The sequence below is a fragment of the Streptomyces sp. NPDC048417 genome, from assembly GCF_040651615.1.
Taxonomy (GTDB): Bacteria; Actinomycetota; Actinomycetes; order Streptomycetales; family Streptomycetaceae; genus Streptomyces.
In genome coordinates this window covers 1-55737 of the sequence record NZ_JBEZKI010000037.1, presented here as the reverse complement: position 1 = coordinate 55737, position 55737 = coordinate 1, and the positions used below count along the sequence as shown (strand labels likewise).

At 69.2% G+C, this 55737-nt stretch carries 50 protein-coding genes and 11 pseudogenes (1 of these 61 only partly in view); 36 read left to right on the top strand and 25 right to left on the bottom strand.

Annotated elements, in window-relative coordinates; all coding sequences use genetic code 11:
• Window positions 1-880 carry the 5' portion of a mycothione reductase gene (locus AB0D59_RS42345; RefSeq protein ID WP_362576611.1) on the bottom strand. It extends 476 nt beyond the left edge of the window, so 880 of the gene's 1356 nt are visible here — the first part of the coding sequence; the start codon lies at window positions 878-880; the stop codon falls past the left edge of the window.
• Window positions 881-1022: 142 nt separating this feature from the next.
• On the opposite strand from AB0D59_RS42345, the pseudogene AB0D59_RS42340 reads away from it, so the two are divergent.
• The 3 genes and pseudogenes from AB0D59_RS42340 to AB0D59_RS42330 all read left to right on the top strand — a co-directional run.
• Window positions 1023-1292 (top strand): annotated as a pseudogene (locus AB0D59_RS42340) (ATP-binding protein); the annotation flags it as partial.
• Window positions 1293-1567: 275 nt separating this feature from the next.
• Complete coding sequence (locus tag AB0D59_RS42335; RefSeq protein ID WP_181803443.1) at window positions 1568-1807, top strand: hypothetical protein; 240 nt, start codon at window positions 1568-1570, stop codon at window positions 1805-1807.
• On the top strand, window positions 1807-2187 hold the full coding sequence (locus AB0D59_RS42330; protein ID WP_362576610.1) for a toxin Doc: 381 nt from the start codon (window positions 1807-1809) through the stop codon (window positions 2185-2187). Before AB0D59_RS42335 ends, AB0D59_RS42330 begins: the two co-directional genes overlap by 1 nt.
• A 98-nt stretch (window positions 2188-2285) precedes the next feature.
• On the opposite strand, the gene AB0D59_RS42325 is transcribed toward AB0D59_RS42330, so the two are convergent.
• Complete coding sequence (locus AB0D59_RS42325) at window positions 2286-3185, bottom strand: NAD-dependent protein deacetylase (RefSeq protein ID WP_362576609.1); 900 nt, start codon at window positions 3183-3185, stop codon at window positions 2286-2288.
• Window positions 3186-3556: 371 nt separating this feature from the next.
• Between AB0D59_RS42325 and AB0D59_RS42320 the strand changes: the two are divergent.
• From AB0D59_RS42320 to AB0D59_RS42290, 7 genes and pseudogenes are all read left to right on the top strand, one after another.
• Window positions 3557-4288, top strand: a pseudogene (locus AB0D59_RS42320) (helix-turn-helix domain-containing protein); the annotation flags it as partial.
• Between the two features lie 218 nt (window positions 4289-4506).
• Entirely contained in the window at window positions 4507-4641 is a 135-nt protein-coding gene (locus AB0D59_RS42315; RefSeq protein WP_362576608.1) for a hypothetical protein, read from the top strand.
• Window positions 4642-4716: 75 nt separating this feature from the next.
• Window positions 4717-4830 (top strand): annotated as a pseudogene (locus tag AB0D59_RS42310) (N-acetyltransferase); the annotation flags it as partial.
• A gap of 233 nt (window positions 4831-5063) precedes the next feature.
• On the top strand, window positions 5064-5489 hold the full coding sequence (locus AB0D59_RS42305) for a hypothetical protein (RefSeq protein WP_362576607.1): 426 nt from the start codon (window positions 5064-5066) through the stop codon (window positions 5487-5489).
• A gap of 102 nt (window positions 5490-5591) precedes the next feature.
• Window positions 5592-6020, top strand: a complete 429-nt coding sequence (locus tag AB0D59_RS42300; protein ID WP_362576606.1) for a hypothetical protein — start codon at window positions 5592-5594, stop codon at window positions 6018-6020.
• Between the two features lie 620 nt (window positions 6021-6640).
• Entirely contained in the window at window positions 6641-8221 is a 1581-nt protein-coding gene (locus AB0D59_RS42295; protein WP_362576605.1) for a cytosine permease, read from the top strand.
• A gap of 7 nt (window positions 8222-8228) precedes the next feature.
• Window positions 8229-8903 carry a cyclase family protein gene (locus AB0D59_RS42290; RefSeq protein WP_362576604.1) on the top strand — a complete coding sequence of 225 codons (675 nt, stop codon included), beginning with the start codon at window positions 8229-8231 and terminating at the stop codon, window positions 8901-8903.
• Window positions 8904-8979: 76 nt separating this feature from the next.
• Here AB0D59_RS42290 and AB0D59_RS42285 read toward each other — a convergent pair whose 3' ends face one another.
• The 3 genes from AB0D59_RS42285 to AB0D59_RS42275 form a co-directional block, all read right to left on the bottom strand.
• Window positions 8980-10020, bottom strand: coding sequence for a LacI family DNA-binding transcriptional regulator (locus AB0D59_RS42285; protein WP_362576603.1), 1041 nt, complete (start codon window positions 10018-10020; stop codon window positions 8980-8982).
• 82 nt (window positions 10021-10102) lie between these two features.
• On the bottom strand, window positions 10103-11863 hold the full coding sequence (locus tag AB0D59_RS42280; RefSeq protein WP_362576602.1) for a discoidin domain-containing protein: 1761 nt from the start codon (window positions 11861-11863) through the stop codon (window positions 10103-10105).
• Between the two features lie 11 nt (window positions 11864-11874).
• The gene (locus AB0D59_RS42275; RefSeq protein ID WP_362576601.1) at window positions 11875-12969 is read right to left on the bottom strand and encodes a DUF1996 domain-containing protein; all 1095 of its coding nucleotides are present in this window, start codon (window positions 12967-12969) and stop codon (window positions 11875-11877) included.
• A gap of 614 nt (window positions 12970-13583) precedes the next feature.
• Here AB0D59_RS42275 and AB0D59_RS42270 point away from each other — a divergent pair.
• The 4 genes from AB0D59_RS42270 to AB0D59_RS42255 all read left to right on the top strand — a co-directional run bounded on the left by AB0D59_RS42270 (window position 13584) and on the right by AB0D59_RS42255 (window position 18729).
• Window positions 13584-14255 carry a lysophospholipid acyltransferase family protein gene (locus AB0D59_RS42270; protein ID WP_362576600.1) on the top strand — a complete coding sequence of 224 codons (672 nt, stop codon included), beginning with the start codon at window positions 13584-13586 and terminating at the stop codon, window positions 14253-14255.
• A 760-nt stretch (window positions 14256-15015) separates the two neighbouring features.
• The gene (locus AB0D59_RS42265) at window positions 15016-15546 is read left to right on the top strand and encodes a (2Fe-2S)-binding protein (protein WP_362576599.1); all 531 of its coding nucleotides are present in this window, start codon (window positions 15016-15018) and stop codon (window positions 15544-15546) included.
• 4 nt (window positions 15547-15550) lie between these two features.
• The gene (locus tag AB0D59_RS42260) at window positions 15551-16522 is read left to right on the top strand and encodes a xanthine dehydrogenase family protein subunit M (protein WP_362576598.1); all 972 of its coding nucleotides are present in this window, start codon (window positions 15551-15553) and stop codon (window positions 16520-16522) included.
• Window positions 16519-18729, top strand: coding sequence for a xanthine dehydrogenase family protein molybdopterin-binding subunit (locus AB0D59_RS42255; RefSeq protein WP_362576597.1), 2211 nt, complete (start codon window positions 16519-16521; stop codon window positions 18727-18729). The genes AB0D59_RS42260 and AB0D59_RS42255 overlap by 4 nt, the downstream gene beginning before the upstream one ends.
• Window position 18730: 1 nt before the next feature.
• On the opposite strand, the gene AB0D59_RS42250 is transcribed toward AB0D59_RS42255, so the two are convergent.
• Complete coding sequence (locus tag AB0D59_RS42250) at window positions 18731-19078, bottom strand: helix-turn-helix domain-containing protein (RefSeq protein WP_362576596.1); 348 nt, start codon at window positions 19076-19078, stop codon at window positions 18731-18733.
• 547 nt (window positions 19079-19625) lie between these two features.
• Here AB0D59_RS42250 and AB0D59_RS42245 point away from each other — a divergent pair.
• Entirely contained in the window at window positions 19626-20015 is a 390-nt protein-coding gene (locus AB0D59_RS42245; RefSeq protein WP_362576595.1) for a VOC family protein, read from the top strand.
• A gap of 367 nt (window positions 20016-20382) precedes the next feature.
• Here the strand turns inward: AB0D59_RS42245 and AB0D59_RS42240 are convergent.
• A pseudogene (locus tag AB0D59_RS42240) lies at window positions 20383-21599 on the bottom strand (IS3 family transposase).
• 32 nt (window positions 21600-21631) lie between these two features.
• Here AB0D59_RS42240 and AB0D59_RS42235 point away from each other — a divergent pair.
• Complete coding sequence (locus tag AB0D59_RS42235; protein WP_362576594.1) at window positions 21632-22078, top strand: reverse transcriptase/maturase family protein; 447 nt, start codon at window positions 21632-21634, stop codon at window positions 22076-22078.
• A gap of 15 nt (window positions 22079-22093) precedes the next feature.
• On the opposite strand, the gene AB0D59_RS42230 is transcribed toward AB0D59_RS42235, so the two are convergent.
• The 3 genes from AB0D59_RS42230 to AB0D59_RS42220 form a co-directional block, all read right to left on the bottom strand.
• Window positions 22094-22927, bottom strand: a complete 834-nt coding sequence (locus AB0D59_RS42230) for a hypothetical protein (protein WP_362576593.1) — start codon at window positions 22925-22927, stop codon at window positions 22094-22096.
• A gap of 611 nt (window positions 22928-23538) precedes the next feature.
• Window positions 23539-23976 carry a hypothetical protein gene (locus tag AB0D59_RS42225; protein WP_362576592.1) on the bottom strand — a complete coding sequence of 146 codons (438 nt, stop codon included), beginning with the start codon at window positions 23974-23976 and terminating at the stop codon, window positions 23539-23541.
• Between the two features lie 941 nt (window positions 23977-24917).
• The gene (locus AB0D59_RS42220) at window positions 24918-25325 is read right to left on the bottom strand and encodes a hypothetical protein (protein WP_362576591.1); all 408 of its coding nucleotides are present in this window, start codon (window positions 25323-25325) and stop codon (window positions 24918-24920) included.
• A 499-nt stretch (window positions 25326-25824) separates the two neighbouring features.
• Here AB0D59_RS42220 and AB0D59_RS42215 point away from each other — a divergent pair.
• A pseudogene (locus AB0D59_RS42215) lies at window positions 25825-26602 on the top strand (sigma factor-like helix-turn-helix DNA-binding protein); the annotation flags it as partial.
• A gap of 700 nt (window positions 26603-27302) precedes the next feature.
• On the opposite strand, the gene AB0D59_RS42210 reads toward AB0D59_RS42215, so the two are convergent.
• Together AB0D59_RS42210 and AB0D59_RS42205 are read right to left on the bottom strand one after the other, a co-directional pair.
• Window positions 27303-28235 (bottom strand): aldo/keto reductase, encoded by a 933-nt coding sequence (locus AB0D59_RS42210; protein WP_362576590.1) that lies wholly within the window; start codon window positions 28233-28235, stop codon window positions 27303-27305.
• 49 nt (window positions 28236-28284) lie between these two features.
• On the bottom strand, window positions 28285-29145 hold the full coding sequence (locus AB0D59_RS42205; protein ID WP_362576589.1) for an aldo/keto reductase: 861 nt from the start codon (window positions 29143-29145) through the stop codon (window positions 28285-28287).
• Window positions 29146-29421: 276 nt separating this feature from the next.
• On the opposite strand from AB0D59_RS42205, the pseudogene AB0D59_RS42200 reads away from it, so the two are divergent.
• The 4 genes and pseudogenes from AB0D59_RS42200 to AB0D59_RS42185 all read left to right on the top strand — a co-directional run.
• Window positions 29422-29616: pseudogene (locus AB0D59_RS42200) on the top strand (IS630 family transposase); the annotation flags it as partial.
• 141 nt (window positions 29617-29757) lie between these two features.
• Window positions 29758-29994 (top strand): hypothetical protein, encoded by a 237-nt coding sequence (locus tag AB0D59_RS42195; RefSeq protein ID WP_362576588.1) that lies wholly within the window; start codon window positions 29758-29760, stop codon window positions 29992-29994.
• Window positions 29994-30374, top strand: a complete 381-nt coding sequence (locus AB0D59_RS42190) for a toxin Doc (RefSeq protein ID WP_362576587.1) — start codon at window positions 29994-29996, stop codon at window positions 30372-30374. The genes AB0D59_RS42195 and AB0D59_RS42190 overlap by 1 nt, the downstream gene beginning before the upstream one ends.
• Window positions 30375-31573: 1199 nt before the next feature.
• Window positions 31574-31855, top strand: a complete 282-nt coding sequence (locus AB0D59_RS42185) for an AMP-binding protein (protein ID WP_362576586.1) — start codon at window positions 31574-31576, stop codon at window positions 31853-31855.
• A gap of 316 nt (window positions 31856-32171) precedes the next feature.
• Here the strand turns inward: AB0D59_RS42185 and AB0D59_RS42180 are convergent, their stop codons facing one another.
• The 3 genes and pseudogenes from AB0D59_RS42180 to AB0D59_RS42170 form a co-directional block, all read right to left on the bottom strand.
• Entirely contained in the window at window positions 32172-32744 is a 573-nt protein-coding gene (locus AB0D59_RS42180) for a S1 RNA-binding domain-containing protein (protein WP_362576585.1), read from the bottom strand.
• A gap of 46 nt (window positions 32745-32790) precedes the next feature.
• Window positions 32791-32916 carry a hypothetical protein gene (locus tag AB0D59_RS42175; protein WP_362576584.1) on the bottom strand — a complete coding sequence of 42 codons (126 nt, stop codon included), beginning with the start codon at window positions 32914-32916 and terminating at the stop codon, window positions 32791-32793.
• A gap of 331 nt (window positions 32917-33247) precedes the next feature.
• Window positions 33248-33628: pseudogene (locus tag AB0D59_RS42170) on the bottom strand (integrase); the annotation flags it as partial.
• Here AB0D59_RS42170 and AB0D59_RS42165 point away from each other — a divergent pair.
• Window positions 33522-34052 (top strand): annotated as a pseudogene (locus tag AB0D59_RS42165) (SDR family oxidoreductase); the annotation flags it as partial. The pseudogenes AB0D59_RS42170 and AB0D59_RS42165 overlap by 107 nt on opposite strands.
• Entirely contained in the window at window positions 34045-34476 is a 432-nt protein-coding gene (locus AB0D59_RS42160) for an SDR family oxidoreductase (RefSeq protein ID WP_362576583.1), read from the top strand. The pseudogene AB0D59_RS42165 and the gene AB0D59_RS42160, both read left to right, overlap by 8 nt.
• 402 nt (window positions 34477-34878) lie before the next feature.
• On the opposite strand, the gene AB0D59_RS42155 is transcribed toward AB0D59_RS42160, so the two are convergent.
• Window positions 34879-35235 carry a CAP domain-containing protein gene (locus AB0D59_RS42155; RefSeq protein ID WP_362576582.1) on the bottom strand — a complete coding sequence of 119 codons (357 nt, stop codon included), beginning with the start codon at window positions 35233-35235 and terminating at the stop codon, window positions 34879-34881.
• 1 nt (window position 35236) lies between these two features.
• On the opposite strand from AB0D59_RS42155, the gene AB0D59_RS42150 reads away from it, so the two are divergent.
• Together AB0D59_RS42150 and AB0D59_RS42145 are read left to right on the top strand one after the other, a co-directional pair.
• On the top strand, window positions 35237-35440 hold the full coding sequence (locus AB0D59_RS42150) for a hypothetical protein (RefSeq protein ID WP_362576581.1): 204 nt from the start codon (window positions 35237-35239) through the stop codon (window positions 35438-35440).
• A gap of 9 nt (window positions 35441-35449) precedes the next feature.
• Complete coding sequence (locus tag AB0D59_RS42145) at window positions 35450-35689, top strand: hypothetical protein (RefSeq protein ID WP_362576580.1); 240 nt, start codon at window positions 35450-35452, stop codon at window positions 35687-35689.
• Between the two features lie 512 nt (window positions 35690-36201).
• Here the strand turns inward: AB0D59_RS42145 and AB0D59_RS42140 are convergent.
• A pseudogene (locus AB0D59_RS42140) lies at window positions 36202-36392 on the bottom strand (transposase); the annotation flags it as partial.
• Window positions 36393-36749: 357 nt separating this feature from the next.
• Between AB0D59_RS42140 and AB0D59_RS42135 the strand changes: the two are divergent.
• Window positions 36750-38252, top strand: coding sequence for an MFS transporter (locus AB0D59_RS42135; protein ID WP_362576579.1), 1503 nt, complete (start codon window positions 36750-36752; stop codon window positions 38250-38252).
• 104 nt (window positions 38253-38356) lie between these two features.
• Here the strand turns inward: AB0D59_RS42135 and AB0D59_RS42130 are convergent, their stop codons facing one another.
• The 3 genes from AB0D59_RS42130 to AB0D59_RS42120 form a co-directional block, all read right to left on the bottom strand.
• Window positions 38357-38614 carry a hypothetical protein gene (locus AB0D59_RS42130; RefSeq protein ID WP_362576578.1) on the bottom strand — a complete coding sequence of 86 codons (258 nt, stop codon included), beginning with the start codon at window positions 38612-38614 and terminating at the stop codon, window positions 38357-38359.
• A 541-nt stretch (window positions 38615-39155) separates the two neighbouring features.
• Entirely contained in the window at window positions 39156-40184 is a 1029-nt protein-coding gene (locus AB0D59_RS42125; RefSeq protein ID WP_362576577.1) for an amidohydrolase family protein, read from the bottom strand.
• Between the two features lie 47 nt (window positions 40185-40231).
• Entirely contained in the window at window positions 40232-41851 is a 1620-nt protein-coding gene (locus tag AB0D59_RS42120; protein ID WP_362576646.1) for an FAD-dependent monooxygenase, read from the bottom strand.
• 285 nt (window positions 41852-42136) lie between these two features.
• On the opposite strand from AB0D59_RS42120, the gene AB0D59_RS42115 reads away from it, so the two are divergent.
• The gene (locus AB0D59_RS42115; protein WP_362576576.1) at window positions 42137-43441 is read left to right on the top strand and encodes a cytochrome P450; all 1305 of its coding nucleotides are present in this window, start codon (window positions 42137-42139) and stop codon (window positions 43439-43441) included.
• Between the two features lie 356 nt (window positions 43442-43797).
• Here AB0D59_RS42115 and AB0D59_RS42110 read toward each other — a convergent pair whose 3' ends face one another.
• On the bottom strand, window positions 43798-45003 hold the full coding sequence (locus tag AB0D59_RS42110) for a cytochrome P450 (protein WP_362576575.1): 1206 nt from the start codon (window positions 45001-45003) through the stop codon (window positions 43798-43800).
• Between the two features lie 713 nt (window positions 45004-45716).
• Between AB0D59_RS42110 and AB0D59_RS42105 the strand changes: the two are divergent.
• A pseudogene (locus AB0D59_RS42105) lies at window positions 45717-45912 on the top strand (integrase core domain-containing protein); the annotation flags it as partial.
• 157 nt (window positions 45913-46069) lie between these two features.
• On the opposite strand, the gene AB0D59_RS42100 reads toward AB0D59_RS42105, so the two are convergent.
• Window positions 46070-46381 (bottom strand): putative quinol monooxygenase, encoded by a 312-nt coding sequence (locus tag AB0D59_RS42100; protein WP_362576574.1) that lies wholly within the window; start codon window positions 46379-46381, stop codon window positions 46070-46072.
• Entirely contained in the window at window positions 46378-46845 is a 468-nt protein-coding gene (locus AB0D59_RS42095; RefSeq protein WP_362576573.1) for an SDR family NAD(P)-dependent oxidoreductase, read from the bottom strand. Before AB0D59_RS42095 ends, AB0D59_RS42100 begins: the two co-directional genes overlap by 4 nt.
• Before the next feature lie 316 nt (window positions 46846-47161).
• On the opposite strand from AB0D59_RS42095, the gene AB0D59_RS42090 reads away from it, so the two are divergent.
• From AB0D59_RS42090 to AB0D59_RS42075, 4 genes and pseudogenes are all read left to right on the top strand, one after another.
• Window positions 47162-47905 carry a phosphotransferase gene (locus AB0D59_RS42090; RefSeq protein WP_362576572.1) on the top strand — a complete coding sequence of 248 codons (744 nt, stop codon included), beginning with the start codon at window positions 47162-47164 and terminating at the stop codon, window positions 47903-47905.
• 41 nt (window positions 47906-47946) lie between these two features.
• Window positions 47947-48240 (top strand): annotated as a pseudogene (locus AB0D59_RS42085) (hypothetical protein); the annotation flags it as partial.
• A gap of 466 nt (window positions 48241-48706) precedes the next feature.
• Window positions 48707-50326, top strand: coding sequence for a murein biosynthesis integral membrane protein MurJ (gene murJ / locus AB0D59_RS42080; protein WP_362576571.1), 1620 nt, complete (start codon window positions 48707-48709; stop codon window positions 50324-50326).
• A 54-nt stretch (window positions 50327-50380) separates the two neighbouring features.
• Window positions 50381-50998 (top strand): transposase, encoded by a 618-nt coding sequence (locus tag AB0D59_RS42075; RefSeq protein ID WP_362576570.1) that lies wholly within the window; start codon window positions 50381-50383, stop codon window positions 50996-50998.
• A 51-nt stretch (window positions 50999-51049) separates the two neighbouring features.
• On the opposite strand, the gene AB0D59_RS42070 is transcribed toward AB0D59_RS42075, so the two are convergent.
• Entirely contained in the window at window positions 51050-51277 is a 228-nt protein-coding gene (locus tag AB0D59_RS42070; RefSeq protein WP_362576569.1) for a hypothetical protein, read from the bottom strand.
• A gap of 896 nt (window positions 51278-52173) precedes the next feature.
• Between AB0D59_RS42070 and AB0D59_RS42065 the strand changes: the two genes are divergently transcribed.
• Together AB0D59_RS42065 and AB0D59_RS42060 are read left to right on the top strand one after the other, a co-directional pair.
• The gene (locus AB0D59_RS42065) at window positions 52174-52296 is read left to right on the top strand and encodes a hypothetical protein (RefSeq protein WP_362576568.1); all 123 of its coding nucleotides are present in this window, start codon (window positions 52174-52176) and stop codon (window positions 52294-52296) included.
• A 189-nt stretch (window positions 52297-52485) separates the two neighbouring features.
• Window positions 52486-52968, top strand: a complete 483-nt coding sequence (locus tag AB0D59_RS42060; RefSeq protein WP_362576567.1) for a hypothetical protein — start codon at window positions 52486-52488, stop codon at window positions 52966-52968.
• A gap of 340 nt (window positions 52969-53308) precedes the next feature.
• On the opposite strand, the gene AB0D59_RS42055 is transcribed toward AB0D59_RS42060, so the two are convergent.
• On the bottom strand, window positions 53309-54190 hold the full coding sequence (locus tag AB0D59_RS42055; protein ID WP_362576566.1) for a 2-dehydropantoate 2-reductase N-terminal domain-containing protein: 882 nt from the start codon (window positions 54188-54190) through the stop codon (window positions 53309-53311).
• Window positions 54191-54251: 61 nt separating this feature from the next.
• Here AB0D59_RS42055 and AB0D59_RS42050 point away from each other — a divergent pair, with 61 nt between their 5' ends.
• Window positions 54252-54887 carry a TetR family transcriptional regulator gene (locus AB0D59_RS42050; protein WP_362576565.1) on the top strand — a complete coding sequence of 212 codons (636 nt, stop codon included), beginning with the start codon at window positions 54252-54254 and terminating at the stop codon, window positions 54885-54887.
• Between the two features lie 154 nt (window positions 54888-55041).
• Complete coding sequence (locus AB0D59_RS42045; protein WP_362576564.1) at window positions 55042-55242, top strand: hypothetical protein; 201 nt, start codon at window positions 55042-55044, stop codon at window positions 55240-55242.
• The last annotated feature ends 495 nt before the right edge of the window (window positions 55243-55737 follow it).

Sequence of the window (55737 nt, the reverse complement as noted above, 5' to 3'; positions counted from 1 at the left end):
CGGACGTGCGGTAGGTGTCGTCGGTGACGATGTGACCGTGTTCGTCCAGCTCCAGCCCGCCGTCGACGGCCCGCAACCGGTCGGTGTTGGGCCTGCGGCCGACGCACACCAGCAGCATGTCGGCCTCGACGGCGTGCTCACCCTCCGGACCCGTCACCAGCGCCGCCACACCGTCCCCCTTCGGCGCGACCGAGGTGACCTCGGCGCCGAGCAGCACACGGTGCCGCTGTGAGGCAAGCTCGGTGAAGCGCTGCGACACCTGCTCGTCCTCCGCCATGAGCAGGCGTGGCCCGCGCTGCACGATCGTGATGTCCACGCCGAACGACGCGAACACGTGGCCGAACTCGGCCGCGATGAAGCCGCCGCCGAGCATCAGCATGGACGCGGGCAGGGCGTCGATCCGCATGATCGTGTCCGAGGTGTGGAAGGCGACGGTGTCGAGGCCGGGGATGTCCGGCACCACCGGCCGCGACCCGACAGCGACGACGAACGTCTCGGCGGTGATCCGCTCCGTCCCGACCTCCAGCACCTTCGGGGCGACGAAGCGGGCCGCCTCGGTGAAGACGTCGACGCCCTGGCCTCTGCGGTACTCCACCGCACTCTCGTGCAGCGGATCGATGCGGTCGAACACGCGGTCCCGGACGGACTTCCAGTCGACGTGCGCGACGCTCGCGTGGACGCCGAGGCGCCGTGCCGCCCGCGCGCCCTCGGCGGCGTCCGCGGCGACGACGAACATCTTGCTCGGTATGCACCCCCGGTTCAGACACGTGCCGCCGAAACGGTCCGGTTCGACGATGGCGGTCCGGAGGCGATCGAATTCCTCGGACAGCAGCATGTTGCCGCTGCCTGCCCCCAGGATGACGAGATCGTAGTGCCGCATGTCTTCCACCTTCCGTGGGCGGGACACCGGCCTTGCGCCGCATGGCTGTGAGCGTGCGGTCCTACTGATCACAATTCTGTCCGCATGCGCCGCTTTCCACCACTGCCGGACGTGAGGGCGGGCCGGCCCGCGGCCGGCGCGTGAACTGATCACCAATGCGCCGCGTCACACGCGCGGTCCGCTCAGGCTCAACCTGCAACTGCGCGACTCCCGCCTGCTGTGCGAGGTCGAGGACACGGAGTCCTCCAGCCCCGCGCGCGGCGCAGCGGACCCGGATGCGGAGAACGGCCGGGGCATCGAGCTCCTCGACCTGCTCGCGGACGCTTGGGGCAGTGTCCGGACCGCCACCGGCAAGGCCATGTGGTTCGAGCTGCAGGCCGAAAGTCATCCTGGTGAGACGGTGGCACCGTGATGATGGTGGCCTGTGGTAGTCGCGGTCGGCCGAAGTCCCAAGGCGGCGCTGTCAACGAGTGGACACGACCAAGAACGGAGAGTTCGGCCAACGCGAACGCATCGTCCACGAACGGTCGGAGACGGCCTGCCGTCGGTCGGGTCCGGAGTCCAGGACGAGGTCCGACCGTTGCGTTCCGCACTGACCGTGTACAGGACCGCGATCGCAATCGGTGCCGGAGGGCGGGTCCGGTGCCCCGCTTCACGGACAGGCACCTAGTAGGTACCCTCTCTGGTATGCCATCGCTGAACGTGTCCTTCACCGACGAGGAACTCGAAGGTGTGCGGGCTGCGGCCGCCGCCGAGGGCAAGAGCCTCAAGCAGTACCTGCACGACCTCGGAATCCGCGAGATGCAGCGCAAACAGTTCGTCGCGGGCGCCACCGAATGGGCGGAGCGGCTGCGCGGCGAGTTCGACGAGGCCTTCCCCGACGAAGTGCCGCCCGCCGAACGCGGCAACGGGGCCGCTGCCGCCTGATGCCGCCCCTCTACATCGACGTCTCCTGGCTGCTGGACGTCCAGGAGAACGCGCTCGGCCACGACGACCTGACCGTGGCGGACTACTCCGCGCTGGTCGCCGCCGTCGCCCGCCACAAGACCCGGATGCCCACCCTCGCGACAGCCGACCCGGACACGGCCTGGCGCGCAGCGGCCCTGCTGCACACGATCGTGCGCCTGGAGCCGCTCCCGCACCGCAACAGCCTGTACGCCGCGTTCATCGCCGCCCAGTACATGGCGCAGGCCGGCGAAGGCATCGATCCTCCCTACGGTGCCCTGTCGGACCTGGTCGGCAAGGTCCGCGACATCCGTATCAGCGTCCAGGACGTCGCCGACCAGCTGCGCGACTGGAAGCTGTAGCGCCGGCGCCGGTGCGGAATCGACAGGGCAGTCGTGGCCTGCTGATCTTTGCCTTTCCATCCTGGGGAAACGGCTGCGGATGTCCGCCGGAGGGCGCCTCAGTCCGCAGGCCCGCCGCCGACCGGGATGCCCAGCCGGTGGGCCACGGTGGTCAGGGCCGGCCCCAGGGGGAGCGCGACCCGGGTGAGGGCGTGCGGGTCGCCCCGGGTCGGGTCCTGGTTGACGATCAACACCTGCTTTCCCTCCTGGTGCGCCTGGCGGACGAACCGGAGCCCGGACATCACCGTCAGCGAGGAGCCCAGGACCAGCAGTGAGGACGCTTCACGGACCAGCCGTCGGCAGTGCTCGACGCGCTGTGGCGGAACCGCCTCGCCGAAGAACACCACGTCTGGTTTGAGTACGCCGCCGCAGTCGGCGCAGGGCACGACGCGGAAATCCCCGACCTGCGCGTCGGTGAGGTCGGCGTCACCATCCGGGTTGATCCCGGCGGCCACGGGGTCGAAGCCGGGGTTCTCGGCCTCCAGCCGCCGGGCGAGTTCGCGGCGCGGGCTGAAGGCGCCGCAGGAGAGACAGACGACCCGGTCGAGGCTGCCGTGGAGTTCCACGACGCCCTCGCTGCCGGCGGCCTGGTGCAGGCCGTCGACGTTCTGGGTGATCAGACCCGAGACGCGGGCGTGCCGTGCGTAAGCGGCCACGGCCCGGTGCCCGGCGTTGGGGAGGGCCCGGCCGAAGGTGCGCCAGCCGAGGTGGCTGCGCGCCCAGTAGCGGCGCCGCGCGTGGGCGCTGGCGGTGAAGTCCTGGTAGGTCATCGGGGTGTGCCGGCTCAGGCTCCCGCCCTTGCCCCGGTAGTCCGGGATGCCTGATTCCGTGGAGATGCCCGCGCCGCTGAGCACCAGCACACCGCCGGTGCTCAGCGCGTCGACGACCGGTTGCAGGTCGGTGGTTCCCGGCCGCAGATCCGCGGCGGGGGTCCAGCTCAGGGTGGGGCGCATGCGCATGCTGTCAGGGTACGGAGTCGGCGGCGGCGCAGGGCCGGCGCAGGTGGGGGCAGGACGACCCGGCACTCGCGGAATCATGGTCCGCGGCTCCGGCAGCCACGGCAAGACCACCACGGTCTGCGCCGTCACAGCGGCATTCCAGGACACCTGGCTCGACCTGCACCACTCCCTCAAATCGAACACGATCGAGGGCACTTTGGAGCTCCATGCGCTGATCCTGGACGACACCGACCGGCTGCGCATGCGCTGGGCCGATGACCTGGACGTCCTGGGCCTGAGCCGATCGCTGATGAGCCTTCAGGTCACAACGGGGATACACCGTCCAGACACGAGTCCCAGGTGGCAGGCTCGCTCCGGCGCCGGGCGGGGTCGTCTATCCCCGGGCGCCCGTCACCCGCGACCTGGCCGACGCCACCAGGGAACTGGCGGGCCGCTCCGGCCGGGTGGCGTCCGTCTGCTCAGGGGCGTTCGTCCTGGGCGCCACCGGCCTCCTGGACGGCAAGCGCGCGACCACCCACTGGAAGATCGCGCGCGAACTCGCCGAGCGCCACCCGAAGATCCGCGTCGAACCCGACGCCATCTACGTGCGCGACGGCACCACCTACACCTCGGCGGGCGTCACGGCCGGCATCGACCGTGCGCTGGCCCTCGTCGAGGAGGACCACGGCGCCGACGTCAGCCGGGACGTCGCCCGCGCCCTGGTCGTCTATCTGCAACGCGCGGGCGGCCAGTCGCAGTTCTCCGCGCCGCTGCAGGGCCCACCGCCCCGGTCCCCGGCCCTGCGCACGGTCGTCGACCTGGTGACGGCGGATCCCGGAGGCAACCACTCGCTCGACGAGCTCGCCGGACATCTCCACCTCAGCCCCCGCCATCTCACGCGCCTGTTCCGGGAGGAGCTGTCCACCACACCGGCCCGGTACGTCGAGTCGATCCGTTTCGACATCGCCAAGTCCCTGCTCGACCAGGGGCACACCGCGACCCAGGCGGCCTCGCTGGCCGGGTTCCCGAGCTACGAAAGCGTCCGTCGCGTCTTCGCCCGGGAGCTCTCCATCGCCCCCGCGGCCTACCAGCGCCGCTTCAGCACCGCCCGTCGCGCCCGGTGACTCCGATCCGGATGGGTCCGCCGCCGTCGCCGCGGGGCCCCAGGCTGACGTGACGGGAAGGCAGGTGTCGCGGGCCGGCGGACTCTGAGCGCGCGCCCGCTGCCGCGGCTACGACCATGACGAGTACCGTCGGCTCGTCGGGGATCTCGGTGTGAAGCCACTGACCGCCCGCCGGGGCACCAAACACTTGCTCTGGGCTGGGCGCCCGATGTTGAGTCGTGGCACGTGCCTCTGCCCATCTGCCCTGGTTCCGCCGCCTGCGCATCCGCTGGGAGATCCGGGACGTCCACGAAGCGTTCCTCATCCTCGGGTGCGTACTCATCTGCTGGCGACACCTGAACGCGATCCGGTAGGAACTCCGTGACACAAGTACGACATCGGCTGAGCGGCACCACCAGGGCCGTGCGCTTCCGTGTGAAGATCGCGATGTGAACGGCATACGATTTCGCCTCGCCGCTGATGCCGACTTGGCTTCCATCGTTCGGCTACGCGACGATGCTGCTCGATGGATGCTCGCTCAGGGGATCACCGGCCAGTGGCAGTGTCGGGTGCAATGCAGCATCCCCAGTGAGGGCGGCGCCCGAGGCCGGGGCTTCTTGCGGTGCGAGGCGCGCGACGGCGTTGGGCGCCTCTGGGTACCCATTCCGTGAGGAGTTTCAGGCGCGCCGTGTTGGGCGTTTACCTACTCCTCGGCGATCCGGTGACGATCCGTGGAGATCGGCGCAAGGCGACGCCTTCGTGATCCATACTCTGTGTCGGCAGGTTCGGGGAGGGCATGTCCATGCAGCACAGTTGCGGGATTGCACGAGTAGTCAGGGGAGCAGCGGCCGTCGTCGTCGCGACCGTCCTGGTGAGCGGTTGTTCGTCAGACGATCCAGCGCAGGCCAAGGGGTGGCAACGGGACTACTGCACCAAGCTGGGGTCCTGGCAGGATGCGGCGCACGCCGCAACAACCGACGAAGCGGACGGCGATACCGGTGACGGGCAGAGTCAGTCGCCCGAGCTCGACAACACCGAGTGGGCAGGGCGTGCGGTCATCGAGGCCTCAAAAAGGCTGGACCGGGCAGGACTGGAACACGGTGGCACCCGCATCCTCGATGACACCGTCAACGCGGTTGACGGCGACGAGGGGGCTGAGGGGCGAGCAGTGTCTTACTGCGACAGCGCAGGCTTCGAGACCTCGGTCAGTTGGCCTGGCTAGTACTGCGAGCGCATAGACACCTCGGGCGCTTGAGAAGGCAAGGTCGTGGTGGTGAGTCCGTGTGTAGCCTGTCGACCTGTTCGAACAGGCAGAGGGCTGAGGGTGGACGCGGAACGCCGGCACGGAGGCATTCAGCTCCCTGATGGGTCGTGGTGGGACTGGGACGTCATCGCCTGGAACGCCGCTGAGCTCCGGCTGGCGGCCGGGCATGACCTCGCCTGTCACCATGGGCTGGAGCTGGTCTTCGCCCATCCCGCGCTCGTCAGGTGCCCGACGCAGTTCCACGACCCGGTGTTCCGTGCGCCGACGAGCGAGGAACTGGCGCGAGTCACTGGTCAGATCGGTGAAGAGCCGCTGATTCTCGTCGCGTTCGAGGCGGACGCGGGCGGACCGGAGCCCGTCTCCTGTCTCATCGCCGCGGAACACGTCGAGGTCGTGCAGGAAACAGTTCTGCGGTACTGGCGCGATGACACGGCCCCTGATCAGCGGTTTGCGCCGTGGGTGCGGCCGCCGGGGCCGCGGGCGAGCTAAGCGGCCACCAGGGCAGACGCTGACGGGAAGGCAACGGCCTCATCGAAGCAGCGGCCGCGCTGGAGGCAGTGGTACAGCTGGCCGAATCATGCGCTTGCAGAGGTTGCGATGGGCGGCGGCGTGCCAGTCCCCGTGGTCGTCCCGCCGCCTGCGGCAGCGGGACTTGGCACCGGGGGAAGCGGTGACTGCGGAGAACGCCCAGAGATAGCCGGCATGGTTGAAGCGGTCGTTCTTGACCCACCGCCTGGTGATGGACGACTTCCTGCAATCTGGAACAGAACGCTCTTCAAGTACTCGTCGTGCCGGTAGCGGCCGCCCGACGGCTCGGTCATCGCTGTCACCGTCCACCGGTCGCCACGGCCGGCGCGTCGCGCGGCACCCGAGGGCTGAGCCGGCGGGCATTCCCCGCAATGGATGAATGCTCCACCTCTGACGCGCAAGATGGATGTTCTACCTGCTGGCGCAGATCACCGGCCCGGCTTTAGCGTCGGCACACCCTCCCAGGACGGCTCCCGCTCCCACCGCACACCCCTGCGGCGAAGGCGGGGCCGTTCTCCCCTCGCGCCATCACGCGCTCCATCGCCCGCGTCCGGGCCCAAGCACTTCGCTGGAGCACACTCTTGTCCGAGAATTCCCCCGCCACGTCGTCGCAGTCTCTCACCGAGGTGGAGACCTACGGCGTCGAGCGCATCCCCGACGCGGACCGCACCGCGTCGCCGCTCGACCTGTTCAGAGTCGCCTTCGGCGGTGCGAACACCTTCTCCACCTGCGTCCTCGGGGCCTTCCCGATTCTCTTCGGCCTCTCCTTCTGGCAAGGGCTCGCGGCCACTCTCCTCGGAGTCGTCGTCGGCGCGCTGATCCTGTGCCCGATGGCGGTCTTCGGCCCGGTCAACGGCACCAACAACGCCGTCGCCTCCTCTGCGCACCTGGGTGTGCACGGCCGCGTCGTCGGTTCGTTCCTGTCGCTGCTCACGGCCGTCGCGTTCTTCTCGATCTCGGTGTGGAGTTCCGGAGACGCTCTGGTCGGCGGCGCGCACCGGCTGTTCGGACTGGAGCAGAACAACCTGTCGTACGTGGTCGCGTACGGGCTCTTCGGCTTCCTGGTGCTCGCGGTGTGCGTGTACGGGTTCCGGTTCATGCTGTTCGTCAACAAGATCGCGGTGACCTCGGCGACCCTGCTCTTCCTGCTCGGAGCGATCGCTTTCGCCGGTGATTTCGATCCCTCGTACGCCGGTGCCTTCACGGCCTCGGCCGACTCGGCGACGCAGGCACTGTTCTGGCCCTCCTTCATCGGCTCGGCGCTGATCGTGCTGTCGAACCCGGTGTCCTTCGGCGCGTTCCTCGGCGACTGGTCGCGCTACATTCCGGCGGACACGGCGCGGCGCAAGGTAGTCGGCGCCGCGTTCCTGTCCCAGATCGCGACCCTGCTGCCGTTCGTGTTCGGGCTCGCGACCGCGAGCATCATCGCGACCAAGGCACCGAAGTACGTCGACCCGGCGGCTCCGGACTTCGTGGGCGGTCTGCTGGCCATCTCACCGAGCTGGTTCTTCCTGCCGGTGTGTCTGCTCGCCCTGATCGGCGGCATGTCGACCGGTACGACGTCCTTGTACGGCACCGGGCTCGACTTCTCGTCGGTGTTCCCGAAGCTGTCGCGGGTCCAGGCGACGGTCCTGGTCGGAGTCCTGTCGATCGCGTTCATCTTCATCGGCCGGTTCGGCTTCAACCTGGTGCAGTCCATCTCGACGTTCGCCACGATGATCATCACCTGCACCACGCCCTGGATGGTCGTGATGATGCTCGGGTTCTACAACCGGCGCGGTTGGTACGACCCGGACGCGCTCCAGGTCTTCAACCGCCGCCAGCGTGGCGGCCGTTACTGGTTCACGCACGGCTGGAACTGGCGCGGCATGACGGCCTGGTGGGTGGGTGCCGTGGTCGGTGTGCTGTTCACCGACATCCCAGGCCAGTTCGTCGGACCGCTGGGCGATCTCGTCAACGGCATCGACATCAGCCTGCCGCTGTCGCTGGCTGTTGCCGCGGTGCTGTACCTGACGCTGCTGCGGATGTTCCCCGAGCCACGGGCGGTGTACGGGCCCGACGGCCCGCGGCTGGCCCGTACGATCGATGTTCCGGTGCCGCCGATCACCGGTCCTGGTACGGAGAGCGAGGGCACGCCCGCCCTCGCCGTCGAAGGCAGTTGATGCGCTGATGGAGAGCTGGCTCGACCTGTCCGTGCCCGTGGCCACCGGGATGCCCGGCTACCCCGGTGACCCGGAGGTGGAGGTCTCCAGGGCGTTGCGGGTCGCCGAGCACGGGGTGAACGTCCTCCGGCTGCACATGGGGTCGCAGTCCGGAACGCATGTCGACGCGCCGTACCACGTGGACGAGGCGTGGCCCACGCTGGACGATCTGCCGCTGGAGCGGTTCGCGGGGCCGGCGGTCGTCGCCGATGTCCGCGGTCTGCCCGCGCGGGCGCCGATCACTTGCGACCTGCTCATCTCCGCCCTGGGCCTGCTGCGGCTGCGGCCCGGCTCGATCCTGTTGCTGGCCACCGGGTGGTCGCGGCACTGGGGAACCGAGGACTACCTCGCCCATCCCTGGCTCACGCCCGAGGCGGCGCAGGCCGTGGTCGCGGCGGACTGTCTCACCGTCGGGATCGACGCGCTGAGCGTCGATCCGACCGGTCCCGCGGATCTGCCCTCGCACCGGGTGCTGTGCGGAGCGGGCGCTGTGATCGCCGAGAACCTGACCGGGCTCGGACGCGTCGCGGACGCGCAGGCCGAGGGATGTCCGGTCGAGGTCTTCCTGTTTCCGATGCGCCTCGCGGGCGCCGACGGGGGCCCGGTCCGGGCGACGGCCCGCATCACGTCCCCCGCGCGCTAGGTGTAGATCACGGGTGTCCGGCATCGGCGGGCGGGACTCCAGCCGGCCGCGTCGCCGACCCGTCCGAAGAACACGGCTAGGCCGAGTCGCGGATCACCAGCTCCGGGTCGAAGATGACCGATGTCGCATCGGTGCGGCCGGCGTGGATGTGCTCGTCGAGCAGGCGGGCCATCTCCGCCGCCATGTCCTCCACCGGCTGGCGGATCGTGGTCAGCCGGGGCCGGCAGGTCACGGCGATGCTGGAGTCGTCGAAGCCGACGACCGCGACGTCCTCGGGGACTCGGCGTCCGCGCTCCCGTACCACCTGGCAGGCGCCCTGCGCCATGAGGTCGTTGGCGGCGAAAACGCCGTCCGTGTCGGGGTGGCGGGCCAGCAGGTGCGACATGGCCGCGAGACCGCTGTCCAGGGTGAACCCGCCCTCGGCGACCGGGACGTAGGGGTGGCCGTGGCGGGCGAGTGTGTCACGGAACCCGGCAAGGCGCTCCTGGCTCGCCGCCACGTCCAGGGGGCCGCAGACCGTGGCGGGTCGGCGACAGCCCCGCGCGAGGAGGTGCTCCGCGGCGAGGCGCCCGCCGTCCCGGTGCGCCAGGTCCACGTAGCTGAGCGGGACCGGACGGGAGGGACGAGCGAAGAGCACCGCGGGAAGCCGGGCGTCGGCGAGAAGGGCGGGGAGCGGGTCGTCCGCGTGGGTGGAGACCACGAGGGCGCCGTCGGCACGGCCCTGGCGCAGGTAGGTCAGCACCTCCTCCCGTGCCTGGGCGGACTCGGCGAACATGAGGACAGGGTGCATCGAGCGGGGGCGCAGGAAGCCGACGATCCCGCTGACGACCCGTCCGAAGAAGGGGTCCGCGAACACCGATGCGGCGAAGGCGTCCTGGCCGGCGTCGCTGGTGTCCCCGGCGCCGGACATCACCAGGGCGACGGTCTCGGCCCGCCGGATCACCAGGGAACGGGCGGCCCGGTTGGGCGCGTAACCCGTCCGCTCGATGGCCCCGCGGACCACCTGCTGTATCTCGGGATCCACGTTGCGGATGCCGTTGACGACCCGGGACACGGTCGCCCGGGAGACACCGGCCTCCCGGGCGACGTCCTCCAGAGTCGGGGCCCTTCTGCTCATGCAGGCACCCTAACGGACCTGCGAATCCGGAAATAGAGCGCTCTCCCGGAGCGGGGCGTGCACTCCGGGAGAGGTCCGTCCGTCAGGCGTAGACGCCGAACTCGTACAGTGAGTAGCCCCAACCGGTACCCCGCGCCGTGCCGTTGATGCGGACGTAGCGGCCGGTCCCGGTGACGTCGAAGTCGTCGATCCCGCCGTCGCCGTCGGACACGGTGTGTACGGTCTGCCAGTTCTGGCCGTCGTCGGAGGTCTGGATGGTGTAGGCCTTGGCGTACGAGGCCTCCCAGGACAGCTGGACGTGCCGGAACGTGGTGCGGGTGCCGAGGTCGACCTGGAGCCACTGGGGGTCGCTCCAGTCACTGGCCCAGCGCGTGGCCTGATCGCCGTCGACCGCGTTGGCCGCAGTGCACGGGCAGTCGCCGTAACTCGCCTGGTAGGACGAGGCGGTGGCGGGTTTGCCCCGTGCCACATTGTTGCCGGACGGAATCGGCGGGACGACGCGGACCGAGCGGGTCTCGACGCCGACGTTGCCCCGGCCGTCCGTCGCCTTGACGTAGACCTTCCAGACGCCGGGGCGGTCGGGCGCGGTGATCTTGAGGCGACCGCCGCCGAGGTCGGTGGAGGGCAGTGAGGCCAGGTTCTTGCTCTGGTCGATGTAGTTGCTGTTGTCGAGGACCTCGTAGGAGATCCGGTCGCCGTCGGGGTCGGAGGCCTTCACGGCCAGGACGAGGTCACGTCCGGCCTGCACCTGGCCCGCGCCGCCCTCCACGGTCAGGTCGGAGATGACGGGCGGGGTGTCGTCGTGGCTGGTGTCGCCGCCGTAGGCCTTCTTCACGGCGTAGTACGACAGGCGCTTCTGGCCGGCGGGGAGCAGGTTGAACCAGATGCCGCCGAAGTCGTACTCGGTGCCGTAGTGGAACATCGTGGCGCCGAGCGCGACCCCCTTGTGCCCGGTGACGCAGCCCCAGGCCCGTGTGTAGCCCTCGGCCTTGGCCTGGTCGGAGGGCTCCGACGGGACGCCGTTGGCGTCGTCGGGGACCTCCCACTCGCCGGCCGGCCCGGTCTCGGTGACGATGTAGGGCTTGGTGTAACCCCCTTGTTGCCAGGCGGACTTGATGTCGCAGACCGCGTTGTAGGAGTTCACGGCGTACAGGTCGAGGTCCGGCGCGTTCTTCTTGAAGTAGGGCCAGGCGCCGACCCAGGCGTCGGTGGACGTGACCGGGTGGTTGGGATCGACGGCGTGGATCTTCTTGGTGATGTCGTTGACGAGGGTGGTGTAGGCGTCGCGCTGTCTCTCCAGTTCGTCGCCGCTGTAGCAGTTCTGCAGCCCGAGGACCGACTCGTTGCCGACGTCCCACATGAGCACGCCGGGGTTGTCCTTGTAGGTCTGGACCCACTTGGGGAACTCATCGAGCACTTGGTTCTTGTAGGCGGTGTCGGTCAGGTAGTTGACGCAGCCGCCGCTGCCGGGACCGCCGCCCGGCTGCAGCCAGAAGCCCGCGACGACCTTGATGCCGTGGGCGGCCGCGGAGTCGAACAGCGGCTTGCTGGCGGCGTCGGTGCCCCAGGTGCGGATCGTGTTGACGCCCATGGACTGGAGGTCCGGGAGGTACTTGTCGGCGTCCGCGACGCTCGGGCCCCAGGTCAGGCCCTTGACCTGGTACGGCTGCCCGTCCACCGTCAGCTGCCAGGCGCCCTGGCTCCCGGTGACCTTGACGACGCTGCCCGCGGCGTGGGCCTCGGCGGCAGGCAGAGCGGCGAGGAATCCGGCGGTCAGCACGCCGGCGGTGAGGGGTGCCGCGATGCGGCGGGTGCGGGTGCGGGTGCGGGGTCGTGGGGTCATGCGTGAACTCCTCAAGGCAGTCGGTAGTGCTCGTCGAGCGCGGCGCCCGCCTCCGGGTGGGTCTCGTCGTAGCCGCGCGCGTCGCACTGGAGCCCGCCGACGACGCAGTGGTCGACCAGGGCCTTGAGCGTGGGGGCGTCCCAGGCGTTGAAGAAGTCGTAGTGGAAGCTGTGACCCGTTCCGCTGGACAGCCGCACCTTCGACATGTCGCCGTTGACCGGGAAGGCCATCTTGAACTCGATCATCGGCAGCGCCACCGGGTGGTCTGCCGGGCACATGTTGTCGTTCGTGCCGGGCTTGACCACGGGGTAGGCCATGTGGCTCTTGTGGTCGGGGGTGTCGAGGTACTTGCCGTCCCAGCAACTGGGCGCCTGGAAGCGGATGTTGAGTTGGACGTCCGCGCGGTCGGGGCAGGTCGCCGGGAACTCGGTGTTGAAGTAGCTGTCACCGCACTCCCAGCCCTCGACGAAGCCGGGGTGGTGCCGGAACTCGTCGGCGCTCTGCATGGGGCTGCCGACGACGAAGCGCAGGCCCTTGGGGAAGGGCCGGACGCTGGTGTAGTCGGTGACGCCGGCCTTGTAGTAGATGACCTGCGGGCCGACGGGCAGGATCTGCTGGTCGCCGTTGTAGAGGGTGGGCATCCAGTAGCCGGACAGGTCGCCGGGGGCCTTGCACGTGGTGCCGCCGGCCGACAGCGAGGCGGTCGTGCTGTTGGCGTCGGTCGTCGTGTTGCCCATGAAGGTGTGGTCGTGGGACTTGCCCGGCTGCTGCGGGTAGACGATGGGGTCGTCCGGCCTGGTGTGGGTGACCGAGCAGTTGGCCTGGAACTCGTGGAAGTAGCGGTGCGGCGGATCCTGGGTGGACGGCGTCACGCCGGTGACGGGCGGGTTCGCGGGGATGTAGCCGTCGCCGTCCGGATCCTCCGGGGAGTTGGCCGTGGACGCCGCCATCGCATGACCGGAGTGGGCGGCCGCGAACGACTGCGCGGCGGCGCTGTGCGGTGCGGGCGGCCCGGCGCTGACGGCGACGCCGCCGAGGCCGAGCGAGGTCAGCAGGAGCGCGCCGGTGATCAGCGTGGCTGACAGGCCTTTCGATCTCCGTGGCATGGAGACCTCCTCCTGAACGGTGGGGGTGTCAGAGGTCGTCGCCGGGAGTCCCCATGACGTGACGTCAGGCGAGCTGAAGTGGGGGCGCCGGGAGACGTTCGGGAGAGCGCTCTCCCGCCGAGGAGTGTTGAGGGCATGTCATCAAGGTGTCAAGGGATCCGGCAGAAGAGGACCCGGAAAGATTTCAGCTTCAGAGGGCTTGCCGAGCGTCGAAACTCATTAGTTAAATCAAGTCATGAACTAAGCGCAGCCGCAGCGTCCTTGGTGTGCTCTGCGGTGGCGCCCTGCAGGCTCCCCTCCCAACGCAACCGCCGAGACCCCGATGAGACTCAGATCCGTTGGCGTCGCCATCGCTGCCAAGCGACGATGCCCGCCCTTCCCGTTCCCCGGCCGACCACTTGCCGTCGATCGGTTCGGAGGCCGCATCGAGGGGCGGCCCCGATTCACATCGCCCTCATCGGTTGCGCCACTTCCAGGGCGGAGGCGCAGTTCATCCGGAATGATGCCGCCCGGGTTGAGTACCGGGCACCGGTGGAGCTGAGTAGTTGCGCTCACGCCCCGGCCCCAGCCGGCCCTCAAGGATGAAGATCTCATCATTGAGACCGGGAGACCTCATGCTCAGCCGCCTTGCCGACGTCCTGCTGCCGGCCGTCGGCCGACTCACCGTGACCGCCGACACCGGTGCCGCCTTCGCGCCCGGCAGCATCATCGTCGTCAACCACACCTCCCTCGCCGATCCGGCCATCGTTCTGGCCGCGCTGCGCCGCCTGGGCGCCGAGCCGGCCGTCATGGCGGCCGCGGGCCTGTGGCGCATCCCCCTGCTGGGTCGCGCGCTCGCCCGCGAAGGGCACATCCCGGTACACCGCAACGACCGCCGTGCTGCTCGCTGCCTCGACCTCTCCGCAGCCGCCCTGGGTGAAGGACGCATGGTCCTCATCTACGGCGAAGGCAGACTCCCGCTCCGCACCGACGCCGCCGAAGCCGCGCCCGCCGCCTTCCGCAGCGGCCTGGCGCGGCTGGCCGAACGCACCGGCGCCCGCGTCGTACCCGTCGGCCAGGCAGGAGCCCGGCGCATCACCTCGGGCAGGACCGGCAGGCAGATCGCAGGGCTGGTCACCGCACCACTGCGCCGCCCGTCCCTGCACGTCCACGTCGGGGCACCGATCACACTCACCGGTGACCGGGCAGCGTGTACCGCACAGGCCCACGGCGCGGTGACGGCCGCATGGAGGACGGCGGCCGGACACCTCGGCGAGCCTGCCGCACCGGCAGCCCGTCGAAGCTGACCGGCAAGGCGCTGACGCATTCCGTACGACGGTTCCATCGCGCGCATGGTCGCGACCGGCTCACTACCGGTCGGCCTGCCCGACAGCGTTCCGTGGCGCGACCAGAGGTTCCCCTGCGAGCCCTTGGAGGGCCGCTCTTCCCCTGTTTGAGACGAACTGGTCGCGCGACTGCACGCGTTCAACCTGAGCCGTGGTCGTCGCCGACTCCGCGACCAGGTTCGGGCCGAGGGGGCCACTGCAGCAACCAAAACCGGTCGCGCAGGCAGTCCAGCTTCTCGTAGCCGCCGCTTCGATTCGCTGCGCTTCCGGACTGGCAGCCATCCGGCGCCGATCGCGGCGCACCAGCGTGATCACCGCGGCGGCCACGACGGACACGAGGGCTATCGCAGTTATCACCAGGTAAACCATCGTCACCCGTACTCGCCCCAGACCGCTCATCACGATCCGGGTCCCGGCGCTGATCACCGAAGACTCCCCAGGCGCCGTACCCATTCGGCTGTCGCCGTAGACCGGATACTGAGCAACTGCTCACTGTCGGCCACCATCGTCACGACGACGGTGCTCGCGCCAGCCCGGAATCCCCCGGTTGTCTGCGTTTCGAGGCATCGAGCTGGACCGCCGGAACAGGGAGCGTTCTCCCTCGGGAAGAGGACCGCACCTCCAGGGCAGGCGAACAAGACGATCCGGTTCTAACATCGGACAGATACCGCTCCGGACGGTGAAGCGTTCCCCCTGGGCTGGCTCGAAGAACTGAGGCGCTATGAAGTACGTCGAGACCACGGCGCGCCCCGGACAGGCAGCTTCCGGCATTCCCGATGTGGACGTCACTCTGCACGTCAACGGCGATGTCTGTCGCCTGCGGATCGATTCCCGAGTGACACTCCTCGACGCACTGCGCGACCACCTCGGTCTCACAGGAGCCAAGAAGGGCTGTGACCAGGGTGCCTGCGGCGCCTGCACCATCCTCGTCGAGGGAAAGCGCATCGTCGCCTGCCTGGCGCTGGCGGCCCAGTACGAGGGGCAGGAGATCACCACCATCGAGGGGCTGTCCGACAACGACGAGCCGCACCCGATGCAAGCGGCGTTCGCGCGGCACGACGCCTTCCAGTGCGGCTACTGCACTCCCGGGCAGATCATGTCCGCCGTCTCCTTGATGGCCGAGGGCCGGGCCCGCAGCGACGAGGACGTGTGTGAGTTCATGAGCGGCAACATCTGCCGCTGTGGCGCGTATCCCAACATTCGCGCGGCGATCCGCGAGGTCGCGTCGGAGGGAAACGATGCATCCCTTTGAGTACGTGCGCGCTTCCGCCGCCGACGAAGCGATCGCGACCGTGTCCCGCGACCGGCACGCGTCGTACCTCGCCGGCGGGACGACCCAGCTGGACCTGATGAAGGACGGCGTCCTGCGCCCCGAGCGCCTGGTCGACATCACCAGGCTGCCGCTCAGGGGAATCATGCGCACGGCCACGTCGGTGCACGTCGGGGCGCTGACCACAATGGAGGAGCTCGCCGCGGACCCTGCCCTGAACGAACGGCTCCCGTTCGTTCGGGAGGCCCTGCTGCTCGGCGCGTCGACGCAGCTGAGGAACATGGCCACCATCGGCGGCAACCTGCTCCAGCGCGCCCGGTGCCGCTACTTCAGGGATCCGGCGGTCGCCGCGTGCAACAAGCGGAACCCGGGATCGGGGTGCGCCGCGATCACCGGCGCCCAGCGCATGCACGCGATCCTCGGCACCAGCGCGCACTGCATCGCCCTGCACGCCTCGGACGTCGCCGTCCCCCTGGTGGCACTCGACGCGGTCGTCCGGATACAGGGCGAGGACGGCCCGCGCTCCGTCCCGCTGACCCAGTTCTACCTCCCGCCCGGGACCACACCCGACGTCGAGAACATGCTGAGGCACGGTGAGCTGATCACCGAGGTCGAGATCCCTCTGCTTCCCGAAGGGACCCGGTCCCACTATCTGAAGGTGCGCGACCGCGCCTCCTACGAGTTCGCCCTCACGTCCGCGGGCGTGGCCGTACGACTCGACGGCGACGTGATCACCGAGGCCCGGATCGCGCTGGGCGGTGTGGGCACGATCCCCTGGCGGGCCTGGGGCGCGGAGAGCGTGCTGCGTGGCTGCCGGGTGAACGGCGAGAACTTCAGGACGGCCGCGGAGGCCGCCCTGGAGGGCGCCAGGACCCTGCCGGGAACCGCGTTCAAGGTCGAGCTGGCCAAACGCACGCTGGTCCGCACCCTCGAAACCGTCGCGGGAGGCCACCCATGACGAGCCTCGCAACACCCACCTCCGTCGGAGCTGGCCTCGACCGGGTGGACGCCCCCCTGAAGACCACGGGGACGGCGCACTACCCCAACGACTTCAGCTACCCGGGGCTGGTGCACGCCACCCTGGTGGGCAGCACGATCGCGGCCGGACGCATCCGCGGCATCGACGCCTCCGCCGCACAGGCGGCCCCGGGCGTCATCACCGTCATCACGCACCTGACGGCGCCACGGCTGGAACGTGGACCCATGACACTGCTCGGGCAGTCCCCGCCGGCCCCCCTGCAGGACGACCGGATCCTGCACTACGGGCAGCACATCGCCGTCGTCGTCGCGGACAGCCCGGAGCGGGCCCGGTACGCCGCCTCCCTCGTGCGCGTGACGTACGAACCCGCCGATCCGCTCCTCGACGTACGGGACCCCCGGGCGGAGGTCGTCGAGAACCCGTGGGGGCGGGACACCCGGCGTGGAGACGTGGCCGCGGGCTTCGACCGGGCCGACGTGGTGGTCGAGGGGGAGTACAGCACCCCGGACAACACCAACAACCCGCTCGGGCTCATGACCACGATCGCCTCGTGGCACGGCGACTCCGTCACCATCCACGACTCCACCCAGTGGCCCCACAACGTCCGCACCTCGATCGCCCGGATCTTCGGCATCCCCGAGAGCGGCATCCGGGTCCTCGCGCCCTTCGTGGGCGGCGGCTTCGGCGCCGGACTGCGGGTGTGGTCGCACACCGTGCTGACCGTCCTGGCGGCACGTGAGGTGAAGCACCCGGTCAAACTGGTGCTGACGCGCCCGCAGATGTTCACCTCGGTCGGTCACCGCCCCAACAGCGTCCAGCACGTCAGGATCGGCGCCACCTCGTCCGGTGACCTGGTCGCGATCGAGCACCACGGACTCTCCTCGGTGGCGATGGAGGACGACGACTACGAGCCCGTCTCCCTGTGCTCGGCGGTGTCCTACGCCTGCCCCAACGTCGTGACACGCGACCGCCAGGCCAGGCTCAACATCCCGTGCCCGGGATCCATGCGCGCGCCCGCGGAGGCGCAGGGGAACTTCGCCCTGGAATCCGCGATCGACGAACTGGCCCACACCCTCGGCATCGACCCGCTCGAACTGCGCCTGCGCAACTTCGCCTGTACCCACCCCGTGCTCGGCCTGCCGTGGTCGAGCAACTCCCTGCGGGAGTGCTACACCGAAGGCGCCGAGAGGTTCGGCTGGTCCCGTCGCACACCGGGCATCGGCTCGCTGCGCGACGGCCGGTGGCTGGTCGGCTACGGCATGGCGAGTGCGTCGTACCCCTTCTACCAGGTGCCCTGCCAGGCGCGGGCATCGGTGCGCCGCGACGGATCGGCCTATGTGCGCAGCGCCGCCACGGACATCGGCACCGGCACGTACACGGTCATGACACAGCTGGCGGCCGAACTCCTGGGCCTGGACATCGGGAAGGTCCGCTTCGACCTCGGCGACTCCGACATGCCCTACGCCCCGCAGGCCGGGGGGTCCGGGCTGACCGGGGCTCTGGCGAACGCCGTTCACACGGCTTGCCGCAACCTCGTCGGGGCGTTCCTCGACGTGGTGCGGGACGACGACGCCTCCCCGCTGCGAGGCGCGGAGCCGGACGAGGTGCAGGTGGCCGACGGCCGCCTGCACCTCGTCGACGATCCCGGCGCCGGCGAGGCCTATGCTGACATCCTCGCCCGTCACGGCCTGGAGGAACTCAGTGCGGACGGCCGCAGCACACCGCCCGACGCCCAGCGGCTCGGCATGGCCACCGCCGGCGCCTTCGGCGCCAAGTTCGTCGAGGTGCGCATCGACCCGCAGCTCGGGCTGTTGCGCGTCGCGCGCGTCGTGTCGGCGATCGACGGCGGCCGCATTCTCAACGAGAAGACCGCCACCAGCCAGATCGTCGGCGGCACCGTCGGAGGCATCAGCCAGGCGATCTTCGAGGAGACCGTCACCGACGCCGGGACGGGACGCATCGCCAACGCGACGTTCGGCGACTACCTGGTGCCGGTGAACGCGGACATCCCTGACATGGAGGTCATCTTCTGCGGCGGGGCCGACCGGGCGACCGAGGTCGGCACCAAGGGCATCGGCGAGGTCGGACTGGTCGGCCTCGCCGCTGCCATCGGCAACGCCGTACACCACGCGACGGGCCGCCGTCTGAGGTCGCTTCCGTTCACCATCGACCAGCTGATGCTCTGAATCAGCAGGCCGCGCAGGCCGCGGAGGCCAGCCGGTCGGTGGTCCGGGAGCCGGAGCGCTTCGTGCTCCAGTGGGCGAGCGGTATGAGGGCGGCCACCAGGGTCTCGCCGTCCGGTGCCAGCCGGTACTGGATCTGCATGGGCGTGCTGGGGATCACCGTGCGTTCGATGAGGCCCGCCGCCTCCAGTTCCTTGAGCCGCTGCGAGAGCAGGCGGTCGGAGATCCCCTCGATCACCGCGCGGTATTCGCCGAAGCGCCTGGCACTCTGGCCGGCGGCGTGCAGCACCGAGCCCGTCCAACGGCGGCCGATGAGTTCGAGCAGACGCTGCCGACCTCCCTCGCCGGCCACGTGCACGTACGGTCGCGGGACCCCTGAACCAGCCGTGGCAGCCCTTCGCGCTGCTGCCGACGGCTCCCGCACGGGCACCCGGTCGCTCCAGGAACTGGTTTAGGAGGCGTAGGCCTTGCGTTCCTTGGCGTTCCAGGGCAGGCGCCGGAGTCCCAGGCCTCGGCGAGCGGACCGGGTGGTCAACGTCCAGCTCGCTTGCAACGTCGAGACAGCGGTCGTCGTACAGCTGCCGCCGCTCAGCGCGCACTTCCCGCCGACCTCGGGGGCGGTGACGGCTTCCTCCGGAAGGAGCTCGGGGCCGGTGTCAGCGAGGCCGACGAACCACAGCTCAGCAAACCGACTCTCGCCAGGCTCGAATGACCCACCACTACCCCGTTGATGACCATGCATGGCACGTGACACTCCGCCAGACGACGCCGTGTCACTCACTCCAGGATGACAACTCCGAGTTGAGAGACCTTCGGTCAGCGAACCCCGACGAGAACGGACATCCCTGGTCAGTGTCCCGCTGCTGAGTGGCCTTGCGCTCTCCTGGGAGGATGTGGGCATGGCAGACACACCTATGCAGGTCAATGCCCTCATCATCGATGCCACCGACCCTGAGCGCCTTGCCGCGTTCTGGTCCGAGTTGCTCGGCAGGCCGGTCGTGGGCCGTACGGGCCCCTACGTATGGCTGCGGCGAGAGAGCGGCCTCGGTCTGGGCTTCCAGCAGACCAGCGACCCCAAGTCGGGCAAGAACCGGTTGCACTTCGACATCTCCTCACCCAACCCCGCCGCCGAGCAGAAGCGGGTCGAGAGGCTCGGCGGGCGCAGACTGGAGCAGTACGCCGATGGCGGGTTCCTGGTGATGGCGGACCCTGAGGGTAACGAGTTCTGCATCATCCCCGAGGACGCCTTCGAACTTGACGACGAGGGGCGCGCGGACTACCTCGGCTGACCGGCCTGGGGACATGTACCCGAGCCCAACAACCTTCCCTACGTTGTCCTGCGGGACGCGGTGAGCCCTTCGTATGGTCCATCCACTCAGAGGGGCCGGGTGTGGCCTCCAACGTCTGCCGTTCGAGGCTTCCATCGCTTGGCCGCCCGGCGCCCCACGACGACCCGGCTGCCAATCAGGAATTACGGATGATCGTTCCGTAGGGAATCGACAGCGAGGTCAACCGGGGGAGGCACCCTCAGCGCACGGCACGGCGGCACCACCTGGCCGCGATCTGAGCCGGCATCGACGCAGGCAAGACCCCACTTCACTGCCTGCGATCCATGAGAGCGGCCTGAGGCGTCCCCCGGAGCGTGGACACGGGGGCTCATGCTGCGAGTGTGAGTTTACGTTCTCTCTGCTGTTGTTGTTCGAACTCGGCTGGCGAGAGGTAGTTCAGGGCACTGTGGCGCCTGCGGGCGTTGTAGTACGTCAGCCACTGGAAGATTTCCAGCCTCGCCTGACGCATCGTCGAGAACAGTCTCTTGTACATCGTCTCTCTTGAGTCCCTGCCAGAACGACTCGGCGAGGGCATTGTCATAACTCGAGCCGACCCGGCCCATGCTCCTGCGGATTCCGAAACCCTCGCAGACCTGCGCGAACGCGGCCGACGTGTACTGCGAGCCGCCGTCGGCGTGAAAAATCACCCCTCCCACGCGGCCACCGCGGGTCGCCACCGCCATCTTCAGGGCGTCGATGACCAACTCCGTACGCACGTGCGAGGCCATCGACCAGCCGATCACCCGACGTGAACAGATGTCCAGGACGCAGGCGAGATACAGCCACGACCCGCCGACCTGCATGTATGTGATGTCGCCGCACCACTTCTCATTCAACTTCCGGGCATGGAAGCCGCGTTGGACGAGGTCTGGGGCGGGTGGCGCGAGCCGATCGGGGACCGTGGTGCGCTTGCGGCGCCGCAAGTGGCGGCCCTCGAGCCGGTTGATGCGCATCAGACGCTCGACGCGCTTGCGGTTGACCGTATGCCCGAAGCCGCGCAGCTCGGCATGGATGCGCCGGACTCCATAGGTGCCCTTGTGCTCGGTATGGATCTCACGGATCTCCACGAGCAGGGCGTCGTCGGTGTCCTGCCGCTCCCGACGGGCCTTCGCGCCGGCGAGCCACCGGTAGTAGCCCGAGCGCGAGACCCGAAGGACCCGGCATGTCCGCTGAACGCCGAAGGTCTCTGCGTGGGCGGAGACGAAGTCCCAGCGGCGGGTCTTCACTTCATCTCCTTCGCGAAATAGGCGGCTGCCCGGCGCAGGATCTCCCGCTCGAGTTCCCGTTCCTTCTCCGCCTTGCGCAGTCGGCCGTTCTCCGCGTGCAGCCGGGCCAGTTCCTCGTCCCGGCTTCCGCGCCCTTCTCACCACGTCCGTGATCACGGCCCGCGTGCTCGTCGGCCTGGCGAACCCAGCTCCGCAGGGTCTCGCCGGTCACCCCGACATCCGCCGCGACCGCCGCATACGTGCGCTTCCCACCCGCCGCACGGTACAACGCGACGGCATCGTTCCTGAACTCCACCGGATACGGAGACCTACGTCCCACCAGGACACCTTCCCTCGGACCTGCAAGATCCATTGTCAGAGTGTCCACACCACAGGGGTCACCTCACTCCCCAGGGCGGAATCCTCTCCCCGCTGCTGGCCGACATCGCGCTCAGCGCGCTGGACGAGTACTTCCACGCCCAGTGGCACAGCCTGATGAGCGGCAAATACCAGCGGGAGAAGCGCCGCAAGACGGGCACGGGGAACTGGCGCCTGGTCCGCTACGCGGACGACTTCGTCGTCCTGGTCAGCGGTCCGTCCCAGCGGGCCGAGGCCCTGCGCGAGCAGGTCGCCGAGGTCCTGGCCCCGCTCGGTCTGCGGCTCTCCGCCGAGAAGATCCGCTTGGTCCACATCGACGACGGCTTCGACCCAGGTCCGAGTCCGACACGAGCTGCGCCCCTTACTTCTCGGGACCACGGATTACGCGGGGCGCAAGGTCAGTCGGCTGGGCGGCATTGGCTCTCGCGGGACTCGCAGTGATGCGTGGGTGCCTCGCTAGCCGAGCCTTTGCAGCACCTCGGCGATGGTGGCCCGGTACGTCCGCAGGGCCTGCAGCCCGGCGGCGTAGCGGGCGCGGTGCCGTGTGATGTCCAGGGCCTGTTGCCGCGCCCGTGCAGCGTGCCAGAGCTCGGCCGTGTGGTGGCGGCGCTTGCAGGTGACGTCCGCGACGGCGGTGGCCCGCTCCTGCTGCGTATGCCGGGTGTTGCCGTCACTGCTCCGTTGCCAGGCGGTGTCCGTGTACGCCGCGACGGGGTCGGGATAGCGCGGGAATCCTTGTTCTGCCACACAGCGGGACCACACGTTCCAAGCCGCGCGGAGGCGCGGATCGCGCTTGACCGCCTTGTTGATCTCGACCGCACGTGTACTCGCGTAGAGCCAGTCCCGCTTGAGGTCGATGCCGCGCAGCAGCCGCTGGCTCGCGTTGGCGTTGCAGGCGGGGAAGTCCGCATACTCGGCGTTGGTCATCCGGCGGCCCTTGGGCCGGAAGGCCAGGGACTTGGCCGGGTCCCAGCCGTAGCCCCAGCGGTGGGCGGTGGCGAGATCCAGGACGCCGTAGTCGGAGCTGACCGCGGTGGCGACGATGGGGTCGCTCGGGAAACGGGGGTCGAGCGGGAAGTCCCGGTGGCCGCGCTCCGCCATGCACTGCCGGACCAGCAACGCCGATGCCTGCTGCGATCGCTGGTAGTCCTGCGGCGTGAAGTCGTAGCGGTCGGCCGGCAGGGGGCCGAGGTCCGACGCCGTACGGATGACCTCCGGGCGCCCGGGACCGGAGACGCAGACCGCCGCCAGCACCGCCACGACACCCAGTCGCCACCCCCGCCTCGTCATAGGAAGGGATGCTAGCGGGCGGCGTACAGCCGTCGGCCGTCGCCCCCGGCGCTCAACCACGCACGCCAGGAAGGCAGGTGACAGAGGGTTCGATCAGGCGACACCTACCGAGCAACTCTCCAGACCGACGTACCGCGGTCCTGGGGGAACCTCCACACTCCTTCGCGGGACTGCCACTCTGCCCAAGCCGCGATTCGGCAGGCCGGCGAAGTACGTCGGTTGACCGTTCTCGTACCAAGGAGGATCGCGTGCGGAGATCCCGGCCAACTGACCCGGCAGATTGGCCGGCCATCGCCATCGCAGGCGATCACCGGCGTCCAGATGCTCGCGGGGTGGGTCTCGTCCCACGACCGTGCGTAGGGCGCCGGGATCTTTGGGGAGGCCCGGTGCTGCGAGAGGAGCGTCAAGGGGCGGATGCGGCGTGAGGTGTTGGCGGAGCCAGTGCGGGGTTCGCGGCGGCGGTACTGGTAGGCGACCCAGCTATAACGAAGGACTGTATGCCCGGCTCACTGTGCTCGTGACAGGTCTGACGTGCCGGCGGTTGAGGCATGGGTGCGCAAGAGCGGCAACGCGTCCTGCGCGCCGCCGCCCTTGCCGGTGTCCGGCCTGGGTCAGCTGCTGAAGTAGAAGTAGTTCCAGGTGCCGTACGTGGTGGTGTTCACGTTGTCGCCCGAGGAGGGGTCGACGTACGAGGTGCGCACCCGGGCGCGTATGCCCGAGCTCCCGGGGTGGCCGAGGTTGACGATGGACTTGCCGTTGGTGCCGAGGGAGAAGTACTCCGAGTCCGTGGTGTACCACTTGCCGCCCGAGTAGACCTGGAGGTCCAGGCGCTCCTTGCGGCCCTTGTAGTAGGTCATCGTGGTGGTCAGCACGGCGTCGGTGTTCTTGTGGTAGTAGCGGTAGCGGGTCGAGCCGATCGTGCCGGTGCGGTAGTACTTGGACAGTGAGCTGGCGGTCTTCACGTGCGCGTAGGCGGTGGACTTGACGGTCCGGCCGGCGTAGCGGGCGTCGCCCTCGAAGACGACGGTCACGGCGGTGTCCCGGGACATGGTGACGGTGGCCGACAGGTTGCCGTGCGCGTCGGTCCTGCCCGTCTTCAGGAGCTTGTTCGGCTTGTCGCCGCCGGATGGGGCGGCTGGTGACCGGCCGCACGGAGTGCCTCGCGGGTCGTCGGTGGAGCCGAGAACCCGAACCGGGCGCGGGCGGAGAGGGCCAGCGTGCCTGCCGACGGACTCATCCGCTGAAGCAGTCACGGCCCGGCTGTCCGGTGGCCGGGTAGTAGCAGGCGCGGGGCTGGGCGCGCGAGTTGATCGTTTCGGAGTATCGGGTCACCGGGCTGACGGCGGAGGCGATCGATGAACTCGTGGCTGAGGTGGGGCTGTTGTGGCACGAACAACATCAGGCGCGCCTGGCGGCTCGGCCGCGGCGACGGCTGCGGGAGCCGGCGCGAATCACAGGTTCGTGTTCCTGGACCGGCTGTTGATCACCTGGTTGAGTCTGCGTCATGGCACCGCTCATGACGTGCCGGCCTGTTGCTCCGGCGTGGACCGCTCCAGGGTCACGTGTGCCATCGGCGAGGTGCGGCCCCTGCTCGCGCGGCGGGGCTCCACCATCGCGCCGGACGTCCGGCTGCGCACCCTCGCCGAGGTCGTTGAGTACCTGGGCGTCGACGGTCGGACGGGATCATCGACGGCACGGAGATCGGTGTGCGACGTTCGGCTGCCGGCCACTAGGAATGGGCACACCGTAGGGAACAACCCCGCGGGTGCGGGGAGCGGACTCTCACCCTGTGCCAGCCCCGGCGGTCGGGGAACTCTGGGCTTGAACGCTCAGCTGCACGCCCGCTGTTACCGGCGACGCACCTGAGCGCGGGAACGGATACGGACACTGATCCGGGGTCGGCACACCTCTACTTCCCTCGTGGCTTTCCCGCTTGACGTGTGCGACTTCGTGTCGCACTTCGAGGCGGTTGACCCCGCACATGTCGACGTCACAAGTCGTCCGGGCTCGCTGGGCCCGCGACGCACATCCCGGTCTCGTCCACTACGTAGATGATGTCGCGGGTGCCTACCGCCCCCTCTGCTTTGCCGGGCTCGGGGTCGATGACCGGGCAGACCGACTCCACTCCCCAGACGACCACCTTGTACGTCACAGGCCATGCGTGTTCTTCGGTCCACCCAAAGTAGGTACCGCCGCCCCCGCCCGGCGTTCGGTCAGGATCTCCCTCGACCACAACACCGCGCTCGCCGCATGACGGACAACCGAGCACGTGTGCATCCCAGGCCGACTCATTGACCAACCGCACCGGCAGTCCTTCATCGCCGGAACCTCCGCACCCCGTAACGAACATGGCAGTGATGCCCAGCGCGGCCAGCAGAGCGATACGTGGTCGTTTCACGCTCCGACAGGACACTGTGTTGTGACTGCCTGGTCTCAAAGATCCCACGCTCGGACTCCCCCGTGGTCACGGATCAGGGATGGATCATCGCAGGTGACAGGCCGATGAGCAACGGTCGGAGACTGCCTGCTGGTTCTGCGGCCGGTGGGCAGGGGACCGCAGACCGGCGGCCTTCAGACGTTGACGGCCGGCAGCCCCGCAAGCAGCCTGGCCGCCGCCGCATCGAACACTCGCGGCTTCCTCCATCCCGGTCCCGAAGCCATGTGGTCGAGCTCCCAAGGAACACCCGACCGCCGCCGAGGCCCAGCACGCTGGTGGCCCCACTCACCGGACTTGCCCTTGCGGGCGAGCGCGGCAAGGGCCGACCGCCGCCAGCGCCGCCGGCCTCCTGCGCACTCGCCCCGACCGGAGCCTCCAGCACTTGGCCGAGGACCCCGTTCTCCTCTGTGCGCGTGACCACTCGCGGGCGGAGTCGTGTCTTGCGCGACCGCGGCCGGACCAGGCCGCCTCCACCCGGCCCGGGTCGGCCAGGGCGTTCCTGCCGACCGTGGTCACCCGGATCTCGATCGAGGTGCTGCGCTCGGCCCGCGTGCGGCGGGAGGAGTATGTCGGACCGTGGCTCCCTGAACCGCTGCTGACCGACCCGTACGGATCCGGTGCCGTCGGCGGAGCTGGCGGACTCGGTGTCGATGGCGGCCCTGCTCCTGCTGGAGCGGCTCACCCCGCTGGAGCGCGCGGTCTTCGTGCTGAGGGAGGTGTTCGCCTTTGGCTTCCCGGAGATCGCATCGGCCGTGGGACGGTCGGAAGCGGCGTGCCACCAGCTCGCGGTGTGTGCACCCCGTCAGATGGACGCGGGCCGGGTCTCGTTCGAGGCGGACTGGAAGGAACGCGAGAAACTCGCCGAGCGCTTCTTCGACGCCTTCCGCGATGGAGACGTCGGCGGGCCGGCCGAACTGCTGGCCGCCGACGTTCACATGATCGGCGACAGCGGCGGCAAGGCCCCGCGGTTCAAGCCCGTCATCCTTGGCGCCGAGAACGTGCTCCGGGCGCTGGCGTCGTTTGTCCCGCTGGTGATCAGGAGCGGTGGCGTTGTCGAGCCGCAGGAGGTGAACGGCCGGCCGGGCTCGATCTTCCGCGACCGAGATGGCCAGGTCCTCAGCACCTGGGCACTTGACGCACCCGATGGTCAGATCCAGACGATTCGCACGGTGAACAACCCCGACAAGCTCGGCCACGTCGGCCCTGGACCGGACGCCTGGCAGGCCCTCAGGGAGGCGAACCAGGCACACCTGCCCGCGGATGACCGAGGAACAGGCCGCACTCCAGGGCTGGGATGCCCGGGCTGCTGCTTGGGCTCAGGCGACCGACGCAGCGCCGGAGCCGGTGACACTGATCTGCCTCGCGCGCAGCCGGTGACACGAACCGCGCCGACGCGGTGACAACCGCCGCGCCGGTCCACCCGACCCCCAGACCAACCTCGCCGGTCCGCTGCGTGACCACGAGCGACTGCCGGACACAGTCGACGCCGACGACTGGGCAAAGCCGAGGCCTTGCCCTCCGACGCGGCGGATCAGAGGCCTCCGCTGCCTGATCCGCCGCGTCGAGGACTCTGTCGACGACCTCTCTGACGAAGAACGCGCCGAGTCGACCGGGCCACGCCCTGGACCGAGGCGTCCGCGACCGCGTCGTCGATCTGGGCCTGCCCCGCAGCCGCCAGGAAACCGGGGCGGAAGTCCTGTTGGATCTGCGCAGCCCCGCAGGTTCCAGGTGAGTTGCGATGCAAGGCGACCGCGCAGCCGTCGCTGAACGTCATACCGCAGACGCCGTCCGGCCGGGCCGGGTGTGCCTGCGCCGGCTCGCCGAGAACCGCACAGTCGAGCGTGTGACAGGGAACCCGCGCGTGCGCGGCCAGCGTGGCGATGGTTTGCGCACCTGTGGCCCAGGACGCCTGTCCGCGCTGTCAGGTCGGGCCGACGGTCAGGGCACGATGTAGTTGGCGGCGCGGAACAGTTCGTACCATTCTGCACGGGTCAGTGGTACGTCCGATCCGAGGGCGGCGTCCGCGACGCGCTGCGGTGTGGTCGTGCCGATGACCACCTGCATCCGGGCGGGGTGGCGGGTGATCCAGGCCGTCGCGATGGCAAGGGGCGGCACACCGTACTTCGCCGCCAGGCGATCGATGACGGCGTTGAGCTCGGGGTGCCGCTCCGAGCCGAGGAACGGTCCGTCGAAGAAGCCGGTCTGGAACGGTGACCAGGCCTGCACGGTGATGTCGTGCAGTCGGCAGTAGTCCAGGAGCCCGTCGTCACGGCTGACCGACTGGTCCAGGCCCTGCATGTTGGCCGCGACGCCTTGCGCGACGAGCGGGGCGTGCGTGATCGACAGCTGGAGCTGGTTCGCCACCAGCGGCTGACTGACGTGGCGGCGCAGCAGATCGATCTGCCGAGGGGTGTGGTTCGAGACGCCGAAGGCCCGTACCTTGCCCGCCGTGGCGAGGTCGTCGAAGGCACGCGCGACCTCTTCGGGTTCGACCAGGGCGTCGGGACGGTGCAGCAGCAGGATGTCGAGGTAGTCGGTGCCGAGAGCCTTGAGTGAACCGTCCACTGACTCGATGATGTGTTCGTAGGAGAAGTCGAAGTAAGGGCCTTCGCGGACGATGCCGGCCTTCGACTGGATGATCAACTGCTCACGTTGCGAGGAGCTCAGCCGCATCGCCTCGGCGAAACGGCGCTCGCAGCCGTGCAGTTCGCTGCCGTACACGTCGGCGTGATCGAGGAACGTGATGCCGGCGTCCATTGCGGTGGCGAGGAGTTCGCGCACCTCGGCGTCGCTCTTGTCCTGGATGCGCATCAGGCCGAGCACGATGTTCGGGACGACCATGTCGGTGCCGGGCAGTTTGAACGTCTTCACGAGCGGGTCCTTGTTCGTAAGTGGGTATTCGGTGCCGGTACCGGGCGCCTCAGGCCGCCGACAGGCGGGAAATCTGCTCCGGGGTGAGCTTGACGTCGGTGGCGGCCGCTGAGTCACGGATGCTTTCGGGGCGAGAGGCCCCGGGAATCGGGACCACCACGGGCGCGAGGGCAAGCTCCCAGGCCAGGGTCACACGGTAGACGCTGACGCCCACCTCGTCCGCGATCTCGCGGAAAGCGGCGTGGTGCGACGAGAGTTCGGGCGCGTTCCCTATGCCGCCCAGTGGGCTCCAGGGAAGGAACGCGATCCCTAGTTCGGCGCAGTGTTCCAGCTCGCGCTGACTGGAGCGGAACCTGGGCGAGAACTGGTTCTGGACCGAGTCGAGGCGACCGCCCAGGATCTCGTTCGCCTCGTCGATCTGCTCCACGGTCGCGTTCGAGATTCCCGCCATGAGGATCACGCCCTCGTCGAGCAGGTCACGGATCGCACCGATCGAATCGGCGTACGGGACGCGCGGATCGGGGCGGTGGAACTGGTAGAGGCCGATCGCCTCGACGCCCAGGCGTTTGGCCGACTCCTTGGCGGCCCGCTTGAGATGGGCCGGATCGCCGTTCACGGTCCAGCTGCCGTCGCCGGGCCGCAGGTGACCCCCCTTCGTCGCGACGAGCACGTCGTCCGCTCCCCGGCCGTACGTGCGCAGAGCCCGGGCGATGAGCTCCTCGTTGTGTCCGACCTCGCCGGCGTCGCGGTGATACGCGTCCGCTGTGTCGATGAGTGTGACACCGGCGTCGAGCGCGGCGTGGATCGTTGCGGTCGATCTGTGGGCGTCGGGGCGGCCCTCGATGGACATCGGCATGCCGCCGAGCCCGATCGCCGAAACCGTCTGTCCGCCGATCGTGCGTTGCTTCATCGGACGTCTCCTCCGGGTGTGGAAGACAGGTGGTCGAGGTCTTCTCGTACGGAAGGCCTGCCTGGCCGAGCCTAGGAATCGATGATTCAGAGGTCCAACAGTTGTTGGTCATGGCATTGAGAAACGAAATCGATGAATGTATCTGCGCCAGATGCGATATGTGCTCGCACTTGCCGACGCGCGTCATGTGACCGGGGCCGCGGAACGCGAAGACGTGCTGCAGTCGGTTACGCACCGCCGGGGACACCCGCATGACCGTGCACTGAACGAGATCACGTGCGGGCGTCGGAGCGTGTACGCGTCCGCGAGATCGATGGCGACGAGGGGCGGCGCCTGCTGCGGACTGTCCGCCGCGGCACGGGATCGGTGGCGACCACCCGAAGTGCAAGGGGGGCGACCGGGAATCTTCAGCCTCCCGGGACGCCGGGAGATCAAGAAGATCGCAAGTCCGGGCCGGCCGAGCACGGCCTGCAGCTTTCGGCCCGGTGCCCGGCCACTCACGGTGGCCGAGTCCGGCGCCGGGCTCCTTGTCGCCGCCGCCGGGCCGGACGCTGAAGGGTCGGCCCGGTATCCCGCTTCACCGGCAGGCACCTACTAGGTACCCTCTCTGGTATGCCATCGCTGAACGTGTCCTTCACCGACGAGGAACTCGAAGGCGTGCGGGCCGCGGCCGCCGCCGAGGGCAAGAGCCTCAAGCAGTACCTGCACGACCTCGGAATCCGCGAGATGCAGCGCAAGCAGTTCGTCGCCGGCGCGACCGAATGGGCCGAGCGGCTGCGCGGCGAGTTCGACGAGGCCTTCCCCGACGAAGTGCCGCCCGCCGAACGTGACGGGGTTGCTGCCGCCTGATGCCGCCTCTCTACATCGACGTCTCCTGGCTGCTGGACGTCCAGGAGAGCGCGCTCGGCCACGACGACCTGACCGTGGCGGACTACTCCGCGCTGGTCGCCGCCGTCGCCCGCCACAAGACCCGGATGCCCACCCTCGCAACAGCCGACCCGGACACGGCCTGGCGCGCCGCAGTCCTCATGCACACGATCGTGCGCCTGGAGCCGCTCCCACACCGCAACAGCCTCTACGCCGCGTTCCTCACCGCCCAGTACATGGCCCAGGCAGGAGAAGGCATCGATCCCCCCTACGGCGCCTTGTCCGACCTGATCCGCAAGGTCCGCGACACTCGCATCAGCGTCCAGGACGTCGCCGACCAGTTGCGCACCTGGAGGCTCTAGGCGTCCCGGCCTGTACGGACACCACGGGCGGCGATCCGCCCGCCCGCCGCCCGCCGCCCGCCGCGCGCCGCCGGCCCGCACGTCGGGTTTACCCGGTGGCCGCAAGACTTCTGACATGACGTCTCTCGGCATACCGTTGAGGCGGGCGATCGCCTCGAGGGACGGATCCCCGACGGTCGCGCCGGCCCCTGACTACCGGGAGCGGAGGGTTCCCAGTCCGGGATATCGGCCGAGGAGGAGAGATGCTGGCGGGCGTGGAAGCCGCACCGGATGCTTCCCACAAGAGAGACGAACGCCAGGGGGAGGAGCGTCATCGTGGGTCATGGCCGGCGCCATTCTCCGGCGTCGGCACCGAGCACACCGGTGGCGAAGCAGGCCCCGGCAAACAGAGGGACGGGTACGAAATAGGCCGCTCCGGAGGCAGGTCCGTGACCGAGCGGTGTCGGTTTGACCCAACGCACGGGTCCTCCGGCGATGTTCGCGCCCCATCGCACGACAACTGCTGCCAGATTCCCGGAGGCGGGCGGTACGGGTAAGGACCGCAGCACCAGGGGCGGCTCTGCCTACCTCTGACAAGCCGGAAGGTATCGCTCACTGGTATCCCCCGATTCCGTCACTTGCCCGTATGACGGAAATACTGCACCTGCCTAACCGGACACAAGCGCCAACTAGGCGTATACGCCGACTGGTTGTCTATTGTGAGCATGATGGCTTGCGCACACGGAACCTCCTGGGTAAAGAAGCGACACGAACGCCACTGGAGCCTCCCCGACAGGCCGGGCCCGGGTGCAACGCGCGCCCGCCGCGCTCGGCGAGCCGCCAACCCGTACCGGTCAAGGTCGCGGCCGGTGTCCTGGCGGGCCCGCTGCCGGTGTGCCCCGGAGCCTCCCGCACCCCGGTCGCCGTCGATCCCGGTACGGCGGCCCGTGACCTGTCGCTCTGCTTCGACCTCCACGGCGAGGCGCTGAGCGGAGCCCTGGAGTACGACACCGGCCTCTTCGAGCCGGTGACCGCGCGGCGGCTGACCCGGCGTCTGGAACACCTGCTGGCCGCGGTCGCGGACGACCCGCACCGCCCGGTCGCCGACCTGCCAGTGCTCCCGCCCGAGGAGCGGGCTCTGGTGGTCACCGACTGGAACCGCACCGCGCGTGACTTCCCCCGGACCCGTACCGCCTCCTCATCTCTTCGAGGAACAGGTCATGTGTGCCCCGGGCGCGATCGCGGTGGAGCACGAGGACGAACGGCTCTCCTGCCGGGAAGTGAACCTGCGCGCGAACCGGCTGGCCCACCGGCTGATCCACGAAGGCGTGGGCCCCGACATCCCGCTCGGCCTCTGTGTGCCCCGCTCGATCGACATGGTGGTGTCGCTCATCGCCATCCTGAAGGCGGGCGGCGCCTACCTGCGGGGTCGGGGGCGAAGACGGGCTGCTCGGTGCTGGGGGTGCCGTCCAGCCAGCGGCCGTCCCCGCGGCACCCCATGACGCGCTCCTGCTCGTGGACGGTGTCGCGGTCCCAGAAGTCTGTGGCGAGGTGGATGATCCGTATGACTTGACAACTGCCCCGATCGCCCAGGCCGGTTCACCCTGATCGGATGTGATGACGGCACGCTCGGTGACTCCGGCTGCGGTGGTGGGGTTTCCACACCCTTCGGCGAAGTGGAAGGGATTCCGAGCCAGCCCTCTGCCGTTTTCGTGCCGTGGCCGCAAGGGTTCACCGGCCTGGGGAGTGTGCCTTCCTTTGACTGAGCAGACGTTCAGGAACAGTCGCGCAAGGGAACTGTCGCAGGAACGCAGCGCATCACACCCTGGCGGATGACCCTTGTCGTCGGGAGAGGGTTAGCCTGCGTCGCTCTCGGTCGATCTCGGTGACGACCACCGTGATCTTGTCGCCGACCTGGACGACGTCAGATGGAGTCTTCACGGGTTTCCAGGCGAGCTCTCGCAGGTGAACCAGTCCCTCCATTCCGTCGGCGACCTGGACGAAGACGCCGAACGGGATCAGCTTGGTGACCCGGCCAGGCAGTTTCTGCCCCACCGCGATGGTGTCGGCGAATACCTGAAAGGGGTCCGGCTGTAGGGCTTTCAAGGACAGTCTGGCCTCCAGGTTCCACGTGTCGAACTGGAGGAACTCGCATGAGACGCGCTGTCCAACCTGCACGACCTCGGAGGCTGCCTCGAAACGTCGCCAGGACAGTTCAGCGAAGGAGATGAACCCGACGCCGGGGAAGACCGGATGGTCGGGTCCATCGTCCAGCGCAACGAACACACCGAACCGTTCGATCGCGGTGACGGTGCCGGACAGGAACTCGCCGTGGTGCAGTGATTCCAGGAATGCCCAGAGTTCTGGGTTCTCAGAGGGTCCGCCCATCATGCTTCCAGCTTTTCATGAGGAGCTGCGCACTGGATGGGAAGTTCACTCACGCTGCGGCCTTGAGGGGACGTCCGCCCCAGTGGATGCCCTTCTCGCTGCGGATGCGGGCGCGTTCACGCCGACGAACGATCTGCTGCAGTTTCTGCCCCTCCTCGTCGGTGAGTCTGCGCACACGGGCAGCTTCCGCCACCATGCCTCCAGATGCCTCCAGCCGCCGGATCGGACGTCAGCACCCATCCAACCGCCACGATCACCAAAACGGCCAACCTGTGCGGTCAGAGCACTAGGTGTCCAAGTGGCAGGTGAGCCGTCGTCGGTAGTGCGCGCGTCTGGACTGTGCCTGGTGGAGCCTGCGCCAGATTGACCAGGCCAGAAGGTGGTGCGGCGGTGTGGCCGGTGCTTCGCCCAAAGCGTCCCGTCCCTGCTTGTCGTCGGCCATGGCAGGTCGGGGCATGCCGGGCAGCGGGGAGGGCCGCAGGACGAGTGTGGGATCTCGCCGCTCGCAGCAGCTCGGTGTAGTCGTCACCGCTGAGGCAGACCGGCAGGTAGCCGGTGCGGGAGACCAGCATGGCGTAGACCTCGTTCGGCGAGAGGGCCTTGCCCGGCAGGAACGGACTGCGCAGGGAGTCATGTGGGCGGGTCTGCCACCGGGCAACGACCCACTCGTGGAAAAGATCGGCGAGTTCAGCCATCGTCCAGGCGGCCTGGACGTCGCGGCCGCGCCGGGTGGTGTCGGAGCCGACGTATCCGGCGACGTGCTGGCAGAACAGGGTGTTGATGGACTCGAACGTCCGCTCCACGACTCCCTTGTCCGTCGGCGTGGCCGGCCGTGCGGGTTGGACGGAGATGCCCAGCGAACGGCAGGCCGCGACGAACGTGTCCGCGCGTACCTTCCAGCCGCGAAGGCGTGCGGCGAACAACATCGCTTGGTTCACGAGGGATTGGAGATTTCCGATGGCTGGAGACACGTTCACGGGCAAGGTCGTCATCGTCACCGGCGGTGGGTCGGGCATCGGCGCGGCCACCGCCCACCTCTTCGCCGCCGAAGGCGCTACGGTGGTGATCATCGGCCGGACGCGCACGAAGCTGGACAAGGTGGTGTCCGACGCGCCTGCGGGCTCGACGCTGATCGCCCGGGTCGGTGACGTCTCGGACGAGGAGGAGATCACCGGGCTGGTGGACGCCGTGGCCCGCGACCACGGCCGGTTGGACACTCTGGTCAACAACGCCGCCACCTGCGAGCCGTTGGGCGCCGTGTCCGACATCGACGCGACGGGCTGGCGACGTGTCATGTCCACCGATGTCGACGGGGTCTTCTTCGCCTCCAGGGCCGCGCTTCCGCATCTGCGCGCCGTGGGCGGCAGCATCGGTCAACGTCGGCTCGGCATCCGGGCTCGGCGGCGACTGGGGGCTGGCCGCCTACGACGCCGCCAAGGGCGCGGTGACCAACCTGACCAACGCGATGGCGCTCGACCACGGCGCGGAAGGCATCCGGGTCAACGCCGTCCACCCCAGCATGATCTCCACCGACATGACCGCGGGATTCCTGCAGAACGGCGCGATCGTCGCCGCCGCGCTCAACCGGGTACCGCTGCAACGCTTCGGCGATCCAGCCGAGGCGGCTTCCGTCATCACGTTCCTGGCCAGTCCGGCGGCGAGCTACGTGAACGGAGCCCACATCCGCGTCGACGGCGGCCTCGGCGCCTCGAACGGCAATCCGCACCTCGCGTGACGACTGCCGGGGCGGCGTCCGCCACAGGGGTCTCCGATCTTGGCGCGGGTGTGCTCGACGTGTTCCGGCAGGAGCTCGAAGTCGGGGGCCGGGCAGATGTCGCGGGCCCTCCGCGGCACCGTGACCACGCGGCTGCACAACGACGTCCTCACCTCCGGCACCGGCACCGGCACCGGCACCGGCACCGGACCGGCCGTGGCCGACCCGGACGTCGAGATCGCCCTCACCGAGGCCGACCTGTGCGGCCTCCCGCTCGGCACGCTCACCCTGACCGACCTGGCAGCCCGCGACACCGTCGAGTACACCGGAGCCCCGGCAAACTCACCAAACTCTTCGGCCATCTCGGCACACCCGACCCGGACTTCGCCCTTCGCGCTCACCTCGACGGCAGGTGGCACCCGCTCAACGGGCGGTGCCGAAGTCCTGGGTCCAGTAGCTGCCCGGCTGTGCGAGACCGACGCCGATCTCCTTGAACGTGCAGTTGAGGATGTTGGCCTTGTGGCCCGGGCTGGCCATCCAGCCCGCCATGACCTGCTCGGGAGAGGCGTAACCGTAGGCCACGTTCTCACCGTAGGCGCTCCAGGTGTACCCGGCACCGGTGATCCGGTCTCCGGGGGAGGAGCCGTCGGATCCGGAGTGCGACATGTTCTGGTGAAGCGCCATGTCCTCACTGTGCGCCTGCGCGACCTTGGACAGCGTCGTGTTCAGGGCCAGGGCCGAACAACCGACCTTGCTGCGCTCGGCATTGACGAGTTCCACGATGCGAGCGACGACTCCGGACGCCGTGGCGGTGGCCTTCGGGGTGCTCGACGGCTTGGAGGCCGCGGGAGGGGCGGTGGTGGTGTTCCGGGTCCTGGGCGACGTGGTGGTGCTGGGCTTGGGAGCGGTGGTCCGTGCGGTGTGCCGAGGCGCTGTGGCCTTCGGCCTCGGCGCGGTGGTCTTCCCGGCGCTCGCAGGGGCGTGAGGAGTGTTCGTGGCGCTCGGCGCCGCCGATGTCGTCCACGAGGGCTCGCCGCTCTGGTCGGCGTTCCAGGGGCGGCCCCAGCTCGCGTCGTTCCACCAGTCCTTCTTGTTCCACGAGTCCTTCGTTGCGCTGCTCTCGGCGGCGTTGGACCGGTGTCCGCCGCTGTCAGGCCAGTCGGTACAGGCCATGGCGGCGGACGGAATGCCCACGGTGCCCACGGCGGCGGCAGCGATGACTATCCGCCGGTAATGCGTGTTCTTGCGATGTTTACCCATGCGTAATCCGCTCCTGAGCTGCGGCGGCGTCCTGCGGGTCGTCATTCTTAGGACGCCTTCACATGGAGCGCAAAGGCCCTCAGTACTAGCTCGCTTCGTAGGCCCGGGCGGCCCTTGCCATGGGGCTGGGGCGCGCTGGTCCGGTTTCCGGCACCACCGCGGAATTCTGTCGCCCCGTCAAATCCCCACGTGTGCACAGAAACGGATGAAGGTGGCTCGAGGGCGGAGAGTCGTGAATCCAGGCGCGGCGTATGCGCACTCCAAGCCGGACAAATCCCATATGTCGTCAGAGCGGCTTCTACTATCCGGCACGCCTAGGTCCCGGATCCGATGTGACGGATGTCATGGAATCATGCATTCGGGTTGTGGCCTGACCTGGATGCCGCGGGTCAGAGTGGGGAGTGGGTGAAGCTCGTCGGGCAACAAGGGAAGTTCACCCTCGTGGTTGAGTCAGGACGAGCGGTGAGCGAGTCGGGGGTGGACCCGGGTCCATGACGTCGTACCCGGCTCCAGCGTGGCGACAAAGGAGTAGGGCCGGCCCGGAATGAACCGCGACGCCGTCTTCGCACGTAGAGGTGGCAGAAGGGCCGCTCCGCCGAGCACGGCGCATCCGAACGGAGCCGCGGCGGCACATCGACCCCAGGGGCCGAGCGCCCGCGGCCGAAACGCGGCAGTGAGTGGGCTCGGAAACCCGATGCCGCAGACGCCGTCCAGTGCATGACCTTGGGGGACGATCCCGGTGCCGTCGAGGGCTCGCCGTGCACGGTCCTGACCGTCCCGGTGGCTGGAGCGCCCTCGGCGGCAAGGCGCCCCGGAGGACCACAGTCGCACATCCCGTTCGTCTTCCGGCTCTGCGCCGAGCCGAAGGTCACGACCCCTGCCGGGCTGCCCTTGGGGGAGGGGGCCGCCAAAGGGGACGCCGCCCCCAAGGCCGCCGCGCAACCGACGGGCGCGGAGGCCGGGCTCGGCGATCCGGCATTCCGGCGCCCTTTCCCCGGCTGGTGCGACCGGTCACGGCTGCATAGCGTGATCACATGACCACAGAAACGGCCCGGCCCGCTCTCGACGACCGGCGGTGGAAAGCGCTCGCGGTCTGTCTGACCGCGGGATTCATCTCGCTGCTCGACGTCTCGATCGTGAACGTGGCGCTGCCTTCCATGGAGCGTGGGCTCGGTGCCTCCGCAGCCACCCAGTCCTGGGTGGTGTCCGGGTACGCACTCGCCTTCGGGCTCGCGCTGGCACCGGCGGGACGGCTGGGTGACGTGCGGGGCCGCCGCCAGGCCCTGTTGTTCGGCCTCGCCGTGTTCACGGCCGCATCGGTGGCGTGCGGCCTCGCCACTGGCCCCACCTGGCTGGTGGTGTGCCGGCTGATCCAAGGTGCGGCCGCCGGTGTGGTCGCACCACAGACCTCGGGGCTGATCCAGCAGATGTTCCAGGGCGCCGAGCGGGCCCGGGCGTTCGGCTTCCACGGCAGCGTCGTCGCCGTGTCCACCGCGGTGGGCCCGCTGGCGGGCGGACTGCTGATCCACGCGTTCGGGACGGCCGACGGGTGGCGCTGGGTGTTCTTCGTCAACGTGCCGATCGGTGTCGCGGCCCTCGTCGCGGGGAACCGGCTGCTGCCCCGTCTCCCGGTGCCGAACGACGGACGGGAGAAGTTCGACCCGTTCGGCGTACTGCTGCTCGGTGCGGGCGTACTCGCCCTGTTGCTGCCCCTGGTGCAGGAGCAGCAGTGGCAGGGCCGGGCCAAGTGGCTGCTGATTCCGGTGGCCGCACTGCTGCTCGGCGCCTTCTGGGGGTGGGAGAGGAACCAGGGACGCCTGGGGAAGGCACCGCTGGTCGACCTCGGGCTCTTCTCCCTGCGCTCCTTCACCCTCGGCGCTCTCATCAGCCTCATGTTCTTCGCCGGGCTGACCACCATCTTCTTCGTCCTGTCCCTGTTCCTGCAGAACACCGCGGGATACAGCGCGCTCGCCGCGGGTGTGACGATCCTGCCGTTCGCGGCCGCCTCGGCGGTCGGCGCGGCCATAGGGGGCCGGCTGGTGATGCGCTACGGCCGCAGCCTGGTCGTCATCGGCCTGAGCGCAGTGGCTCTCGGACTGCTCGGTGTCGTCGTCGCCGTTCAGCTGGTGCCCGGGGACGGCGTGGGCTGGGCCATGGCGCTGCCGCTGGTCATCGGCGGAATCGGGTCCGGACTCACGGTCTCACCCAACACGACCCTCACGCTCACGCTCGTGCCGGTACGACGTGCCGGTGCGGCGGGTGGGGTGCTGCAGACCGGACAGCGCATCGGCTCGGCCACCGGTATCGCCGTGGTCGGCTCTGTCTATTTCGCCCATGTCGCCCACCACGGCCGCTCCACGACAGCCCTTCAGCTCGGGCTGCTCACCGCCATGGCGATCATCCTCGTCGCCCTGGTCCTGGCGGTTGCCGACCTTCGGGAGCGCCGGGCGCACCCCGGACGCGACGACCTCGCGGCGGCGGTGCCGCGGGGCCTCGGGGAGAGCGGGGCAGGCGAGAAGGTGGGGCGCGGAGCCTGACACCGGGCGGGGACCGGAGAAGTGCGCCGCCCAAGGGACAGGCGCCCCGACCCCGAAGACGCGCCTGTGCCGCGGGATGACGGAACGGAGAGGGGCGCCGAGCGTCAGACCTTCGGCGTGGAAGGCCGCCGACGCGCTTCGAACAGGACCATCGAAATCTTCACCGCGGTCGAAATGGTCAAGGCCTGCATGAAGGGCATACCCATGACCCACAGTGCCACCATCATGGCGGTGAGGACCAGGAACACCGGCAGCAGCATGGTTTCCTTGACCGCGGAACGCAGAACACTTCGGAGCGTTCGGGGCTGATCCGCCGTATCGACTGCGCCGACGCGGATCTCTTCCTCGTCTACCTGAGGCATTCTGTGTCCTTCCCGCGAACTCGTTTCCGCTAGCGAGCCTAGGTACGGCCGGATCGGGCTGCCACCGCTGCTACTCCGGACACCGCCGGTTCGCGGCCGGTGATGTGAACCTGCACGCCCGACTGGAGGCACGTTCGGTACGCCGCGCTCCTCGGTGCGCGCGCCGGCGCCTTCCGGTCGCCGCGTCCCCGCGAACCCTGACGGTGCTGGTCGGGCTCGGGAACATGCCCTCACGAACGTGAGTCTCCGGCCTGAAGGTGACGGGCTGCTCCACGGAATCGTGCCGTTCACGAGTCGTCGGCGCGGTCAAGGAGAAGAACCGAGTCAAGGAGAAGAACCGCGTCGACGACGGGACTGTGCTGAGGTGAACCCGCGCGTCGGCCGTGCGGCTCGGTGAGACGAGTCGCACGGCCAACGTCCGTCCGAGCGCCGAGCGCCGAGCGCCGAGCGCCGAGCGCCGAGCGCCGAGCGCCGAGTGAGACGGGCAGCGGTCGTCCGCGGCACCCGCACACCCGGTGCGAGGACGACCCGCCGTGCGTGCTCAGGCCGCCGCGAGGGCGGGCAGGAGGCGCAGGGCGTTCCCGCGGTTGATGTGACCGCGCTCCTCGTCGCCGAGGGCGGTATCCCTGTCCAGAGCGGGAGTTGTCACGTCGGCGACCACCCGGGTGGGGGTCGGCGGCCAGTCGCTTCCGTAGAGGATGCGGGAGGAGCCCGCGGCGGCCAGAAGAGTGGGGGTGGCCGACGGGGACATGGGCGCGGCCGTGTCGTAGTAGAAGCGGTGCAGGTAGTCGCGGACGCGGCCGGGATCGACGGCGGGGACGAGCTGGCGCCCGAAGGCCTCGATGCGGCTCGCGATGTAGGGGAGGTACCCGCCGCCATGCGGGAGGATGAACGTGAGCCGCGGGAAGCGGTCCAGAGTGCCGTTCATGATCAGGCTCAGTGCGGCGCGGGTCGTGTCCATGAGGAAGTCGCACACGAACGGCGGTACACCCTTGGGGGCGCCGGAGGCGTTCACCTGCATGGGGTGCGTGCTGATCACAGCGGCGCGTTCGTCGAGTTCCGCCATGATCGGGTCGAGCCCGGGGTCGCCCAGATACGTGCCGCCCGTGCTGGTGCGCGCACTGACACCCACCGCGCCGAGCTGGTCCATCCCATGGGTGACGGACCAGCGGGAGAGCTCGGCGTCGTCGAGGAAGACGGGTGCGAAGAAGGCGAAGCGGCCGGAGTGCCGGACGGTCAGGTCGCCCGCGGCCTCGAGGGCGACACGCGTGCTCTCCTTGCGTGTCGCCGCGTCCTCGAAGCGTCCCAGCATGGCGACGGTGAGGATGCTGGTGCGCGTGCCGGTCAGATCCATCAGGTCCAGGGCGGCGGCCTCGTCCCACCGGGTCCACGGCGGCAGCGTGTCACGGTCCGCGATCCCGTTCTTCTCGGCCCACCGCACCCATTCGGGGGCTGTGTAGTGGTGGTGGACATCTATTCGTTCGTGCCGGGCGTCGTCGGCGCTCAGCGCGGTGCGCAGGCCTATGTCGCCCGGAGCCTGCGGGTCGGTGGTCTCGGCGGCTTGACGCATGGAAGGGCTCCCTGTGGTGGAACGTTCGAGGGCGTCGGAGAGCGGTATCAGCGGCTGAGGAGGCCTTGCAGAACGTGCTTCAGCTCGTCCTCGGGGTTCGCGGGGAGGCCGCCGGAGCGCCAGGCGACCATTCCGTCGGGGCGCACGAGCACCGCGCCCTCGGGGGTGACGCCGTGCGTGGCGGCCCAGTCCTCGGCACCGGCGGCCAGGGCGGGCGAGGTGTCGACGTCGAAGTCCGGGCCGGCTCCGGCGCGGTAGGCCACCAGGGGTACGCCGAGCTTGGCCGCCGCGGCGTGGGCGGCCGCCGGCCACGGCCCGTCCGCAAGGCCGCAGAGGAGGACGAAGCACCGCTCGTACAGGTCGACGGTCGACTTGGTGTCCCCGTTGTGTACGACGGCCATGTGCGGGGCCCGGGTGCCGGGGTCCGCCCGCAGGCGAAGCTTCTGCGGGATGGTCGGCGCGTCGGTGTCGGCGCCCGACACGGCCGTGGAGACATAGCGGTAGCCGAGGGACACGGTCATCAGGTCCGTGCTCTGGCCCGCCCCCTGCGCGGCGGTGTAGCCGGGGTGCTGCTCGCGTGCGGCCTGTTCGATGGCCCGGGCACTCGTGGCCAGGGCGACCGGGCGCCGTTCGTTCTCGTAGGTGTCCAACAGGCCCTCTCCCGCCCAGCCGTGCAGTACGGCCGTGATCTTCCAGGCGAGGTTGTGCGCGTCCTGGATGCCCGTGTTGGATCCGAAGGCGCCGGTGGGGGGCATCTCGTGCGCCGAGTCACCGATGAGGAAGACGCGTCCCTGCCGATAGCGGTCGGCGACCCGGTCCGCCGCGTGCCACGGGGCGCGTCCCGTGACCTCGACGTCCAGGTCCCGTACGCCGGCGGCGGCCCTGATGTGGTCGGCGATGCGCGTGTCGGTGAAGGACTCGAGCGTCTGGCCGCGCTCGGGGAACCACGGGACGTGGAAGACCCACTTCTCCTCGTTGTCGACGGGCAGCAGGACCCCTTCGCCCTCGGTTCCGTTCAGGTAGCACACGAGGAACCGCTTGTCCCCGATCACCTGACGGAGGAGCTTGCTGCGGAAGGTGACGCTGACGTTGTGGAACAGGTCGCCCCCGCCGCTCTGCCCGATACTCAGTCGTTCGCGCACCGGGCTGCGCGGCCCGTCGGCCGCCAGGAGGTAGGCCGTGCGCATCGAGTACGTCCGGCCGCTCTCCCGCTCGCGCAGTTCGCACGTCACGCCGTCCCGGTCCTCGGTGAAGGAGATCAGCTCCGTACCGAAGCGCACGTCGCCGCCCAGTGCACGGGCGTGTGCCAGCAGGACCGGCTCCAGGTCGTTCTGGCTGCACGCGCACCGCCGGGTGGAGCACACGTTCGTCTCGGGGGCTTTGCCGGTGAGACGGGCCGAGAGCCATCTGCTCTCACCGCCCGACAGCTTGTCCGTCTGCATGATGCCGTGATTGCCGGACAGGACGGCCGCGGCCTTTCTGATGTCCGGTTCCAGCCCGGCGGTGCGGAACAACTCCATCGTCCGCATGTTGTTCCCCCGGCCCCGGGGATGTTCGGAAGTGGCGGCCCGGCGCTCGGCGACCATATGGGTGACGCCCAGTCTTCCCAGAAACACCGACGCGGACAGTCCGACAAGCGAACCGCCCACGATCAATACCGGCACCATTTCTTTGTCGCGCGTGTCCACAGCCCGTCCTCCTCCAGTGACCCAGCGGCAGTTCGGGCAGCGATTCGCATTCATGGCGGCCCTGGGTCCGAACCTGTCACAGGCCTCCGGGGTCGGCAATCGAGCCTTCCCCCGGACGGCAGACTCTGCTTTTCCGCTTCCGTACCGTGCCGACGATGTGGGTCCGCGTCAGGGTGAATCGCGTTTTCCCTTTCCGAGTGGCGTCAATGGATTCCAAGCTTGCAGCCGACCTGTGCCACCGTGGGAAGAGAAGAAGGGCCGTCGATGACTCAGATGCAGGAGCAGGAGAACGCGGACGAGACAGCCCGGGCGGTGGACGCGGCATCCCGTGGTTGCCCGGAGTACCGGGCCAACCCGCACCCCCTCTACCAGCACCTGCGGGAGAACGCGCCGGTCTGCCGCATCACCCCGCCCCACGGCGTGCACTCGTACCTGATCACCCGGTTCGAGGACGCGAAGGCCGCCCTGGCCGATCCCAGGATCAGCAAGGACATGTACGCGGCCATCGACGCCTACCGGTCCATCTTCGGCGACTCGTCCATCGCCCTGGACGACAACATGCTGTTCGCCGACCCACCGAAGCACACGCGGCTGCGCCGGATCGTCAGTCGTGCCTTCGTGCCCCGCCGTATCGAGGCGCTGCGCCCGCGGATCCAGGTGCTCACCGACACGCTGCTCGACAACTGCTCCACTCTGCAGCCCGTCGATCTGCTGTCGGCCTTCGCCTTCCCGCTGCCCCTGCAGGTGATCTGCGAGCTCATCGGCGTCCCCGAGGAGGAGCGCCAGGAGGTCCAGCAGTGGTGCAGTGTCGTCGCGAGGACCGGTTTCAGCAAGAAGGACAAGGATCGCCTGGCCGAGGCGGAGAACACTCTCCGGGAGTACTTCGAGGTCCTGATCGCCCGTAAGCGCAAGGCCCCCGAGGACGACTTGCTCAGCGTCCTCATCCAGACGAGCGACGAGCAGGAGTCGCTGACGGACGGTGAGTTGCTGTCCACGCTGTGGGTGCTGCTGTTCGCGGGCCACAAGACGACCGCCTACCTCATCGGCAACGCCGTCTACACCCTGCTCACCCATCCCGAGCAGCTCAGGCAGGTGATCGACTCGCCCGACCTTCTCCCGAACGCGATCGAGGAGATCATCCGCTACGAGGGCTCGGTCGAGAACGCGACCTTCCGCCACGCCCTCGAGGACATCACCATCGCCGGGACACTCATTCCCAAGGGCTCGCTGGTACAGATCGCGGTCACCTCGGCCAACCGGGACGCCGCCGTGTTCGAGAACCCCGACACCTTCGACATCACCCGGCCGGGCGTACAGAGCAAACACCTGGCCTTCGGTACGGGGCCGCACTTCTGCCTCGGCGCACCACTGGCGAGGATGGAGATGCAGATCGCCCTGGCCACGCTCTTCCGCCGCTTCCCGAAACTCTCCCTGGGCGTGGCGGCGGACGAGGCCAAGTGGCTCACCGTGCCCTTCCCCGCCTTCCGGGGCCTGACCGAACTGCCGGTCGTCCTGGACCCCTCCAGGATCCTGGACGACTGGGCGTCCGGGATGGTCGACATCGCGTGACATCCCAGGCGTAGCCCGCGACCCCGGCGTCGCGCTGCCGATAAGGGCGGCGCGACGCCGGGGTCGCGGCGCACTCGCATGCCCGGTCACGAGCACGGCTCGGCGCTCCTGCGCGCACTGTCCGCCTGCGCACTGTCGCCCCAGCACCGGCCACCGCGGTACGGCCAGCCGGCATCACGCGCGGCAGCCCCGCCCCCCACTGGCCAGCCACCCCTCCTGCACAGCTCGCAACCGACGTGGTGGGGCCTGGTCCGCGTATCGCTACGCGGACCAGGCCCCACCCTGCCGGCTGCGAGGTGCTGGGCATGCCTGCCGGGCTCGGGGTGGGCGTGTGTGGCGGGATCCGTGCGGGTCTCCTACCAGGCGACGGGCAGCTCGATCGGAAAGCGCCGGATCGTGTCGGTGTCCCAGCGGATTTCTTCAGGAGGGACCGCGAGCCGCAGACCGGGGAACCGGTCCAACAGCCGTCCGATGGCTACTTCCAGTTCTGCCATGGCCAGGGGTACGGCGATACAGCGGTGTCCGCCCCAGCCGAAGGTCATGTGCGGTGCTGGGGGCCGGTCGCAGTCGATGGACTGCGGGTTCGGGTATCGCTGCGGGTCGCGGTTCGCCGTCAGGTACGACACATGGACGAAGTCGCCTTTTCTGATCCGTACCCCGGCCATCTCCACGTCCTCCCGTGCCACGCGGGGAATGCCGACTCCCTTGCGGAAAGGGATGACGCGGAGCAGTTCGTTCAGGACGTCCGTGAGGGTCTCCGGCCGGCCCCGCAGGCGTTTCATCAGTTCGGGCCGGGTCAGGAGGAGGTAGCAGATGTCGCTGATCTGGCAGGTGGCCGTGTCCTGCCCGCTGAGCGTCAGCGTGAGCGCCATGACGGCCACTTCCTGGTCGTCGAGTGTGTCCTCGCCGTCCTTCGCGGTGGCCAACGCGCTGATCAGGTCGTTGCCGGGAGAACTCCGCCGCTGTTCGACCAGCGTAGTGAAGTAGTCGCGCAGTTCGGTCTTGGCGGCCGCGGCAGTCGTGCGGCTGTCCGGGCCGGTGGCGAGGAGTCGCTGCAGGTTCTGCTGCATACGGCCCCAGTCGCCCTGGGGAATGCCGAACAGGTCGAAGACGGTGTGCTGGGGGAGAGGGTTCGACAGATGGCCTACGAGATCCGCCGGCGGTCCCTGCTCGGCCATCTCGTCGAGCAGGGCGTCCGCGAGACGGGTGATCCTTGCTCGCATTGCGTCCACCCGCCGCTGGGTGAACGCCTGTGACGCCAGGTGGCGCAGGCGGCTGCTGTGCGGCGGGTCCATCACATTGATCGACTCGGCGGAGACGATGGGCTCCGGCGTCAGCCGGGGGAAGTCGGACCCCATGATCCCCGCCCGGCTGAACCGGTGATCAGTGGTCACCTGCTGCACCCCCTCGAAGCCGGTGACCAGCCAGGCATCGGCGTCACCGTAGGGCAGCCGGATCCGGGCGATGGAACCACGGTCCATGAGCGCCGCCAGGGAGGGATCGAACTCCAAGCCCTCACTGAAGTCGAACGGACATGTGATTGCTTCTTCGCCTGAGGTCATTGCACCGTTCTCCCTGGTTCGCCGACTTTGCTGTTTCATGGATATGTCACTCGGCGGCATCGGGCCACCGCTGTACCTCCGGTGCGACTTCCCGCGCCGACTCCCGCGCGCCCGGCGAACAGCGCCGTTGATACGCGGAGTCGCGCCGCTGTCCTGGACCAGCAGCCGGAAGCGGCGCCGCCGCGCTGTCCGCCGACGCGTCGGGCGGTGCGACCCTGACGACCGCACTGCCCTGGGGCGTCCACACCCTGTACGTCGAGGCGGTGGACGCGCCGGGCCATGCTCCCCGACCTCCGCCTATACGCTCGCCGTCCCGTTCCAGCTCCCGTCCGCCGCCACCGCCCCACCGCCCCACCGCCGTCGCCCTCAGCGCCCCGGCTACCTCGGCCCGGGCGGCGTGGCTGACCGTCGCGGGGCAGCTCGCCAAGGGCTTCAACACGACCGACATCCCGTACGAGTACGGGATGCTCACGGCCGAGGTCGGCGAGGCACTCACGGCGTGGCGCATGGGCCTGCCCGACCACGGTGAAGAACTCGCCGACACTCTTCCGCTGCTCCACGGCGGTCGCGGAGGTGCAGGGCGTCGACCTTGGCGAAGAGGCAGAACGAAAGGTCGCAAAGAACGCCCGTCGGGAGTACATCGCCAGGGCCAACGGCGTACTGGTGCGTGCCAGCCGGGAGTGATCCTGAACGCCGCTCTCCCCGCGGGCGCGGAAACCACTGGGACCATCGGCCGCCTGGACCGGCTCGGCAAGGACGAATGGGTCTGCCTGCGGCCCTACACCAGCAACAGCGAACGCACCGCCACCTGGCAGACTTCCTGCAACCTACAACCACCGCCGTGGCCACACCGCACTCGGTGGCCACCCGCCAATCAGCCGCATGAACAACGCTGCGGATCGATACAGCTACGGGCCTGACGGCTCGACATCGCGAGCAGCGGCGCGCCCGCACCCAGCCGGCGACCGTCCTCGCCCTCTACGGAATCCCTTGGCCGAAGCGGGTGGACGGGACTCTCCCCGGGGCCCTGACCGTCGGAACCGGTGACATGGAGGAGGGTGATCAGTCAGTCCTCGGGAATCCCGACCTCCTGCCCTGTGCCCACCTCGTACCGCTTGATCGAGAAGTCACGGGCATGACCGATGACGCGTGCCTGGAACTGTTTGAGGGACTCCGTGCGCAAATGCGCGTCGAGTGACGCGCTGTCGCGCCACCGTTCCAGCACGGTCACCTCGCCCTTGGCCGGATCGTCAACCGCCATCGCGTAGTAGAGACAGCCGTCCTCCGCGCGGGTGATCTCCTCGATCTCCCGGATCGCCGCCCGCACTTCGTCGAGGGCGTCGACGTCAAAGACGGCGCTGCCGGCAACGATGATCATGTCTTCTCCCCGGATCGCGGTGTGAGCTGCCTCGTGTCCCGCCCCAATGCGGCCAGCGACTCGTCCTGCCACTCCTCCCAGGTCTTGATCCGCATGTCGTAGGTTTCCCGGACGAGGGGAAGGAGGTCACCGACAATGATCCGCAGCGGCGGCTTCTCGGCATCGACGACCTTCAGAGGGACCGGCGCGGTGGCAGCGGGGTCTCCCAGGCTCTCCATGGTCATGGAGTCGAGCCGCTTGCGCAGCGGGTCGTACTCCGGGCGGGCGGGGGCTGTTGTCAGCGAACCCGCACTGAAGAAGTCAGTGGCATAGGCGCCCGGCTCCAGCAGGGTCACGTGGATGCCGAAGTCGGCGACCTCCGCCGCGAGCGCCTCGAAGATGCCTTGGACGGCGAACTTCGTTCCTTCATAGACCCCCGCCGTGCCCGGCTCGCCACGGGTGACCAGATCATCGGGAGGCGACATCCGTGTTCTGGCATGCCGGAGAGTTCGGCACCAGTGAGGAGGACCAGTTGCTCCTCAAGACCACCACCTCCCCGGTATCCGGACCTTGAAGCGCACCTGCCTCGTGTACGCCTCGGCCAGCCACGTCGAATACAGGGAGGCGTCTCGGGCGAGCGCGTCATCTGGCTGGGGACTCCTGACAAAAGTGGTGGACTTGGCCTGGTCAGCGGTCGATGTCGTGCACGAGGCCACCGGGTAGCAGGACGCGGTCAGCCGCGCAATCGCACGCGATAAAACCCGGCGACGCAGACGACCCTCCCCGGGATACTGGTCGCCCATGGATGAGGTCAAAGTCGTCGTCGCCCACTCCGAACGCGCGACCCTGCGCGTCGGCGATGTGTTCCTGAAGGTGGACGCCCATCAGGCACGCCTCGACGCCGAGGTCGAGGCGATGTCCCTCGCGCCGGTCCCGACCCCCAAGATCCTGTGGCGCAAGCCGCCCGTGCTCGCGATCGCCGCGCTCCCGGGCACGGCACTCGGCTGCCTCGGCGAGCCGTCGACCGCCTCCCCGGCGGCGTGGGCTGCGGCGGGTACCGCCATCCGGAAGCTGCACGACGCACCGTTGCCGCCCTGGCCCGGCCGGGGAAAGGGCCCCGACGAGTTGACGGCGGATCTCGACGGCGAATGCGAGCGGCTCGTGGCGAACGGCATCCTGCCCGCCGACCTGGTCACCCGTAACCGCCAGATCGCCGACGCTGCGCTCCGGCCGTGGACTCCGATGTTCACTCACGGCGACCTGCAGATCACTCACGTGTTCGTCGACGGTGACGAGATCACTGGCATCATCGACTGGTCCGAGGGTGGCCCGGGTGATGCCCTGTACGACCTCGCCACCTTGACGCTCGGACACGAGGAGCACCTCGGTGACGTCGTCGCAGGCTATGGCACCGACGTCGACCTCGACGTGATCCGCGCGTGGTGGTCGTTACGGAGTCTGCTGGTGGTCCGCTGGCTGGTCGAGCACGGCTTCGACCCGTTCATGGCGGGCTGCGAGGTCGACGTGCTGAGATCCCGGATGTGAGGCCGCGCGGGCCCGCTGCTAGGACTGCGTTCTGGCACATCGAGCCGGCCAGCCCCTGGCAGCGCGGCTCGAACGAGAACACCAACGGCCTGCTGCGCCAGTACTTTCCCAAAAGCACCGACCTGTCGGTCTACAGCGCCGAAGATCTGGCCCACGTCGCCGCCGAACTCAACGGCCGCCCCGCAAGCTCCTCAGCTGGCGTTCAGCCGCCGAGCTCTTCACCAAGCTCGTCGCAACACTGGAGTGATCACGTGTTGCGACGCTCGCTGGAATCCGCCCCTGGAAGCCGAAAATCGGGCCCGCACCGACCTCACCGAACTGGTGAAGGCGGGTAGGTCTGCCAGCTTCACCGCTGTGGCCCGCCGAGCCGGGATGAGTACCGACTCCCTCTACCGGAGTCTCGAACTACCCACCCGCATCGAACGGCACCGCGCCAAGGGGCGGTTCGGCCTCGGCGGTGCCTGCACAGCCGCCAGGCGACTCCTCGACCGCAGCTGCCGTAAGGGTGTTGAGCGCCCGCCTCGCCCCACAGCAGGAGGCCCACCGTGACGAGGTGTCGGGGCTACGGAAAGCCTGGAAATCGCGCGGGGAAGGAGAGAATCGCGACCTCCGCAGGCAACTCTCGCGCTGCGAGGCCGACTGACGGTCTCACACAACCCTCCGCTCGGTAGCGGTCCTGACAGACCCGGGATCCGGGGACCCGCAACCCACCGGGCGGGACCAGGGCCATAGATTGTGTCCACGATCGAGGAGACGTCGCCCGAGCGGTTAGAGCGGTCACACGCGAGACGGAGACACGCCGTGTCGAAGAAGACGAAAGGCGGGAGTGGACTGCTGCGTTCGTCCGCGCTGATGGCAGCGGGAACGGTGGTCTCGCGTGCTACCGGACTCATACGGCAGGTCCTGCAGGGCGCCGCGTTGGGCACCGGGCTGCTGGCCACCACGTACAACCAGGCCAATACGGTGCCGACCAGTCTGTACTTCCTGCTGATCGGCGGCGCGCTGAACTCTGTCCTGGTTCCCCAGCTGGTCCGGGCCCGCGCGGAGGACCCCGACGACGGGGCGGCCTTCGAGCAGCGCCTGGTCACCCTGGTGCTGTGCGTACTCGGAGCGGGGACCGCGCTGGCCACATGGGCCGCCCCTGAGATCATCAGCGTCTACCAGCACGACACACCCGCCACGCACGACGCATTCGAGCTGACCGTGGTCTTCGCCCGCTTCCTGCTCCCGCAGATCTTCTTCTACGGAGTGTTCAGCATCTTCGGCCAAGTCCTCAACGCCCGGAACCGGTTCGGCGCGATGATGTGGACCCCGGTCCTCAACAACCTCGTCCTGATCGCCATGTTCGGCCTGTACCTCGGCCTGATCACCGCCCCAGCACAGGTCGCGGACATCACTGGCGCCCAGGTCAGGCTGCTCGGCATCGGGACCACCCTCGCCCTGGCCGTCCAGGCGCTCGCCCTGATCCCCTACGCCCATGCTGCCGGTTTCCGGTTCCTGCCGCGCTTCGACTGGCGAGGCACCGGCCTCCGCAAGAGCGTGAACGCCGCGCGCTGGACCCTGCTGTTCGTGCTGGCCAACCTTGTGGCAAGCACTGTTGTCACCCGCCTGGCCTCCGCTTCCGACGCTGCTCGCCCACAAGACGGCGTCGGCTACACCGCCTACAGTTACGCTCAGCAGATCTGGATGCTGCCCCAGTCGGTCGTCACCGTCTCCCTCGTGACCGCACTGCTCCCGCGTATGAGTCGGGCAGCGACCGAGCATCGCATCGACGACCTTCGCGCAGACCTGTCCCGCGCGTTGCGGGTCAGCGGCGTCATCATCGTGCCGGCCGCCTTCTTCTTCCTCGCCTTCGGTCCGCAGATCGCTCAGCTGCTGTTCGCGCACGGCGCCGCCGACGCCGCAGCCACCGTCCCCCTGGGCCACATGCTGCAAGCCTTCGGCCTGGGACTGATCCCGTTCTCCGCCCAGTACCTCCTGCTGCGCGGCTTCTACGCCTTCGAAGACACCCGAACCCCGTTCCGGATGGCGTTGTGGATCAGCGGCGTCAACATCGCTCTCGCCACGGCCTGCCACCTCCTGCTGTCACCCCGCTGGGCGGTCACGGGAATGGCCGCCGCCTACGCCGTGTCCTACGCGCTCGGCCTGCTGCTGACGGCCGTACGGCTGCGACGGCGTACAGAAGGACTGCTTGATGGTCGGCGGATCTGTCGCACCTACGCGAAACTGACCACGGCCGCCATCGCCGCCGGGAGCACCGGGTGGCTCATCGCCCGCTCCTGCAGCCAGAGTTCGGCGTCAGCTTCTTGGACGCCAGCGCTTGCGCTTGCCGCGGGCGGCATCACGATGGCCCTGCTGTTTCTGCTCTTCGCGCGAGTTCTGCGGATCGGTGAGCTGCGCAGCCTGCCGGGGCTGAGATGAACCTGGCACCGGTATGGCTCTGAAGCATCGTGGATGCATGCCCACGCCTCACTCATGACGGACGAGCCGGACCGATGCCGTGGGGCAGGAGTCCTCGACGACGTGGTGCACCGGGAGAAGTGGCGTCGCGCGCTCGGTCTGCTGGACACGCTCGCCAAGTGGCAGTTGAGGGCGCCGGTCGTGGTCGCCGACGCCGGCTACGGCGTCAGCACTGCGTTCCGGCTCGGTCTCCAGGAGCGAGGGCTGTCCCATGTCCTGGCCCTGAACGGGAAGGAAGTCGCCCACCCGGAGGATGCCGAGCCGCACCGGCCTGCTTATGGCGGGCTCGGGCCGCCTGTCCTTCCCCGCCACCGCGCGCCACCGCGAGTCGTCTGCGTCCTCGCAGCCCAGGCGGGTGCGGAGCGGTTCAGCGAGGTGACCTGCAGGCAGGCCAGCAAAGGCGCGATGACCTCACGGTTCGCGGTGCTGACAGTGCGGCCCGCGGGCAAGCAGTCCCTGGCCGCAGCCCAGAAGGCGGGCGGCGGCCGCAACCGGTGGGACGGCGTCCTGCCCGTGCAGACACTTCTCGTCCAATGGCCGGACGGCCAGGACACTCGGACGGACTACTGGATACCGAACCTGCCCGCCACCACACCGGCCTCCAACCCCGCCGCCCCCGGCTCGCACGGGTGAGGCCCGAGAATGGCTGCGCGTCGGCCCCGGCCCGGCCGCGGCCGGGGCGGGCTACCAGATCAGGCACCAGTAGTCGCCGTAGTGCCCGATGCCGATACGCCGGCCCTGCGGCACGAGGTTCGGGTTCGGCTGTCCCACGGCCGACAGCGAGCAGACCGGGTCGCCGACCGCTTTGGCAGCCGCCATCCGCTTGGCGGCGGCCACCGCCTCCGACGACGTGACCCAGGTGGTCGTTCCCGGTCCATTGCCGGTGGTCGTCGGGGCCGGAGTCGTGGGCACCGGTGTCCGCGAAGGCTGCGAGGTGACCGGGGGCGGGCTCGGCCGCGTCGTCGTGGGGGACGGCGAGGGCCGGGGCGAGGTCGGCCAGGGCGGGGTCACGGACGGTCTGGGCGTCGGTGTGTGGGGAGGCGCCGGCTTCGTGGTCGGTGTGTGGGGAGGCACCGGCTTCGTGGTCGGTGTGTGCACCGGCGGCGGGGGAGCAGGGGTCGTCCGGTGGGGCGCCGGCCGGGTGGCGGTCGGCACCGGCCGTACGGTCCGGGTCGGTGTGGGCGCGAGCGTGTGTGTCGGCCCAGGCGTCGCCGAGGCCGGTGAACTCGGGGCCGACGGCCGCGGCGAAGGGGACAGGGACGGACTCGGCGTCGGCGCTGTCACCGATGGCGACACCGTCACCGAGGGCGACGGCGTCGAGTGGGGGGCGCTGCCGCCGTCGTCGGACGACACCAGCGCCCAGGCCCCCAAACCGGCCCCCAGGGCGACCACGGCCGCTCCGCCCACTATCCACGGAGTCCGACGCGATGGTTGCCGGTGCCGGTTCATGGTTCTCACTGTCTATCCGATCGCTGACGGCCTCAAGCCGGAGCCCGAGCCGTCGCCCGCCCCCCGGCAGCGTCCGCCGGTGTCGTGCTCCTGGCCTGGCACGGCATGTGCCGGGACTGCCGTGAACCCTTCTCGCGGCTGCCGCCCGCCGCACGAGCACCGGTGCCCCTCGCACCGCGACCCACCTCGGCCACCGCGAAAGTGATGCCGTTCCAGGTGGGCGACGGGGACCGGGCCGAGTCCGCCGGGCGCCGGGCCGTCCCTGCTTACGCCGCGACGGCCGAAGCAGGGACAGCGGCGCTCATCAGAGCGGATGCGCCCGGGGGCTGGGCGCGGCCCTGCTGAAGCGGTGTCTCCAGGTGTACTGGCAGCTCGACTACATGCTGGTGTACGGGCAGTACGAGGTCGCGCGTGCGCTCGGTCCGTTCTACGCGGTCAGGTATCGCGTATTCCCGGCCGAGCCCAGACGGGGCTCGCACTGAGTGGTCTGCGCGAGCTCGGCGGCGCCCCGCAGTCTGCTGGTCGGTGGTTGGCATGATGGGCGGCAGCAAGTTCTCAGGTGTTTCCAGAGGAGCGACTGTGGCGTCGAGACCGAAGCCGATTTCGGAGTCGCCGAACGGGATGAGTGGTCTTATTCGCCGGCAGTCGGCGTCGGACCGCTCCGATTCGGTATGACCGTCGACGAAGTGGTCGAGGCGGCTGAGATACTCGGCCAGACGGAGGTCAGCGATTGTGCACGGGACTACGCGATCTTCTCGCCGACTTGGAAGATCGAAGTTCACCGTCGCGGGGTGGCTCCTTCTCCGCCTGCTGTCACGGCCTATGTAAGCCAAGCCGTGGGGCTGTACGGCGTCGCTGCCGACGCCGTGCATGGTCCCCAGGTCGTGTTCGACGGACTCCCGCTCGTCGGGAGGGACCTGTCGGAGCTGGAAAGCGATGCAATCGCGTATGCCGAGGCGATGGGCGTGCACCTCCGCTACACGCCCGAGGGCTACGCAGGACCTGATGACCCCGGGGTCCTCATGCGCGGGCAACTAGTCGGACAGGTTCTCCGCTCGCGTCCGCTGTTCATGGTGACGCGCGACGGCGCGAATACTGAATGGGACTCGATGCCCTCCGACGAGTACCACGTCAAGGGCAAGCCCATGGCCTGACGTGGTGTGACGGGCGAGGGCGGCGAGGGCGGCCTTCGAGGTATCCGGTGCGCACGTCGCCGGTCTGGTCGGCCGGGACGGCGGCCGCCTTTGCTGCCCTTGGCCTCGGCGGCGCGCAGCCCGTAGTAGGTCAGCTCCCGCTGGAGGTCGCGTTGGAGTTCGCCGGCGGCGGCGAGGGTCTGCAGAGTGCGGCAGCTGCGCTCGAAGTGCTGTGCGGGCGGGGTGTCCGAGGTGTCGGTTCGTCAGTCGTCGACCGAGGGCAAGGGTGCCGGAGGTCCGGTGGAAGTCCCCGGAACGCACTCGGCTGCGGTGCGGCCGAGGAGCTACTGCCGCCGCTGGTCTACCGGACCCTCGCATGGGCGCGCATCTGTTCGGCCAGCCGTCCGAGTTCGGCGACCGTTGCCGGGGAGGCGTTGCTGAGCCCGCTGTTTACGGCGGTCGGGCTGCGCAGGAAGCGCCGCAGCAGGGCCACGAGCAGCCCTTCCGGCAGGGTCTGCAGTGCAGCGAACGTGCGGGGGACCGGCGACGTCGGCATGGCGGCCAGGTTCTGCCGCACGAGGTGGAGCATGCCGCGGACCGCGTCGGGGTCGTCGGCCAGCACCACCGGGCCGCCCGCCGCGTGCACCCCCTGCCCGAGTGGTACTTCGAACGCGGCGTGTGTCTTGAGCCAGGCATCCATCCGCGGCTCGGCCTTGGCGTTGATCCCGGCGGTGCGGAACTCCCGGACGATCCGTTCCAGTCGTCGCGGGGTGGTCCGGCCGTCGGGTTCGCCGATCGGCATCGGGACCCGGCTGGTCATGAAGGTGGTCGCGCGGGGGCGGACCACGTCGCCGTCCATCGTGCCGGCGGCCAGTGCCGGGGGGAAGCCGAGCAGTACTCGCTCGTGGCCGATCGCCTCGCCCAGCGGCTCCGCGCCGGCCGCCCAGTTGTGCAGGAACAGCACGTCGCCTTCGAGGCCGGCGAGCGACTCCAGCACCGCGTCGACCTGATGGGTGCGCACGAGGACGGCGGTCAGGTCGTACCCGCCTGCCGGGTGCTCGACCACCGGTACCGGTACCCGCCTGACGGCAGTGCCGTCTGCGTCGGCGAGTTGCACGCCGTGCCGGCGAAGGGAGGCCAGGCGCTCGCCCCGGGCGAGGAGTGAAACGTCGAGCCCGGCTTCGTGCAGGCGGGCGGAGAACAAGCTGCCGCAGACCCCGGCGCCGTATACGAGCAGTTTCATGACAGCCTCTTCCATATGAGTCAAACGTTCGTTTCAATCAAACGTCTGTATAGTACGGCACATGGCGCTACCTGATACCCGGACCAAGATCCTCGACGCGGCTGAACACCTCTTCGCCGAGCACGGCTACAGCGGCACCTCGGTCCGCGCGGTCACCGACCTCGCCCGAGTGAACCTGGCCGCCGTCGGCTATCACTTCGGCTCGAAGGCGGAACTCCTGGCCGCGGTCGCCCGCCGCGTGACCGAGCCCATCACCGCTGCCCAGAGCGCCGGGCTCGACGAACTGCTCGCCCGGACCCCAAAACCGTCGGTCGCCGAACTGGTGGAAGCATTCGCAGGGCCGCTCTTCGACGAGATGCCCGCTGGCAGTGAGAGCGGAGCCCGGACGTCCCGGCTGATCGTGACGATCCTCAGCGACCCGGCCGAGGAGGCGCGCAGCTGGACCGGCCCGGACGAGGACACGGTCCGTGAGCGCTACCTGGCGGCTTTCGCGCGCGCACTACCCGGCCTTGCCCCACAGGAGCTGTTGTTCCGGATGCGGGGGATCTTCGCCGTGACGGCCGTGGATCGCGTCGAGGTCTACCACCGGCCCTCCCCCGCCTGCCCGACGGTGACGGCGGGCGAGGAGGCCCGGCGCTGGGCGATCACGTTCCTGACGGCAGCAATGAGCGCACCACCGACCCGGGCCCGTCGGTAGGTCTGGGACTTTGCACCGTGGGTCAAAGACACGACACCGGAGGCCGGCCAAGGCGAGGGCCCGCAAGCTCTTCACCGCCCTGGTCAGCCACGACTCGTAGTGCTTCGTTAGGTTCTGACCCTGGTTCTGCTTGGCTCTGTCGGGGATCTTGGAGTTGCCGAGGTCAGCTGCCCAGGGCTCGCCAGGACCGCGGCCGGGGTATTTCACGCTGGTCGAGGTAGTTCTGGAAGGCAGTCGGCCGGCCCTGGCCGACCGGGTCGAATTCCGCGAGGGCGCACGCCGATGCCTGGCCTGCGCCTGGCTGCGGGTACGGTCCCTCACCGACACCTCGGTGGAGCGCAGCGCGGCGGCGTGATGCAGGCCGCCCGCCCACAGAACACACCTCCATCCGCAGCCGTGGCCACACCAGCGCACGCCGACGGCCGCCCCCAACAAACCTGACCGGGTCCAGGCCGCCGGTTGTAGCAGACACCGAGCGGCTGGTCGGCGTCCTGATCTGGGTCCTGGCGTGCGCGGACGGGAAGCCGAACACACGTGCGGCGGCGGACAAGGTAACCGCGGACACGGTGAGGAAGTGGCCATCGCGTCCCGGCGGATGGCCGGACTTGCGGATGAGTCGCGGCCGGGCCGACACAAGTCGGAGCTGGTGCTCGGCGATGACGAACGGGCTCAGCTGACGAGTTGGGCGAGGCGCGCGAAGACTTCCTGGCTCTGCGCGCGAGGATCGTGCTGCGGTGCGCGGAGGGCGGGACGAATAAGACGATGTCCTATGTGGTGAGGCGAAGGAGCCGTTTGTAGCAGCACATTGCTGCGGCGAGGCCGAGAAAGGCCAGGTAGTTGCGAGGATGGC

What these genes read in the sequence shown, in the direction of transcription:
- AB0D59_RS42230 (WP_362576593.1), bottom strand. Translation starts at nt 22,927, where the DNA reads ATGACGAGGCGGGGGTGGCGACTGGGTGTCGTGGCGGTGCTGGCGGCG.
- AB0D59_RS42195 (WP_362576588.1), top strand. Translation starts at nt 29,758, where the DNA reads ATGCCATCGCTGAACGTGTCCTTCACCGACGAGGAACTCGAAGGCGTG.
- AB0D59_RS42190 (WP_362576587.1), top strand. Translation starts at nt 29,994, where the DNA reads ATGCCGCCTCTCTACATCGACGTCTCCTGGCTGCTGGACGTCCAGGAG.
- AB0D59_RS42100 (WP_362576574.1), bottom strand. Translation starts at nt 46,381, where the DNA reads ATGATCATCGTTGCCGGCAGCGCCGTCTTTGACGTCGACGCCCTCGAC.
- AB0D59_RS42150 (WP_362576581.1), top strand. Translation starts at nt 35,237, where the DNA reads ATGCGAGCGACGACTCCGGACGCCGTGGCGGTGGCCTTCGGGGTGCTC.
- AB0D59_RS42265 (WP_362576599.1), top strand. Translation starts at nt 15,016, where the DNA reads ATGAAGTACGTCGAGACCACGGCGCGCCCCGGACAGGCAGCTTCCGGC.
- AB0D59_RS42280 (WP_362576602.1), bottom strand. Translation starts at nt 11,863, where the DNA reads ATGACCCCACGACCCCGCACCCGCACCCGCACCCGCCGCATCGCGGCA.
- AB0D59_RS42305 (WP_362576607.1), top strand. Translation starts at nt 5,064, where the DNA reads ATGTCCATGCAGCACAGTTGCGGGATTGCACGAGTAGTCAGGGGAGCA.
- AB0D59_RS42055 (WP_362576566.1), bottom strand. Translation starts at nt 54,190, where the DNA reads ATGAAACTGCTCGTATACGGCGCCGGGGTCTGCGGCAGCTTGTTCTCC.
- AB0D59_RS42335 (WP_181803443.1), top strand. Translation starts at nt 1,568, where the DNA reads ATGCCATCGCTGAACGTGTCCTTCACCGACGAGGAACTCGAAGGTGTG.
- AB0D59_RS42180 (WP_362576585.1), bottom strand. Translation starts at nt 32,744, where the DNA reads ATGATGGGCGGACCCTCTGAGAACCCAGAACTCTGGGCATTCCTGGAA.
- AB0D59_RS42270 (WP_362576600.1), top strand. Translation starts at nt 13,584, where the DNA reads ATGCTCAGCCGCCTTGCCGACGTCCTGCTGCCGGCCGTCGGCCGACTC.
- AB0D59_RS42110 (WP_362576575.1), bottom strand. Translation starts at nt 45,003, where the DNA reads ATGACCTCAGGCGAAGAAGCAATCACATGTCCGTTCGACTTCAGTGAG.
- AB0D59_RS42285 (WP_362576603.1), bottom strand. Translation starts at nt 10,020, where the DNA reads ATGAGCAGAAGGGCCCCGACTCTGGAGGACGTCGCCCGGGAGGCCGGT.
- AB0D59_RS42225 (WP_362576592.1), bottom strand. Translation starts at nt 23,976, where the DNA reads ATGTCCCGGGACACCGCCGTGACCGTCGTCTTCGAGGGCGACGCCCGC.
- AB0D59_RS42275 (WP_362576601.1), bottom strand. Translation starts at nt 12,969, where the DNA reads ATGCCACGGAGATCGAAAGGCCTGTCAGCCACGCTGATCACCGGCGCG.
- AB0D59_RS42160 (WP_362576583.1), top strand. Translation starts at nt 34,045, where the DNA reads ATGTCGACGGGGTCTTCTTCGCCTCCAGGGCCGCGCTTCCGCATCTGC.
- AB0D59_RS42075 (WP_362576570.1), top strand. Translation starts at nt 50,381, where the DNA reads ATGACGGACGAGCCGGACCGATGCCGTGGGGCAGGAGTCCTCGACGAC.
- AB0D59_RS42255 (WP_362576597.1), top strand. Translation starts at nt 16,519, where the DNA reads ATGACGAGCCTCGCAACACCCACCTCCGTCGGAGCTGGCCTCGACCGG.
- AB0D59_RS42130 (WP_362576578.1), bottom strand. Translation starts at nt 38,614, where the DNA reads ATGCCTCAGGTAGACGAGGAAGAGATCCGCGTCGGCGCAGTCGATACG.
- AB0D59_RS42135 (WP_362576579.1), top strand. Translation starts at nt 36,750, where the DNA reads ATGACCACAGAAACGGCCCGGCCCGCTCTCGACGACCGGCGGTGGAAA.
- AB0D59_RS42125 (WP_362576577.1), bottom strand. Translation starts at nt 40,184, where the DNA reads ATGCGTCAAGCCGCCGAGACCACCGACCCGCAGGCTCCGGGCGACATA.
- AB0D59_RS42290 (WP_362576604.1), top strand. Translation starts at nt 8,229, where the DNA reads ATGGAGAGCTGGCTCGACCTGTCCGTGCCCGTGGCCACCGGGATGCCC.
- AB0D59_RS42205 (WP_362576589.1), bottom strand. Translation starts at nt 29,145, where the DNA reads ATGAAGCAACGCACGATCGGCGGACAGACGGTTTCGGCGATCGGGCTC.
- AB0D59_RS42325 (WP_362576609.1), bottom strand. Translation starts at nt 3,185, where the DNA reads ATGCGCATGCGCCCCACCCTGAGCTGGACCCCCGCCGCGGATCTGCGG.
- AB0D59_RS42060 (WP_362576567.1), top strand. Translation starts at nt 52,486, where the DNA reads ATGACCGTCGACGAAGTGGTCGAGGCGGCTGAGATACTCGGCCAGACG.
- AB0D59_RS42185 (WP_362576586.1), top strand. Translation starts at nt 31,574, where the DNA reads ATGTGTGCCCCGGGCGCGATCGCGGTGGAGCACGAGGACGAACGGCTC.
- AB0D59_RS42090 (WP_362576572.1), top strand. Translation starts at nt 47,162, where the DNA reads ATGGATGAGGTCAAAGTCGTCGTCGCCCACTCCGAACGCGCGACCCTG.
- AB0D59_RS42245 (WP_362576595.1), top strand. Translation starts at nt 19,626, where the DNA reads ATGGCAGACACACCTATGCAGGTCAATGCCCTCATCATCGATGCCACC.
- AB0D59_RS42115 (WP_362576576.1), top strand. Translation starts at nt 42,137, where the DNA reads ATGACTCAGATGCAGGAGCAGGAGAACGCGGACGAGACAGCCCGGGCG.
- AB0D59_RS42095 (WP_362576573.1), bottom strand. Translation starts at nt 46,845, where the DNA reads ATGTCGCCTCCCGATGATCTGGTCACCCGTGGCGAGCCGGGCACGGCG.
- AB0D59_RS42330 (WP_362576610.1), top strand. Translation starts at nt 1,807, where the DNA reads ATGCCGCCCCTCTACATCGACGTCTCCTGGCTGCTGGACGTCCAGGAG.
- AB0D59_RS42120 (WP_362576646.1), bottom strand. Translation starts at nt 41,851, where the DNA reads ATGGTGCCGGTATTGATCGTGGGCGGTTCGCTTGTCGGACTGTCCGCG.
- AB0D59_RS42050 (WP_362576565.1), top strand. Translation starts at nt 54,252, where the DNA reads ATGGCGCTACCTGATACCCGGACCAAGATCCTCGACGCGGCTGAACAC.